Here is a 54949-nt window from a genome sequence, read left to right as displayed (position 1 = left end):
TATTAATCTTAATCAAAGCGTTAATAAAGAAACAACTGAATTGGCTCCACCAGCAACAACAGTAAATAAAGAAAGAATTATTTTAATTAGTTTATTAGTGGTGAGTTTAGTAAGTATTGGGGGATTGCTGGCAAAAATCGCTAAAAGTAAAAGCAAAAATACTTAAAAAGACTAATTTAACCTCTCAATAACCTTAATTCTTTCCTCAACATCTTTCAGCAAATAATAGAGGTCAATTTTAGCTAAATCAACATAAATATTCTTTAAATGATTAAGAGCAGAATTACGGTCCAGAACTACTTGATTTTTAGCAAAATTGCTGACTAAAAACCTTAAATGTGGTTTCTCTGAACATTCTAAATAAACAGACAAAGGCTGGGAGTCAATACGAAAGGTTCAATTCTTTCCAGTCTCTTTTGCAAGCAAGCTAGTAAGTATTTGCACTTTTTCCGTAAGTTCTTTTTTTAACTTTTCCTGATTTTGGATAGTTTCTTTTTTGTTTGCTTTGCCAGCAGTTTCTACTCACGAGGTAACTTCTTCATTGTTATCTAAAAATTCTATGGCTTGGCAAGAGAATCCAAAACTAGTTTTTTTACATTTTAAAAAGCAGACTTTCTTTTCTGAGGAATAATCTTGCAAATATTTTTCCCCAAAAGAGCAGACAAACCTACCTTCTTTATTCTCTAAAGTGGCTTTGTAGAATTTCATGAATTGAACTTCGTGGTAAATTGGTTTGCTGATAAAGCGAGCTATTGTTTTTCACATGGTTTATTTAAGTTTTTGTTATAGTTGATTTTATCCATTAAATTGGCTTAAACTTTAATAAATTCTCTAAATTGCTCCCTTTCACGTACAAAGCGGTAGTTCTCACATTAGCATGTCCTAAAACTTTTTGGAGTACTGGCAAAGGCATGCCACCAATGGCATTATAAGTAGCAAAACACCTCCTTAAAGTATGGGGGGCAAACTCTACATTTTTCGGAATATTTAAACTCTCTTTTGCTTCCCTTAAAAACTCAAAAAAATTAAATCTATTAGTCTGATTTGGTTTTCAATTATGACTCTTCAAAACCTTAATAATCTCTGGAGCCACGTAAACGTATCTTTCTTTACTTCCCTTGCCTCTCAATAAATATAAACCCTTATATTCCAGGGCAGGATGTTCTAAATTGTAGTCAAAACTCAAAGCTTCACTGACTCTTAATCCTGCCTTTCAGCATAAAAGAAACAAGCAATAATGGATTCATTTTTTGCTTTCATGTCTTTTGTTTTTGCGATTAACTAAATAATCATGAACCTGGTTAAGTAATTGTTGACTAGGAAGTTGTTTTAGTGGCTTTTTAGTTTTCATTATTTTCCTCTAATTCACAAATAAGATGAAGCAATTGGCTTACTTCACTCATTATCTCAAGCGAAACTTCTCCTAATTTACCTCACTCTCATTTTATCCTTTTCTTACTAACTGAACGAATTTGTTCGGGTAGAATAGTTGATTTCTTGCCAGCAAAGTTTATTTCTAAGTGAAAAGGAACAAAAGGAACTGGTTTAGAAGTCATGGGAATAATGACTATTCTACTGTGAAAAGTATTTAGCCAATTGTTAGTAATTACAATGCAAGGTCTAATCTTTCTGATTTCAGTGCCAACTGTTTTTCCTAAATCTATTCAATAAACTTCTCGCCTTTTAACTGTTTTCTTACTCATCACCAATGCTATCTCACAACTCTACTTCTGCTTGATAGTTTTTATCTTTTTCGAGTGTCTGGCAAGCCTTCTTTCAATCTTCTTTGGTTAGTTTGCTCAAATCAACTTTTTTATATTCGGTAATTAACTCAGGTTTTTTGGGATTTTCCAACGTGATAAGTATTTCCTTTTCACTGAGTTTTTTTTCTTTCACTCGGTGCCTTAATTCTTGTAATAATTTTTCATTGTTTATTTTCTTTAACTCAGTCATATAAGTATATTTTACCTTTTAACTGATATAGCCAACATAATTGAACGATAATTATAAGCAAATGAGCAACTAATCTCTTTATAGTTAACAAAAGAGACCAAAATGTTTAAATTATCCAAAGTAATCTTATTCTGAAAAACTCCCAACCATTTCAATCTTTCAGGATTAGGCAGACTAGTTAAAAAGTTTAAACTGGTTAATTGATTATTATAAGCCTCAATTTTAGTAATGTTTTTGTTATTCTCTGAAAAAATTAGATTACTTATTTGATTAATCTCAATAACTAATTCTTCTAATTGAAGATATTCTCTTAAATCTAATGAGCCTGTTAAATTCCTTTTAGAAACATTGATTGCTTTGCTGTCTTTAGGGAAATTATTATTAATATATTCTTGAGCATTTACCATAATATTTTAATACTTCTTTGGAGCAGGAACTTCAATTCTTGCTTCATATTTTTCTTCATAGATATTCAAATCCACTAATTGTTTTTCTAACTGTCAAATTTCTTGATGTTTGTTAAGAAGAGCACACAATTCCTCCTTAGTTAGTTTTTTGTTTAAAATATTTTGAGCATTTTCGGACTGTTCTTTGGCAAAAGAATTGTCACTATTTCTACTGATTTCTTTTTGGGCCTTAAAAAAAGAATCTAGTCAGTCTTGGCTTTCTCCTAATTTATTTTTGGCTTGCTGAATTGATTCTTCTAAATCTGTCCTTTTGTTTCTTAAATAATTATCTACGAATTGCTGATAAGAAGAAAGAGTGTTTTGACATTGCTTTAATTCTTTTTGGTTATTTTCTAATTCGTTTTTTTTATTCTCTAATTGTTGTTGCAAATTGGTGCTTGTTCCTTTTTCTGCCTTTAAATTATTCTCTTCTTGGGTTAATTTCTGTTGAAGAGGTTTAACCTCTTTTTCTCTTATTTCCTGATAAAGTTTATAATATCTTTGTTGTCCTCTTCAAGCCGTAAGTGGGTCATTTTGCCCCTTAAAAGGATTTAACTGCTCTTCAATTTTAGGACAACCACTATAATCAAAACGTTCTAGTTTTAAACTCTGGGGTAAATATTCCAAGTCGCCAGTAATGTTGCTATTTCTTATGGAAAATCTTTTTAAGTTAGTTAATTCTCTTATGTTTATGAGAGAGCCACTGAACCTATCTATCATCAACACCTCTAATTTATTGAATTTAGAAAAACTAGATAAGGGAAATTGATATCCGTGTGATCCATAACTATAATTATTATTTTGCTTGGAAACATCATTTCTGAAATCCAAGTGAATTAACTTCCCGGGATTAAAAGAAGATAAAAAATTAATGTCCTGTAAACAATTAGCATTAGCAATAAGTTTTTCCAGATTATCGGCTTTTCCAGTTAGTTTTATTTGCTTAATTTTATTATAAGAACAATCCAAGCGTTCTAGTTTAGCCAAACTAATTTTATCAATTATTAACTCTTCAAGTTCGTTGTGGGAACAAATAAAAACTTGCAAGTTTTCAAATTCTTGTAGATTTAAAGTTTTGCTTTGTTTTTGGTAATCCATTGAATTTGAATTTCCTAAATCTTGATTACTAATATCTAGAACCGTGATTTCTTTTTTTTCTTCTTTAGTGATTAAACTAGGATTTTTTGTGCTGAACATAATACTTATTTTTCTATATTTATTATTTTAATATTTTTATATTATTTTTCATACGCCTTTGAATTTCTTTTAATAAGTCTTTCATATCTAGGCTTTACTTGGTTATCTTTATAACGACCACAATCGGCACAGATTAAGTGAAATTCAGGCATATTTTTTAGATATCAATACTTAATCTTTTTAATCGCGCATTCCTCGCAGAAACTCCCTTGAATGTTGGCTAATCAGCCGCTACCTTGGAGTTTTAGCACGGCCTCGTTTTTATGGCATTCTTGGCAAGAATAATCGTATTCAGCATTGGTTTTTTGGTAGGATTTAATTATTTTTTTCATACACTTCTACTAAAAATAAAACTTTATTTTGTGACACGCAGTGGTTCTCTTTAAATGAGAACAAAAATGTAATTAACCTGGCAAAAAACGCTGAATACGAGGAAAATTATTGCCGATGAAAGACAGTAAAAATGGTTATATGAACCAAACCGCTGCACCAGAATCAACTCCCGAAATTCAAGTTTGATTAGACAGAGTAAGAAGATACATTGATTTTCGCTATGCTAAATATTTGGATAAAGACCCAAAAACTAACGATTATCCAATGTGCCCTGATTATCATGCTTATGTAGCAGATAAAGAAAAAATTCTCAGTAAATTAGAAATAAAATTAAGAGGTGCATATTATCACTTCAAACAATCTAATAACAAAGAGGCTTCTTTTTTAAAAACTGCTATTGTGGAAAATTCTAACTCTAACAATTGAAGAGACTACAAAAATAAACAAAGAGAAAAAAACAAAACTATTACTAGCGATGTAGTGCTAGATGTCCGAGTATTAGAGTTTTTAGAAAAAACCGTAGACGACTTTATAAGTGTTTATGATGATATTGAAAAAGTTTTAGATAAGCATTTTTATTCTTTACCAGAGCCCTTGAATTGAGAAAGTTTGGAAGATTAAAACAATTATTAGTAAAGTTATCTATCATTAAAACTATAACTATATAACATGTCTCGTCTCGTCATGCCCCTAACTAAAATAGTAATCACCGGTAATAAAGGTGGCACAGGTAAAACTACCATTGCCGCTTTACTAGCCGAGTATTTAAATCACCAAAACAAAAAAGTCCAATTAATTGATACTGACCCTAACCAAGCCCTCCAAGCCTGGGTTAATAACTGCTTACAAGAAAAACGTCCCGTCTCGTCTCCCCCGCCAGTAGATTATCAAATCACCGATACGGCAGGAGTAAGCGGTGGCTATTTAACTCATATCAAGCAAGCCAACATAATATTAGTTCCATTTGTTCCTCATTATGTTGATTTACAAGTAATTATTCCGTGATTTCAATCTTTACCAAAAGAGCAACAGAATAAAGTTTACTTTCTCCCTAATCGCTACCAAAAAACCAAAGAACAAAGAGAAGGCTTAAATCAATTAAACGAGACGAGACGAGACATGAAAGCAGGAACAGTATTGTCTCCTCTATCCCAGCGCCCTGCTTTGTATGGCTCCCTTTTAAATGGCAGTCCAGCAAACTTTTTTAGCCAAAAAGAAAGCCCACAAGCCCAAGAAGTTTTTCAGCAATTATTTAAACACTATGAGAAAAATCACTAAACGAATCAACGCTGAGGAAGTAAAACAACTTAACCGTAGCATGCGGATTACTTTTGCTTTGAACGCTCATTTGTGTCAGCAAGCGGAAAATATGCTTAAATCGCAATTAAGCCAGCAAAATTACACTTATCGCTCTCTATCAGAACTAATTCGGCAAAGTTTACAGGCTTATCAGCAAGGAGAAATAGACCTTAACCTTACTGAAAGAGATAAATCTGCCCCTAAAAGAGAAATCACTGTGCGGTTTTCTTTAAATCCTAGCTTACTGAACTTTTATTATTCTTTACCGGAAGGCCAAAGAACCGCCATTATTGAGGAGAGTTTGCGGGTTTATTTGGAAAGGTTGGGAAACATTTAAAAATTAATCTCTGTAAAAATCTTCATATGGTAAACAAAAATAAATCTATCAAGCAAAGTCAATATTCCGACCCCGAATTCAAAGAATATTTAAACCAACTTGCTAGTCCTAACTACCAAGGAGGTTCTTGGGTTTTACCTGATAATCCTACTCCTCTTGAAAAAAGCAAACACGAAATTTGCCGGGAAATCTTAATTTATCAGCGTAAACATAAACTAACTGACAAGGAAACAGCCGAACAAATGGAATTAACTTTACCCGAAACCGAGGACATTTTACATTATCGTTTTAATTGCTTCACTCTGGACCGCTTAATAACCTACGCTAATAAATTATTTAAAACTGAACCCTTGAAAATAGGAATAACCAAAGCATAAATGGCAAAAGCAAAGTGATTTAAACTAATTGATAAAGAATACAGCCAAATTGACCAAGAATGACAATGAACTTACTCACTTTTAATTCCCATTATTTTCAATGAACAAATAATTCACAAAATCACTATTACTGACCACTGAAAACAGGAGCATAGTGATGTTATGTCTAACAAAAAGATACTAGAAATAACGCACAAACTAAACGGAGAGATAATGAAACCTGAACCCAAGAAAAAACCAACTTGACCGGATGTTTTTGTTCCCAAGGGCATTGAATACCAAGACAAGAAGCACCTCCTCGTTTTCTGATTTGAAAGAAACAGTTCTGACTGACTTTGGATTAGAGATTGTTATCCTGATTAGAGCATCCAAATTCAGTGCTTTTTTCCCCCTTCTCACTCACCCTTTTTGATTATACACCAATCCTCTAACTCTCTCACTTTCCCAACTCTAACCATGGTGTATAATCATTTTCAGTAAGAAGTATTTGGCGACTTAAAACAACAAATCCATGATATCTACTCTTAAAAATATATATAAGATAGCGATATCTTGGAAGTTTCCATGCCTGACTTTTAGGTATTGTCAGGAACCCCTAGGGCTTTTTTTCATTAGCCCCAGCAAAGGCTTTGTCTCCTTTGCTGCTCTCCTGAGTTGGATTTCTCCAAACAGGCTTCCAATTTGTCGCTTTCTTTAACAGTTTGGACGGGATAGTTAGTAAAATAACTTCCCCAAAGTAAATAATTACAAAAAAAGCGTTCTGCTCCTAGTAATTAGTTATTTTGGAAAGGTTATTTAATTCCCTAATTGGTGGTTCCCGGGAGGGAATAAAAGCAGTTTCTTTAAATAATGGCTGATAATCAAGCATTTTTTCAATGATTTTTGCGTGAGAAAAATGTTCGCTCATGGTTTTTACTTCAATCTGTCAATCACGCTTCAATAATTCAATAACTTCTTGCGGTGATTTGAAAATATGATTATTCTTTAAAAAGAAAGAACCTGCTCCTTTTACTCGGTAAGGTTTGCCGTTGGGGTGAAAACTACCGATACCCATGATGCCGCCTGAAATTTTAAAATCTAAAATAGGTTGACCTTGAAAATAACCTTTACCAGTTTTTAAGTCACAATTATCTTCATAAAGAAAAAGCAGTTTAATTTTGCCATTGTCCGCACTAATATAACAGCATCAATATTTAGTGGGAATTTTAGTTCAGCCTTTTTCGTCTATGTCAATACAACCAATACGGACACCTTTATAACTACCATCTTTGTTTAAGAGAGTGAAATAATTATGTCCTTGGGCTAATAGTTGGGGAATTTTAGCTTTTCATCACCAATTAGGTTTATTTCAGCCTTGGATAATGGGATGCTTGATTTTTAAACGAGGCACGGGAACTACTAGGTGATGCTTATCTAAACAATTAATAAATTTTTGTTCTCTTTGAATTAGGAAAAAAGAGCGTTGTTTAGGAGACTTTTGAGCTTTTAATTTAGTTCGGTATTTTTGATTAGCTAAAAGATATTTTTGTTTATTTTTTTTATAATAATTTGGTTTATGTTTGCCGTGTTTTGATTTTTTGTTATTTTGATAGTTAGTATTCATGGAATTTCGCTCAATAGTTATCTACTTAGCAACCCAGCCCAGACAGTTGAGGAAATTCCAAATCCGACTAGACTGGGACTAGGTTGCTAAATAAACAACTATATTTATATTTTAAAAGTTCTCACCAATTTTTTAGCAAAAATCTCTCCATTTTTAAAACCAAAATCACACAAAATTCACCTTAAATTTTCCTCTCTTTCGCGCGCGCATATTCATTATTTAAAAAAAAACTAAAAAAGAAAAATTTATAAATTTGGTTCACCAAATTATTATAAAAATTTTTTTTTACTATAAAAATATATATGTTATGAAAAACACATTACAAAATTGATATAATAATGGAAATATTAATTATTATGAAAAACAAAGACTAAATACCATGGGAGTAAATGATTATGATTATCATAACCTCCAAGATTTAAAAAAAATGTTAGAATGCGAGGAAGTAGCCAAAAGGCGATTATATATCCCAGGTAAAGTTCGCCAAATTAACTTTTTCTCCACTTGGTTTAATAATAATTGTGCCATAGTTATTAGTGGGGAATATAATAACTATGATTTAAGATTAATTATTCATGAACCTAGGCAAGGAGCAATGCCGGAAGTTTTAGAAGACAGATTAATTATTACTTCACCAAGTTATGGTGAAATGCAAACGAGAGATAGCAGTTTAGAACGTGGGTTAAGGTATGGCGAAAACCCTATTTTAGAAGTACATGATGGAATTATTGATGCTTTTGAACATGCTTATAGATGTGTTTCTCTAGATGAATTGCCTCTGATAAAAGTAACAAACCTAACAACTGCTTCAAATCCTGATACTCAATTAAAACCTTTTGATATTGTGAAGAGACCGCTTCAATTTGGTGTTGGACATCATTCAGCTATCTATTTAGGTAATGAGAAAGTGGCTCATGTTTATGCACCAGTTGCTTCTGGCGGTGTTGCTTTGGCTTTCTCAATAGGTAGCAGTTCAGGTGGTTCATCTTCAGGCAGTTATTCAGCTTCTCGTTATGCATTTGATGCTCAAGGAGTTCATATTGGTAGTTGAACAGATTTTTTGGCGAACACTGGAGGAACAGTGGAACGCTATCATCCAATAATACCTTATAAAAAAGAAGATACAATAATTGAACATATTGCCCGTGGAGTTTCTAGTAAAGAATATAAGGAAGGACAATATAGTTTAACTGGAATATTTCAAGGATTTAAGCCCAACGAAGGCAACTGTCAACACTTTTCTAATCGTTGTGTGCTTGGTTTAAACTTTTCTGAGCAAGCGACAAAGTTCAAGAAAAAAATTCCTTTGAGAGAAGAAATTAGAGATGTTAATGAAAATTTCAGCAATTTAACTATTAGAAGTTATGGTGAACTGGGTAGCAATAGGCAGCAAGTAAATAATGCAGTTCAATCATGAAGGAATAATTATCAAGGACAACAATTTGAGGCTAAAATTGAAGTAAAACCTAATCCTCCTTGTAAGATACAATAATTTAGATTTTGTTTTGAATAAATTTTTTAGTTTTTAATTGTGTTCTTACTTTCCCATTTCTCCTAGTTTTAGCAATTAAGTTTTTCTTCCCGCTTAATAAGTTAAGAGTGAAATTAGCTTCCAATAAATTGACTAAGCAAGCAAAGTTAGTTTTTTTTATTTGTCCTTTATTTACGACTCTGCTGGTTTTTTTTATATTTTTGCCCGCAACAAAGTTTAATTACTCTTGAGCAACAGGATTATTACTTATTGCTTTGTGAGTTATCTTTTTGGTTCTGATTATCGTTTTTGCTAAGTATTTTTTTAGAAACTTAAATAGATTATTTTTTTCTGGCGAAGAGGTTAAACAGGTTTTTCAAGACAAAAGTTACTTTTTTCAGAAACACAGATTTAATTTACTTGGAATTAAAAGACAACATATAAAACAAATAAACGGATTTTGAGAAATAAAGGGTTGCTTGAAATTGATTGACGAAAAAAAAGTGCTAGTAGTGAATTTTACTAGTAAAGTTTCTTCTTCTCAAGTTATTTATTTACAAAATAGGTCTTTTAGTTTACCTAGTCTTAATTTGTGAGATTATTTTTTAGCAATTGCTTTTGCTTGGGCAATAATGATTGTTTTTTTTTTTATTTATTTTTGGTTAGGATTATCGTTAATGTTTTGTTAATAAGTTTTTACAAAAGATCAAAAACAATCTCCTGCTCTAAAAATCGTTATTTTTTATAAATGTTTTCTGCCGATAGCAAAAATTAACATTTTTTAGTTAAAAATAAAACCTTCCTTCCTCTTAAAAAAAGAAAAAATGCTTTGTTTTTAAAAAGTATAGGGGAAGGAAAAGAATGCTTATAAAATGCTTTACTTTTTATTGTATAAAGATTGCTTAAATGCTTTTATTTACTTTTCCTTGTTTGGTATCACTTGTTTTCTGCTTGTTTTTCGGCTTCACTATGAGGAAATTGCCATCAAGCACAGCCACAGCAAAAAAAAGTGGGCTGTGACTGATAAGCGATTAAATAAAATGGGTTGTTTTCTACCCCGCAAAAAGCACATTTTCCTTTGCTAACCGAGAGCAGGTTTTTTAAGTTTTGGCAATAAAAGCAGGTTAAGGTTTTTTTCATGGCGGTGGGTGGATTATTTTGGCTTGGAATTGATTTTGTTGCTCTAATTGTTGATAATAATTGAGTTTCTGCCAGTGCTGGAATTGTTTGGCGGCTTTTTTGATTTCAGTTAATAAGTGAGTTAGTTGTTTTTGGGTGGTTTCTCTGTCTTTTAGGGCTTGTTGATAGGAATTTTGGAGCTTGGCGATAGTTTGTTCGTTGATCTGATTTTTTTGCGTTAGATTAGCATTGATTTCTTGGAGAGATTGATTGTTTGCTTTTTCAGTTTGGAGTTGTTGGCGGAGATTACTATTGATTTGTCTTTCTTGGCTTAAATGGGCTTCGGCTGTGTTTCTTTTTTCTCTTTCATTGGTTAAATCTTGGGTTAGTTGGCTAATGGTTTGTTGGGCTTGGGCTTTTTCTTGGACTAAAATAGTGTTTTGGTGGGCTAGTTCTGATAAATCATGCTGTAAATCGTTGTTTTCAGTTTTTAAGTCATTATTCTCACTTTGGATTTGGTTTAATTGGTTTTCTAGTTGGTGAATTTTGGTTAAAGGCTCTGTTTGGGTTGGGCTGAATGGTGGTAAATTTGGCATAAATGGTGCGGGTAATTCCTCTAAATTTACTTTAATAGGTTCCTCTGGCTCAGGTTGGGAATTTTTGGGTTTCTCTAATCAATGCCTACTTGCTAGAATGCTGTCGGTGTCGTCGTTTCCGTCGTCTTCGGCATAAATATTCATCCAATATAAAGCGGTAGTTCTAATGCTTTGGTGACCTAAAAGTTTTTGGAGTAATGGTAAAGGTAATCCTGCTTCGGCATGGTGGGTGGCAAAACTTCTCCTTAAAGTATGGGGAGTTAGTTCAGTATTAGCAGGCAAGTTTGCTTTCCTTTTGATTTTCTTTAAAAAATGATAAAAATTAAAGCGATTAGTGGAATTTGGCTTTCAGTTACTTTTTTTTAACTCATTTATAACTTTTTTGGGAACATAAACACAACGATTTTTCTTGCCTTTGGTTTTGATTCTATATAAGCCTTTTTGCGTTTTATTTGATAAGTCAAAATTCACTGCTTCACTAACTCTTAAACCTGCTTTTTGGCACAAAAGATAGCAACAATAATGTTCTTTACGTTTAAATTCTCCGTGTTGATTTGGGATAGTTTGGATTTTACTACCAACTTTTTCTAAAACTTGTAAATTAGGAAGCATATATTTAAAAATAAAAATATAGCCTCCTAGGCGATAATTATTTAATCATTTTTTTTCAGTTAGCAAACGCTTTTACAAACTCTCACTAACTCTTGTTAAACCCTTGACCCGTAGAGATGGGCGTAGCCCTTACAGAATGGTTTTTTGGTTAAAAGATTATAAATAATATTTTACTCCGTCATGGAATTTGCGGCGACTTTTTTTCTTTTCCCTAGTCAGTAACCAATTCCTAAAATTGCCAGACCGAAAAGAATTAAGCCGCCAACTAGCAAGTAAATGCTATTATTCGGACTTTTGCTGTTATTTTGGCTATTATTTGGTGCTGATTTTCTGATTTCTGCTTTTTGCGGCTGACTAACTATTTCTTGCAAGTAAGACATATGAGCTTGGGTTTGTTGATTAGTATTGCCTCTGCCAACTAATTCTTTGGCATGAACCAATAAATCCATTAGCACAGTTCCTTTTCAGCAGTTAAGTTGGATTTGTTTGGTTTTAATGCTTTCAATGATTTTGCTAAACTGTTCGCTAGTTAGATTATTCAGGTTTTTCGCACTAGCCGGATTTTTGCTGATATTAATACGTTTTAGGTTGGGAAAATCAGTAAATAACTTGGCAAAATCTATTTCTTGGATTTGGTTGCCAAAAAGATTAAGGCTTTGTAGTTTTTCCTTATTCGGTAAACTATTTAAGAAATCCAGGTTCTCAAACTGATTATTGGCAGCATTAAAGTGTTGGAGGGTGGTGAATTCACTTAAATCTGCGTTTCCTGCTAGGTCTCTATTGCTGATATCTAGGTAATAAATGCGTCCTTTGCGGGTGATTTGGTTTATATGTTGTTGAGCGTCATTATTCATATAGGAATTTTAACTAAATTTAAAATCACCCCTGGCTAAATAAGACCTAAAATTGACGGCTTTGTTGATGGTAATAAGTATCCATTATTCAAATAAATAGGATGGTATTTCAAAATTATGACCTACACCACGAGAGGTATATTCATTTCAACAATACCTTACTATATCCTTTTCATCAGGACTTAACATAAGAGAACCATCACTTTCACAACCATTTTGATTTATTGAATTCAATGTCCCGCTGTTAAATCTTAATGATGGTTCTCTATTTGGCATTCAAGCAAAACCACCAGCACAAAGTTTATATCTATCATCTTGATTTCCCATATTAAATCCTAATGCTTTATGGATAAGATAACCATGAACACCACCAGGATGATTAAAAGCTTCAGGCGGTCAAATATTAGTATTCTTTATAATTACATAGAAACTCCTGCCACGACGACCAGCAGTATCACCGCCTGAATTCATTCAAACAAATTCTCCATCAACAGCATAAATAATCGCCCCAGCATAGTTATTACCAGGAGCATATATGTCGCTATCATGGGAAATTCTACCAGTAACGGCATTCACTCCTAATCCATCTTTAATTCTTCTACAAAAATCTCTAAAATTTCTTTTTCCTGGTCCGTAAATTGCTGGTTCGCTGATGTCAGTCATCATTCTTGGGCTTACATAATTACTGCCACTATAATTGATTATTTTTTTTCTAGCGGCTACTGATAAGTTTGATTGCTTAACTGGTTGCCGCCAATTATTTAGCATAATTCGTGTTTCTGTTTTGGGAATAGTTGGCTGAACTTTAAATTGGTTTTCTTTTATCATAATAGTTGTTTTTAGTATAAAAAAATAAAAAGCGTGTACAAGATATTTACACGCATATGAGAAGACTTGAATTTAACCATGGTTTTTTTACCTATAAGTATATTTTATGGTATACCAAAAAAATCTATATATAGACTTAAAAAATAAGTATTATGGTAAATGCTCAAAAATGATTAGATGAAGAATATCCAATCCAAAGAAGAAGTGAAATAACTGAACTAGATATCAGTAAAGGAAAAGTTAAAAGATGACCTAATCACGAAAGAACTCTCAAAGGAGATTTAAAATTAGAGGGGTTTACTAATTTGCAGAATTTAAATTGTTCTGGACACGAATTAACTAGCCTAGATTTAGGTGAATGTCGATTTCTTACAGAACTAGATTGCCAGAACAACAAACTCAACATTTTGAATATTAACGGATGCCATTATCTTGACAGAGTTGATTGTTCAAGCAATAATTTAAGAGATTTGGATCCCAGTAACTGTACTAAACTCAAAGAAATTAATTGTGGTTCCAATAATTATTTAGAAGAAGTAAATATAAGCAGTTGTTCAGAACTTACTAAAATAGGTTTTGGATTTACCTATAATAATGAAAAAAATAAATTAGTGCAAGTTTCACAAGTAATTCTTGCACAAGACGATGACATTAGAAATATATTAATAGTTGGAATGACTGGCAATGGTAAGTCAACATTAGCCAATGTTTTGACCGATACTAATCAATTCAGAGCAGAAGGCTTTAGCACTAGTATAACCGAAATCTTTAAAAAGAGCGAAATTTTTGAGTGACAAGGTAAAAAATATTGCGTAATTGATAATATTGGGTTTGGTGACACTAGTGATTTGTCTAAGGAAGATTTATTATATAGAATAGGTCAAGGCATCTATTCAGCAAGACAAGGTATAAATCAAATTCTTTTTGTTTTCAAAGGAAGATTTTCTGACAAGCAAATAATAGCCTTTAATCTGTTTAAAGACTTTGTCTCGGAAAGTGGTATTACTAAATTTACTACTATTATTCGAACAAAGTTTGAAAATTTTAAAGAGCCGCAAGAATGTATAAGAGACTGACAAAATATGCTCACTCAAAATAGAGAACTCAATGAGATAATTAACTCATGTAAGAGTATCATACATGTGAATAATCCACCTATTCCTATAATAGAAGAAGATGACGATGAGGAAATGAAAGAAGAACTTGAGCAAGAAATAATTGCAAATGAAGTTGACAGAAAAGATTCGAGAAAAATAGTGTTAGATTACCTAGCAGGAAATTGCCAAGAAATTTACAAATTGAAGAACTGAGATTGTGTTTATAAAAGAGTTAGCAGTTATATGGAGCAGATAGGCGAAGAAGAGAAAAAGTTGTTGGAATCTAATGATGATGAAGAAAAGAATAGATTAAAAAGCCAAATAGAAGATAAAAAAGAAAAAATTGCTAAAGAGGTAAATGCCGAACTAACTGCAGAGATTTCTTTTCTTCCTAAGTTAATTGCAAGAGTAGAAGTTAAAGATATTAACATGCCATGAAAGAAAGGCAATAAATAATCATGACTAAAACAATAATACTGATTGGAAAAACTGGTAGTGGCAAATCTACCTTAGCCAATGTAATCAGTGGAACCAATAAATTTAAAGAAAGCGGATCAAGCATTAGTGCAACAAAGGAAATCCAAAGTGAAGAATTTACAGAGGGAAATGTAAATCATGCAATAATTGATACGGTTGGGATTGGAGACACAAAATTGACTAGGAATGAAGTATTGGACAAAATCGCTGAAGCAGTTTATTTAGCCAGAGATGGCGTGAGCCAAGTTCTCTTTGTTATTGATGGCAGATTTGATCAAAATGAAATGTCTATTTATAATTTGCTGAAAACAATCATTTTTGATAAAAATATTACTGACTATACCACAATAACTCGTACTAATTTTGACAATTTCAGAAGAAGTAAAATGTGTAAAAATGACGTTAGCTTGATGGTTGAAAAAGGTAGTGAACTAGCAAAAATAATTGAATCCTGTCAGAGAAGGGTTATTCATATAGATAATCCCTCATTAGAAGTTAAGGACGCTGGCAAGTTGGACAGAAACAAAAACAAAAGAAGCAAATCTAGAGAAATATTATTTGAACATTTGAATAAAGTTTGTCAAGAAGTTCCTTATAAACCTCCAAAATTGCAGTCTCTAAGTGAAGCAATTGTCACTTATATGGAAGAAAAAATTAGGAAGAGAAAAAAACTGGAAGAAAAAGAGAAAAATTTAGGATTGGAAGAAATTTATGAAGAAAAAAAAGTAATTAGCAATCCAGATATTACAACAGTTGCAAGTAGCAAAAATGATAATTTCAGAAAAGAAAATAATAAAAATGAGATGATTGTTGAAAAATTAAAAAAGCAAACAGATAGCAGACGAGGGTCTGAAAATAATGATGAAAAGGAGATTATAGAACAAAAGATCACGAAGTTAGAAGAAGAAATAAAGGAGTTGAAGGATGTAAAAAAATTAAAAGAAGAAATTCAAAAGATAGAAGAGTCTGTTCGGAAGATAGTATGTGAACATATACTCAATAATTATGATAATATTAGTAATATACCAGAAGGAGAGACTCTTATTAATATTATTGCCGGAAATAATGTCAGCTCTTCTCTTCCTAAGCAAGACTTTAGCAAACTACTTGAAGAATGTGCAGAATTAAAAAAAGAATGTCAAAAACGAGGGGGCGATGACCATTCGCTGGATCAAATCGAAAGCAAAATAAAACAAAAAGAACAAGAATTACTTGAATTAAAAAGGCAACTGTTAAATTATTATGATCTGAGTGGTCTTAATCATCCATTAGGCTCATATCTCACTCTTTCTTTAACTATCCAAAAAGTAGAATGAGAAGACAGAGATTGAGGAAAAGTTCTCAAAATAACTTTTGCTGAGAATATTAAATTTAGTAATAGTGTTTTAAATAATTTACATTTTTCTCGTTTTGCGGAGAACGCTGAAAATCAATATCTTCCTGAAGCAGAAGCTTTTTTTTATTTTATCAGTAAATTAGGTCAAAGAGTGCAAATTCCTCTTCAGCGTACTCATTTAGATGAACAAGGCTTTATTTACTGAGTGTTGAGTGATGAAGTTATGGAGGAAATCAAAAGTGAAAAAGAAAAATGATATGGTTCGGGCTACAGTGATGTTACTGACTATTCTCAAGAAAATAAATTATTAGTTGAAAAATGAAGGGATAAAAGTTTTACCCTTGAACAAGCCCAGAAATGAATAAATGCTGGTGCTAAAATAGATGACGCTAAATTTGTCAACTGACTAAAAAATACCAAAAACTATGAACCAGAATGAATTACCAATTACAAAGAAGACTATCAAATACTAAATGAAAGATTCAAAAAATATGGCTTATGTTCAGAATGCAATCAAATTAATGCTGGGAAAGATTGATGCAAAGCTTGCAACTCTACTGGTAATCAAGATATTGACCAATTTATTGAAAGATATCAATTAAATGCCAAGAATTTAAAAGAAACAGTAGACTGAGTTCCCTACGAGAATTTCACTAATATTGAATTCTTAGCCCAAGGAGGCTTTGCCAAAGTTTATAAAGCCAAATGAGACAATAAATGAATTGTTTTGAAGCACCTTAACGAATCTAAAGATATCAAAAAAGATTTCTTGCAAGAAATTGCTAACCACAAAAAATTTCCTAATTCTAATCGAATTGTTCGTTGTCATGGTATCTCCCAAGACCCTAAAACCAAAGATTACTTAATGGTCATGGACTATATAAAAGATGGTGATTTAAGAAAGTTTTTAAAGAATAATCAGTTAAGTTTTCCAGAAAGATTAGACCAGTTACGAAGAATAGCTGATGGATTAAAAGATATTCACAAAGAAGGATTACTCCATCGAGATTTTCATACTGGCAATATACTTAATAGAAATGATAGTATTAAAAGCAGAAATGTTAATGATGTTAAATGTTATATCACCGATTTAGGCTTATGTCGACCAGCAAGTGAAGCAGATCAACAAAAAACCTATGGAGTGCTACCTTATATGGCTCCTGAGTATCTTCGTAATAAACAATATACTCAAGCAGCAGATATTTACTCTTTTGGAATTATGGCTTATGAAGTATTAACCGGATTGCCTCCTTATCCTAATGTAGCTCATGATGTCCACCTTTCTTTTAAAATATGTGATGGTTTGCGACCAAAGTTTAATGTTAGGATACCTCAACTTTTATATGAATTGATTAGTAGTTGTTGAGATGCTAATCCTGAAAAGAGACCTAAAATTGGTGAAGTATACAAAAAACTACAAGCATGAAAAAATGAAATCAAAAACAAAGAAAATACTGAGTTCTATCGCCAATATAAAGAAAAAGAACAATTTCTTAATAATCAAACAACTTTAGATTATCAAATTCATCCTAGTGCAGTTTATACTAGTCGCTTATTAGACTTTAAGAATTTACCTGAACCACGAAATAGCAAGGAGATTAATGATTTGTATTATAGTTCTAGTTTAGGTTCTGTGGCTACTTTTGTAACTACCAATGAGTTTTCGAATAATTTAGATAGTTTTGATATTAATCAGTCAAGAACTTCAGAAATTTATTTTACTGCATCTTCTAAAAATTCAGAATTTGATGTTATGCAAGAAGACCAAATCTTAGCCAATCAAGCTAAAAGACAACTTTCTCTTGATACTCAAATTAAAGTTAATCAAGGAGAAAGTAAATTTCCAAGAATTGTTGAAGGACAACCTTATCAAACAGAACCAATGGATATTAGTCAGACAACAACAAGCCAAAATTGACAAAACATTCATCCTTTTTTCGTTTCCAACTTAATCCAAGCTTGGCAAAACCATAATTTTACTTACGAACAAACTAGAGATTGAATCAATATCCATACTCCTAATGACCAAGTCCAAGCTATCCAAGAACCTGAGTTTTATGCTTATTTAAGAGATGAATTACAGTTAGTTCCCGAACAAGTTTTAAATGATAATAGTATTAGATTAGAAGACTTAAGGAAACAGTTTAGGGAATATCAACAAAGTCAATTACATGCTCAAATTATTCAAACTAATCCTCATCCATTTTCCAATCAAGGAGGAAATAACTAATGCTCTCTCTCTCTCTCTCTCTCTCTCTCTGTAAAGGAGGTTTAACATGGTAGATAAAGAAAAACAGCAAGAGGAATTAAGGGCTTTTGAAGTCTATTTTCCTGCCAATGATAGAACTGATAGGGCAATAAAAGAAATCAAAAAAGATTTAACGGAACTAAACAAAATAATTGATACTGAAAAACAATACCAAGAAATTGAACTCATTTTAAAAAAGCACACTTACAATCGAGATATGGCTTATTCTCACTTCAATAATGGCAAACTATATGAATTAGGAATTAGCACTCTTGATACTTTGGATAAATATGATACACTAATTAAAGAAATAAAAGAAAAGCTTGAACAAAATAAACAATCACCAAAGACCAAATGTTCCCAATGTCAAAAAGAAATCACCAACACTCCAATCAATGAAAACTTTTGTAGCAAAACCTGTTCTCTATATTCCGAGATAAGCCAATTACTAGCCGAAACTTATGCTTCAGTAGATGCCGATAAACTTCACCAATTAGCCCATAAACTATTAGAACTTGCCCAAGAATACTTTCCTTCTTTACCTGCTTGCTTAAAACCTTACTGTGATTATTTAATTGAGAATTTACAGAAGCTAAACGACACCGCTTACGAAACTTGAAATGATGTTGACAAACTTCAAGTAATCTTAGGTTATTGTCAAGCCAAAGAAGAAGTGGTTGGTTCAAATAATTTAAGTTTATTAAGAGTAGCAACCACATATATTCATTCTTCTAGTTATTTGTTCTGAAATGGCTATGAATGAAGTAAAAAGACTATCAAACAACGAATAGAAGCATTAAAATCTCAGCAGAACTCTCAAAGAAAGGATAATAAAGACAACAGAAACAAAGATAATTTACCAAGAGGTAACTCTTCTTCCGCAGAAATTAATAGTTATTGTGATGAATGTTCAAAAGAAATTAAATCGGAAAGAACTTACTGATACCGAGAAGGATATAAGGAAAAATTTTGTTCTAAACTATGCTATAATAACTATTATACTCCTGTATGCGACAATTGCCAGCAAAAGTGTCTAGGTAATAGTTATTATAATGACATAGACAATAAAACTGGAACAATTTGCTTTAATTGTAACGAAAAAAGAAAAAGAGACTTTCAGGCTGTTGAAGAAGCAATTAAATCTTTACGGAGAGAATTGGAGAAGCATCCACAAGTTTCTTGGGATGAAGTATCTTTGTCAATAGAAAATCTTATTGAAGAATTAGAAGAAAAGCAACAAAAAGGAAGGTTAAGTTCTTATATTATGACCAAAATAAATGAAATTAGACAAGTTAGGCAACATAAGCAGAGAGAGAGAGAGAGAGAGAGAGAGAGCAATTTGCCTTACAAACAAAACAAGAATAATTTTTCAGACAATAGTTCTACAATAAACCAAGATAATTTACCTAACACTGGTAATTCTGAACTAGACCAACACTTCCAAAGAGTTTATCAGCAAAACAAAAAAGTCTTTGGAGAATTTTCAGTAGAATACCAAGCAGCGTTAGAACAGCAAAAAGAAATTATTTCTTTACTATCCAATGCTTCTTCTAAAAAACAGCAAAAGTTCCTTGATTTAGCTAGAGAATTAAGTCCATTACAAAACAAATTAACCTTTAATCCTGAGACTAAAACTTTTGATTCCTCACAATTGAGTGTCACAGAGCAACTCAGATATAATCGAACAGTTCAAGAAATCAGTGAATTATTGGCTAAATTAAAGCAAAAACAAACCAAACAAGAACAAAAGGCTAAACAAACTAAACTGTTAATTGGTATCAGCTGTGGATTAGTAGCAATAGGACTAATTGGTTTAATTGTTTGGCTAATAATTAAAAAGCAAGAAAACAGGAATAAAAAAGTCTAAATAACTACTTCTTCACCACTAAAAAGTAAATCAGTAAAATAACTGCTCCTGCAATTATTAGTTTAGTGGTAAAAGAAGGCTTAAAACTATTAGCCATATTACCTAAATTAGCACTACTTATCGAACCACCAGCAACATTTGCTCCGGTTGTGGCGGCATTAGTTTGAGCTTGTTCTAATTTTGTAAGTCTGGTAGTTATGCTGTCTCCTCGACGGTTTAAATTGCTTAATTCATTTACAAGCAGCATTTCTTGGCGTTTCAAACTTTCTTCTGTTTCGTGAGATTGACGCAATTCAGGATTATTTATTTTGGCTCTGACACTTTCTAGTTGTTCTTGTGTCTCTTTGGCTTTTTTGACGTTTTCTTCTTGCTCTTTTCTTAAGTCTTCACGAAGTTTATTTAATTCTTCAATAGACTTACCTAATAAGTTATAGGCTTCTGGTGAGGCTTGTTGACCGTTGCTGTTTTCAATAGCTCTATCAAGCACTGAACCAGCTACAAATCCTGCTCCTGCACAAGCACAGGTAAGACCTAAACTGGCTCCAGCGGTAAATGGAGCTAAGCAAACCCCGCAAAGGGCTCCTAATATTCCTAAGCTCATTCCCATATTATTTATTTCCTCCTTGTTGATTGTTAATTGTATCGTTATTATCTTTTATAGTTAGTTTTTTTTTAATGCTTTCTAATAGGTTAGTGACTTCTTTAAGTGCTTTATGATATCTGCCAATATGATTGGCTTGTTCTTTTAGGGTAGCTTTAATATTTTGGGCTTGGGTTTCGATTTGGATTATTTTTTGGATTAATTCTTGTTGTTTATTCATATTTTTTATCTAATTTTATTTTGTAGGTCGGCTACTTGTCTTTGTAAGTCTTGGATTTCCAGTTGGATAGTAGAGCTGGTGGCTGATTGGAGACCGCTACCCATTTCATTGATAGCAGTTCCGATTTTCTGTAAGAGTTCATTAGTTTCATCTATTCGCATATCGATAGTGTCTCGAACTACGCTTATTATGTCCTCAATCTTATCAGTACGAGGACTTTCTCATTTGCCATTAAAATGGTGTAGTTGTCCACTCTCTTTTAAGTTTCAAAAGAACTCAAAGAATTCTCCTAACTGGATTCCAGGCTGGGCAGGCTGTTGTTCATTGGAATTTTCGGGTTTAATTTCGGGCAGGTCTTTTTGGGTTTCAGGATGGGCAATAAATTTTTTTCAAAAGGGCAGGAATAACTCATTAAAGGATTTGATGGAAAACTTGTTGACAAACTCATTATCTTCTTTTTTTAAAACAGCAGTTTCAGTTCAGTGGCGAGGAAATTGCCCGTAAATTCCTTTTCTTCTAGCGTGTTCATAGAAGTCTCCTAAGGTTCAACTGAAATCAAGAGGATTAGAAAGACGACCAGGACGATAAACCGCTTTGTCAATTTCTTCTAAATAATTAGTGGCAAAAATTCACAAGTTTTTACTTTGTTTTTCTTTATTTACTCCCTCCATACACTCTTTTAAGAACTGTAAACGACTAGGGTCATGAGTAAAAGCATTATTGCTAACTTGATTTGCTTCATCCACGAAAAGAATATAGCGAGCTTCTCCACCTTCTTCTCTTTCAAAACCAAAATTATCTACTAAATTTCAAGTTATATCGCTAACTGTATAGACAAATTTTTGTAAAGGTTTAAGTCCAGCTACATTATCGGCAAAAGTAGGAGTAAATGAAGAACCCTTAACTTCAACCATCGGAAAACGGTTAGTTCTTAAACATAATCTTTTAGTTATCGAAGTTTTACCGGTTCCAGGGGCACCATAGAACAAAGCGTTGTTATCTTTTCCACTAGTTGAATCGAGTTCTCCTCTAGTGGGATTGATTAGAACTTTTTGCTCTCATTCAAGAATCTTTTTATTGGTAAAAATAAGTTCTTCATTGCTATCAAGTAAAGTAATACCTGGTTTTATATTCTCTTTGCTAGGAATTCCGTTGACATATTTTTGCTCATTAGTTAGTTTTTCCCAGCAAGCAGGTGGGAAGTGAATAGTATATTGTGCTCCATAAATACAAGTTTCGGGTTCTTGACCACCAAAAACTTTGTCTACTAATTCTTTTCATCCACCTTCTAGAGCAGTTTTAATAACTCCGTGCATTAATTCATCTGCTCAGTTGTAAGCTTTTCTTTTTCAGTGAAGTTTCTTTTCTCTATTTTTCTTTTCTTCTCTAACTGCTGCTTCTTCAGCATCTTTTTTAGTTTTTTCAGTTAATTCTTGGGCATATCGTAATTTCTCTAGTTTTAACCATTCAATTCCCTGATTCAGGATTTCTTTTTTATCATTCAAAACCATTTGTTCTCACTCAGTGCCATTAGCTAATAATAAATATCCTTGTAAAGTAGTCAATAAAGCACTATAATCTTTAGGTTCTACTGCCTGTAATCTATCAACATCAGCTTGAATTCTAGTGGCTAATTCTTTCTTTTGCTTTTCTTGGGGTAAGTAAACTAAAAAGAGATAAGCAACTCCTGCAGTTAAGAGCAAAAGAATTAGGGTGAGTTTCTTCTGCTGCTGTTTTTTGATTTGGAGTTTGGATAACTCTTTTTCTTCTTGGTCGTATTCGTCAAACATATTAGTTATTCTCTTAATCTTTTCAATAATTCCATTTTCTTAATAATCTTATCTTCCATGGCAATTTCTGCTTGAGCTTTTCTTTTAGCTCGTTTGTCTTCACTTTCATGAAAGAGATAATAAATGGCAAAGGCTAATAGGGCAAGGATGGCAATTAAAACTAATCCTCTTTGTCAAGGTTCTAGATTAGTATAGTGAGGACTGAAATCTTCTCATAATTCTCCTACTTTATTTTCTAATTTTTCGGTTTGTTCACCAAGATTTTGTTTGATTTTATCAGGATTAGTCATAATTTTTAGTAATAATCATCATAGTGGCTAGGTCTGGAAGGGCTGTCTTTTTGGTTCATGAGAAGGAAAATAATTGCTAATGCTACAACAGCGAAAATAATCATGGTTTGTTGGTCTAGTTGAGATTGGTTTTGGGAAGGTTGATTAGGTTGGAAAGGGTTGTTTTTTCCTCCGGGATAATTTGGCGGAAAATTAGAACTTCTTCCTGGACCAGTAGGAGTTTGGTTAGGAACATTGGGATTAGGCGTCTTGTTGGGAGGAGGCGAAGAATTAGGGTTAGCTTTACCCTCTAACATGGCTATAAGTTGGTTAATACTATTGCTATAATCGTAATTATTGGCTTTATTTCAAGGATTAGCAGTGATTTTTTGTCCCACTTCATCAAACTCTTTCTTAAGGTTCATCATGTGCTGATACAATTCAGCTTTTTTATTTGGGTCAGTTTCTGCTTCGTGTTTACGATAAGTTTCTTCTATTTCATTCTTGATCTGTTGCTGTTCTAATTGTAATTTCTCTAATTCTACTAAAGCTTCATAATTAAGCCCATTTATTTCACCTATTTGGCTATTTAAGTCATTAGTAAAAGAAGTGATATAAGGAGTTAAGAAACTAGAAGTATAGTCTTCTCAAATAATGCAAAGTCCACCAGAATATCCCACATTAGATTCAATGGCTCCGATATTCATTTCTGTTAGTGCTTGATTAGCTTTGGCTAGTAAAGAATTTTTATGAGTAAGAAACTGCTCAGAGCTACTACATTCCTTTAAACTGGCAATAGCATTACTCATATCAGCTACTTTATTGAAAACGCCGACTAATTTCTGAACATCTTCATCAAAGTTGTGTCCTGCTCCTCATCCGCAACGACCACCAGAAAAATAACCTGTATCGCGTGAATCATTTTGAGCTCGGCGGGATTTAGTTTTTATCAAGAAAGAGTTTTTAATAGCACTAGAATCATAGCTTATTGCTCCGACTCGACTGCCACCACCTGAACCAAGGTTTCTTCCTCCTCGAGATTGGGGATAGTTTACCATTTATTTATTCTTCCTTTCAATATTTACTCCTAAACCCATAATAATTCCAATCATCATCCAACCACTCATTATCCATGTCTCCTTTCAATCATTCTTGCTCATTCCCCTAACTTCCCTTTCACTGAAATAACTTTTTGATTTAACCCTTGACAATTATTCTGTAAATCTTTAAATTCTGGTAAGGTATTAATTTCAGCAGTTATTCCCGCCTCTAAAACCTTAATTAATTTAGTTAAATCAATTTGATTGTTAGCATTAATGGTTCATTTTCAAGATAAACCACTCCGAGAACCACCTCATTCACTATTGTCTTTCATGGCTGTTGATACTGAAAATTGGTCAGCAGCATCACTGGAAAAGACTATTTTGCTTTTACAGAGAGACGAATTATTTTCATAAACAAGCAAATAACAACTAAGCAAACTTACTTCAAATTTGACTGTTGTTGAAGAAATTCCTCGGTTAGTTATTAAACTTGCTTGTTTTTCTTCATCCCAGGTTAGTGAGGCTAATAATATTGTAATATCTCCTGAATCACGAAAAGATTTCAGTTTCCTAACTAACTCCCTGAGAGAGAATGGTTTTTCTATGGTCATAGTTTTTATAAACTCCTCCCTAATTCTTGGAATTCTTTAATAAGTTTCTCTAATATCTTCTCATTTTCGGAGTTTTCTTTCATTTGGAGTTCTAATTTACGATTGCTTTCAGCTAACTTTTGGTTAGTTTCAGTGATAGTTTGGGTATTGGTGGCTAGTTTGGTTTTAATTTTGGTTTGGAGTGTGCTTCATTCAGTGGCTAATTGTTGTAATTTATCTTTTAAGTTCATATTATTTGATTTCTTGGTTTAGTTTTTGCATGGAGGCTATTAGGTTATTAAGCGTTGTTTCTAGGGCTGATTGGTCTTGGTTAGAGGGCAGGTTATCAGTTTGTGTTTCTTTATCATTAGTAGGCTTTTGGGTAGGCTTTAACTGGCTTTCTAGCTTGTTTTTAAGCATAGTTAAGTTTCAAGACTTATTAGTATCTATTCCTTGCTCTTGGGCTCAGAGGGCAACTTGGTTTCATTGGTTGGTTAAGAGGGAAATTTGTTTATCACTTAAATTAGTTTGAGTTTGAGTAGATTTAAGGGCAGGTTGAAGGCTTTTAGGAATAGTTTTTGGGTGTTCTTGTTTTTGACTGAAATAATAGACTATTAGGATTAAAAGAATAGCAATTATTAAGATTTTATTCATAGATTAGTTGGTTTAGAGGAAGATTAAAGGGTAAAAGGGCAAAAGGGAAAATATAGTAATATTTTTAGTGAATGGTTAATTACAAAGTAAATAAAAGGGCAGGTAAATTATTTAAAAAAGCAATTAAGAAATATCCTATCAACAGACCATTTAGAAAGAAAATGGTTAACACAATTCTGCTAACTCTTTTTCCAAAGATTTAGCTTGGGAAATTAGTTTTTGGTTGCGACCTGATTGGGCTCAACTAACTCCTTTTTTGCTTTTTCTTTTCATAGATTTGCTGAGAATGCGTGACATATAATAACTAGTTTATTTTAATCTTTGGTCTATATTTACCTTTCCCATACTTATCAAAGCCATGAGAACGAGGCTTTTTATTACCATAAGCATATTGAGAATAAGAAGAATTAATTAGTTTCTTAAAAAGTTGGCAATATTCTTGATATCAAGGACTGTAATCATGTCCTTCTCAGGCTAAATACTTTTTAATTAACCGTTGATTTTTTTGGTAATAGTCTCATCTTTCCCGATTAAATTCCAGATAACGGGAAAAATCTTTATTAAGCAAAGCCTGACTTTCTCTTTCTCGCAAACGAGTAAATTTTTTCAGAATGCTCCTTTGACCTAAAGTAAACTTCTTCTGGTGAGCTTTGATATGAGCCGCTTCATGGGCAATGGTGTCAAAGAATTCGGCTTTATTTCGCAAAGTATACCAGGGAATATAGACTATTTTCTGAATCTCATCCGTTCAACCTCAGCCATTGCTCAGTAAAGTTTTAGCGGATAAGTTTGCCGGACATTCGTAACTTACTTTTTGCTTCGGAAGGCAGTAAATTAGCATCTTTGCTACTAACTTTTGGTGCTTAACTTCTAACTTTTTAGCAGGGCAAGAAACAGGGCAAGCCGCACCTTTATTAGGAGTAAATTTGGCTTTACAGTCAGGGCAATTGCTTGCTAAGTTATTTTTTTTATCTAAAAACATTTTAGTGTTTAATTCTTGCTTTGTCAAAAGCTTGGGTTATTTTGTCAAACTCTTTGATTCTTTTTTGCTCTGATTTAGGTAATTTGGCAAATTCTTGGTTTCAAGTTGTCTGTCGATTGGTTTTTTTGTTTGTTTTTGGTTCTTGGGGAATGAGAATTCGACCACAAGTGCGACATTTGTTAGTTTGTTTGAGAGAGTTTGTTTTCTTTTCTCCCAAAAGTGAAATTACTTCTTTTTCGCTAATTTCTTGATTTCTAATTTTGGTTCTTAGTTGCTGCAAGAATTCTTGGTTAGTTCTAATCATGCTTAATCTGTTCATATATAGATTTTAATAAATAAGCCTAGTTTAGAGGCAGTTTTAATCCCATTTACATCATTTTTCACCCCCGATTTTTTGTTTTCATTCTCAGCGAAAGTTTTGGCAATCATTAGTTTTGTATTTTCTCTTTAATTCTAGTTTGCCAGTTTCAAGCAATTCTTGGATATAGAAAACTAAATAAACCCCACAGTTATAGCCGTCTTGCTGTTTATCTCCTTGGAGAATTTGGATATTATTTTCTAGTTCAGTAATTTGGCTAATGAAAGGCTTAATTTGTTCTACTTCACTTTCTACTCCTCACCCAGAAGAAGTATATCACACTAAATAATTAGCACAGTCTTCTTCAAAAGTTAAGTTTTGTAAAATAAATAATCCTCAGTGATTACCACTTACTCGTAAAGGAAACAAGGTGTATTCAGCTTTATTTCACTCTAATTCTTGGAGGAATTCAGGTAAATCTCATTCTTGGTTATCTTTGGCTCTTTGGAAAGCGTTATAGATATTAGCGATATCAGTTCTTAAAAGAAACTTGCGGAGAAATTTCGGATGATAAAAAAGAAAAAATAATAATTGCTGAATTAGAAGAGATAAAGTCATCAGTAATAAATAATAAAGAAGCATTAATAGGAGAAAAAATCGAAGCGAGAGAACTTTTACGGGTGGTAGTTGAAGATATTTCTTTAAGAGAAAGGGCTGACGAAGTAGCAAAGGAAGCTCAGGAAATTTTAGGCAACTCGCAATCCTCCAAAGAGGAGTTTGCGGTCGTTACTCAAAAATTGATTGACTGTTTGGATAAATTTAAAAATAATAAACCACAACGGTCAAGAATTTTTCAACAACAACAACAACAACAACAAATCAAGCAACTTATTAATCAACTTGATCAGCATCAGCGAATTCAAACAAAGGATACAAATCTCTCTCTAAAAGAAAATGAACCAAAGTCAAATAATACTTTCGGAATAACAATAGGAATTACTTCTGGAGTGGTTTTAATAGGTGCTTTGGCTTATTGAATTCTTAAAGGAAAAATGAAAAGGGGGGAAAATAAATAATGGTGTATACAATAATTAAAAACAGAGTAAGCAGAGACATAATTAAATATCGGTTTGCGAAGTCAGACAATAACAAGTTAACTTATGCAGAATTTATTCAATTGTTAAGCAATAAAGATAAAGAATTTATAAAAGAATTTGATAGCCAATTAAGACAAGTGCCGACAGAACTTTCATCACGGTCAACTGCTTATTTTTGAGAATGTGTTCCGGTTTCAGAGGACACTACCAACAGAGAGTTTGAGTTTGTGGTAGTGAAGGCAGAGGTATTAGATAATATTACTTGTGATTATTCTAGTTTTGTCGAGCATTTTAATCGAAGTCAAGACAATCATGTGGTTAGTTTTCCTAGTTTAAGTGGCGATACATTAATAGTTCCAATACCAATAAATGATTATAAAAATTTAAAAGAGTTTAACAATAATGCTTCTCTTGAACAGAAAGAGCATTTTTGGCAAAAAGTCGGAGAGAAAATGAAAGAAAGTTTGCTTAATGCGAATGGGGCTCCTCGTTGGTTATCAACAAGTGGATTAGGAGTTTCTTATCTCCATGTTCGTATTGATAGCAGACCGAAATATTATTCTTTTGATGAGTATCGACAATTTTGAAATCAATCTCAACAAGCAAATACTCAGCGGCAGCAATTTTGGCAGCTTCCATGATGACAAAAAAAGGACTAAATTATGACACAAGCCCAAAAATGATTAGGGGATAATTATCCTTTACTAAATAGAGAATATATTACTAAACTGGATATTAGTAAGAAAAAGTTAGAAAATCACTTACAACTAAAAGGATTTACTAATCTAAAAGAGTTAGAATTATCTGATAACGAAATTACTAGTTTAGAGATTGTTAATTGTCCGCATTTAGGGGAAATTAATGGCGTGAGAAATAAACTTATCAAAATAGATATTAAAGGTTGCCCGCAATTGAAAAATCTTTGAGTTTACAGTAATTTATTAACTAATTTAGATTTAAGTCAGAATAGTAAATTAGAAGAATTAAATATTGATAACAATAATTTCTCTGAACAAGACTTATCTTTTTTAAGTCATTTAAAGAATTTAAAAAAGTTATGAGTAGGAAATAATATTGAATGGAGAATTAAGCAGGGAATTTATAATCATTTTGCTGGTTCTTTGGAATTCTTAAAGGATATGGAGCAATTGGAATGATGCGACATTTCTAATACGGATGTTGATAGAGGATTAGAATATTTACCTAAAAGGGTAGAAAATTTTCGTTGTTTAAATAATTATCGCCCAAATGCCAAAGTTCAAGTGTTAAACAAACTTTTAGAAAAGGAAAAAAGTGATAGATTTTCCCAAGAACTTGAAATTTATAAGCAGAAGATTCAAATTAAAGCTCAGGTTCAGCAGGCAAATTTGATGAATTTTAGCAAGGAGGTTTAAGAAAGTGTGTTCCTGCTAGTTCTCGTGTTGTTTACTTAATAAACCCTCTTTTTTACGAAAGAAAAACTTCTTTATTAACTTAAAAAAACCTGTTATATTTCCCTAAAATTCACTCTAAATTTATCTCTCTTTACGCTCACGCATTTCATCAATGATAGAATAAAAAAAAATTATAATTATGGTTGATAAATCAATTCCAAAATTATAAAAAAAACTTTTTTGGTGTAAAATATATAATATTATGACAGTTAAAAATATATTATTAGTAGGAAAGACAGGTAATGGTAAATCTACTTTAGGTAATGTTTTGGTGAATAAAAATGACAATTTTGAAGAGGTTTTTAAAGGAAGTGATGGTAGTCGTAGCAAAACAATTGATATCCAAAGTGAACAATTTACAGTAAAATTAGGAGAGTTATGAGAAATTGACTATCAAATAATTGATACGCCAGGCATGGGTGATAATCGATTTGATGAGAAAGTAATATTAAATAAATTGGCTGAATTAAGTAAGTTTGCTGACACTGGTTTTTATCAAGTTTTTTTTGTCGTAAAAGGAAGACTTAATAACGAAGATGTAGAGATATATAATTCACTTAAGGATATTTTTGGTGAAGGTATTAGTAAGTATACAACCATTGTGTGAACAGATTTCAAGGGTTTTCGGGATAAGAAAAAGTGCGAGACTGATAGAAAAGAATTGGTTGAAAATAATGAAAAAATAAAAAAAATGGTTGAGTTGTGTAATGGAATTGTTTATGTTAATAATCCATCCTTAGATGATGATGACGATGAAATTAATAAAAAAATGCGGGAAACTTGTCGAGAATCTAGAAAAAAGTTACTTAGTCATTTGTTACAAGTTGATGCAGGTTATAGACCAGAAAGTTTAGCCAAGTTGAATGAAAAAGTCAATGCTTATCTTGAAGAAAGGGAGCTTTTACAAAAGGAATTAGAAGAGTTACGGAAGGTCGCAAAAGAAAATAGGATTAAGGAGAAAGAATTAAAAGTTAAACAGGAACAAATAGCCGAACTTGAAGCCAAGGTTCAAGAAGAAGTTAAAAATTCGTCTTATTGAAAAAATAGATGAGAAGGTTTGGGTATTGGAAGTCGCTTGTTTCGTCTTTTCGGAGGTAGTTAATAAGTTTATGCTAAATTACTTTTAATTAGTTTAAATTTAGGTAAAAATGGCATTTTCGGTGTAAAAAAATATTAAATGCCCTTACCGCCTTTAATTACTACTACACCCGAAGGTCGGCGAATTTACCCCCTTGAAATAACTATTAACAGCAAAAAGTTATCACGCTTAATCATCGACCCGCATTTTGAGAAAAAACATGGTAATTATGTTAATGATAAATTGATTTGGGAATCAGTTCAGCAATTAAATAATGGTTTTTTCTTGCCTGACCCACCAAAAACACTGAGTACTTGACAATATTTCACGATTGAGAATATGCTCCATAAAGGCAAATATTATTGTCTAGTTTGGTGCTGAAAGAAAGAAAACCCAAATTATATTGGAATAGTCAATTGTTATTAAGGTAAAAATTAAATAACTATGAAAAATCAAGAAAATTATGCTTTTCCTACCGAAGCAGAATTAAAAGCAATTAGGGAAAAAACCAGTAATCCCAATTATCGTTACAAAAATCAGGCTTTATCGTCTCATGCTTCGGTAGAGGAGAAGTTTAAATATAAAATTTGTCAAGCGATTTTAGTTTACCAGCAAGAGAATAATTTGCCCGTGGAAAATTTGGCTAAAATGTTAAATGCTCCTTTGACTAAAACTTATGATATTTTGTTAGGAAAAATTGCCATTTTTAGTTTGAATGATTTAGTGAATTACTTGGGGAAATTACCAGTTTCTTTGGAAGTAAAAATTACTAGTCTTAACCAGCCCCAAATTAATCATATTTAGAAAATGTGTTGACCGACTTTCACCGCTGGCCGCAAGATTGACCCTGAATTTTAATAATCCCTATTTATTTATTCGCTTTTTGGTTTATTTGTGGGGTCTGTGGCTTTTATTTATTGATTAAAAAAAGATAACCAAAAAGCGAAAAAGTGATTTCTTTATTCTCTGCTCGCCATAGCAATAGCTTTATTTGCTTATTGAATTTGGCACGGAGTAAAAACTGGTAAATGGTTTAAGATTTAGGAAAAAAGGGAGCCAAAACTTCCTAAATTCTTAACTAATAATTGAGTTTCTTTGCTGAATTATTAGCCAAAATCAAGTTAAAATTTACTTATACATTTTGACCAAAAACATTAATCAAACTAGCCAATTATTCAGAGCAAAAATGTTTCAACATCCCGAAAATCATTCACCAACTAAAAACCATTCTCGGCGGTGAAAATACACTCAACCCGACCTAACTGTTTTTTGTTTTCTCTGTGCGGAACAATTTGCCATTAAATATATTCTGCCTAAAAAACAATATTCTTTAAAAAATAATTGGGGTTATTGAACCAGTAAAGAAACTTTTAAGAACCAATATATTTGCGATAATTGCTTAATCAAAATCCATCACGGTGGAATTATTAATTGGGTCAGTGAAAAAGAAAAAGCCGATATCTTTTATACTTATTTATCAAGAAAGACTTTACATTGTTAATCTAAACATATAATTATTGAACCTATAATATTCACGAGTGTGAAACAAGAAAATTAACCTAAAAAATTAAAAAAGTGTAAAAAGAAACTATTATGATAAAAATAGTAATAAATAAGAAATCAAACCTTAAAATAAAAAAAGCGGAGGACTAAACATAAATGGTAAATGTAAATGCTCAGGAATGATTGGATAAAAAGTATCTAATGAATGGAAATTGTAAAAGAGGTAATGACTCTGAGAATAAAGGCAAAAGAAGGGCAGAAATCACTGAATTGGATATCAGAAAAGGAAAAGTCGGATGATATTTAAATGAAAAAAACCTAGTCGGTTCTTTAAAATTAGAGGGATTCACTAATTTGCGGACTTTAATAATTTCCTCTCATCAATTAATTGAATTAGATTTAAGTGAATGTAAAAGTCTTGCAGAATTAGATTGTCGCAGTAATGAACTCACTAGTTTGAATGTCAACGGCTGTTCTAATCTCAAAAACATTGATTGCTCTAACAATAATATTAGAAAATTAGATTTAAGTACTTGTCCTAAATTAGAAGTAGTTAATGTAAATAATTGTCTAGAACTTACGTCAGAGAAAATAAAATCTAATCTTTATTACAATGAAGAAAAAGGTAAATTAGTGAAAGATGATTCAAAAGTAAAAAGTGGTCCTCAAATAACTAAAGCCAAAGATGGTGATACCCGAAATATCTTAATAATTGGCATAACTGGCAATGGTAAATCGGCTTTGGCTAATACTTTGTCTGACACATCTGTCGCTAACCATTTCAAAGAGGGAAGTTCTAGCACTAGTGTAACTAAAAACTTTCAGAAAAGTGATATTTTTGAATGACAAGGTAAAAGATACCGAATAATTGATAATATTGGTTTTGGTGATACTAACAATATTTCTGATAAAGATGTTTTATTTGAAATAGGAAAAGGAATTCACTCTTCTAAAGAAGGAATAAATCAAATCTTGTTTGTTTTCAAAGGTCGATTCTCTCCTGAACACAGAGCAGCTTTTAATTTATTTAAGAATTTAATTGCAGAAACTAAAATTATTGGATTTACTACTTTAGTACGGACTCATTTTGAGAATTTTAGAACCCAGCAAGAATGTCAAAAAGATAAAGATGCTTTGCTTACTCAAGGAAGAGAGGTTACTGAGATAGTTAATTCTTGTAAAGATATAATTTATGTGGACAATCCGTCGACACAAACAAGTGGAGATGAGAAAAAGAGAGCAAAGTCAAAAGAAAGAGTGCTTAATCATCTAGCCGAGAACTGTCAAGAAATTTATAAATTAAAAGAATGAGACAGTATTCATGACCAGGTTGCTAAGTGCATGAATCAAATAGAAAAAAAAGAGCAAGAGTTAGTGCAAACTGATAATTCTTCAGAAAAAACCAAATTACAAGGTGAAATAAAAGAAAACAAAAATAAAATTGCTGAGGAAGTAAATGTTGGGTTAGAAGCAAGTTTTGGACCTTTATCGGCATGAATAGAAGTGAAAAACCCCAACATTTGACCTTTCAATAAAAAGTAAAAAACATGGCAGACTCTAAAACAATACTTCTTATTGGAAGATCAGGAAGGGGAAAATCAACCCTAGCTAATGTGATTACTAATACTAATAAATTTAAGGAAAGTTCGGGTAGTATAAGTGAAACTAAAAAAGTTCAATTCGAACAATTTGAAGATAAAGATAATGGAATTAACTATTCAATAATAGATACTCCGGGTATTGGAGATACTAAAATGTCGGACAATGAAGTATTAGACATTATTGCTGAAGCAGTTTATTTGGCGAGGAATGGAATAGGTCAAGTTTTTTTTGTCTTCGATGGTCGATTTGACCAATACGAAATGGCTACTTATGATTTATTAAGAACTATTATTTTTGATCAAGACATCACCAACCATACTACTATAGTTCGTACTCGTTTCCCTGAATTCAGGGATGAAAAAGAAAATCAAAAAGATATTGATTCAATGATAAAAGAAGCTAAAGATAAAGAAGACGAATTAAGAAAAAACATTGCTGCTAAGGAAAAAGAAATGGAAAGTCTATCTTCAGATAGCGAGCAGTATCAAAGGTTACTTAAAGAGATTGAGCAATCAAAAAAAAAACTTGCAGCTACTAATTTGACCAAGATAGTTGAATCTTGCCAAGAAAGAATTATTTACGTGGATAATCCATCTACCAATATTACTTCTCCTGATGATGAAGATAAAGAAGAAAGAATAGAAAGAGAAGAGTTAATAAGTGAAAGCAAAAGCAGAAGGAACAAGTCTAGAGAAATTCTCTTAGAACACCTAAACAAAAATTGCCAAAAAACTCTTTATAAGCCAGGAAAACTAATTCAATTGAGTAATGACATTGCTGATGATTACTTTCAATATCTCAAAAAAAAAGAAGAATTGCAAAAAGAATTAGACAAATTAAAATCTGAAGAAGACAATCCAATTAGTGTTCAAGTTTTGGAAGATCAAGTTAGCAAAAAAAATTCTTCAAAATCAAGCCAATTTTTAAAGTCAATTATCGAAGTAACTAACTGTTGTAAAAGAAGCAGAAAAGAAGAAAAAGATGATGTAAGCGAGGAAGATAATGTCGGCACTGGAATTATTGGAATCAATGAAATAATTGCTCAGCTCCAAGATAGAAAAGCTAAACTCCGAAAAGAAATTGAGGAAAAGGAAAAAACCATTCGTCAAAAAGTATTGAAACATATTTTTAATAACTATCAAGCAATAAGTAAAGAACTAGGAGGAGATATTTTCCTCAATAGTGTGGCTGGTGACAATAATTGAACAGAGATTAATAAAGAATTCAATAACAAAGAATTAATAGTAAAATGACTGAGTCAGGGATTTGATTACCAACAAACTCAAAAATGATCTATTGCTTTGGGAGATGATTTTAGTCCCCAAATTGATGCTGGTTTTTGTGCTTGATTAAGAGATGTTAAACAATTAATGGTAGACAAAGTAAAGAGGCGCAGTTATCCTTGTAATAATGTTGGGCAATTAAGAAAAGAATATCTTCAACAATTAGAAAAAGAAACTGAAATACTTGATCGATATAATAGTAATTCTCAACATTTTTCTAAAAAAAGCATTGTTCAATTTCAAGAGGATTCAGGCTTAGTTTTTCACAGAGGTCTTGCATTAGCAGTGGCGGCAGAGAGCGGGAATATATCAATTAAAGAATTACAAAATCAGGGTTCATTGATGAATCAGGGTTCACGTAAGGAAATTGGTGCAACTGGTGCATACTATGCAAAGTATTCTTTTTCTGCAAAAGAAGAAACTGAATTAGATTTTAAAGCTGGCGATATAATTTTTGTTATCGATGACAGTGATGATGTTTGATGGTTGGGACGAAAATTTGGTAGCAACGGTTCTATTGAAGAAGGAGTTTTTCCAAGGAATTATGTAGAAAGGGAAAAAGTGGATGAACAGTACCAGTCCCAAATCCTCCAGCCTACCAATCCACCCTTCAACCTCAACAATTAACCCCAAAAAAAAAAGTAGAGTTTCCCCACATTTCCCCCCTTTTCTAACCAAAATCCTCCCTTTTTTCCTTTCTTCCCCAAAATATTGAAATCTAGCCCGTTTCAGCTCCTTTCCACCCGTTTCTCCCCAACTTTCGCCGGTCAATTAATTAAATAAGTAATTAAATTTTATTATTTTTAATCTATCCCAACCCTTTTACCAATTCTTTTCAGTTCTGTAATCTTTCCAGCTCTTTTACTTCATAGAGGGTTCACAGAAAAGCCTCAATATCTTGGGTTAATTCTTGGTGTTCGGTGCCATGTTCTTGACCGAAATTTAGTTTATAATTAGCCATAAGACAGTGAGCTAATTCATGGGCGATAGTGTTGATTAGTTTGCGAAAGCCAAAATGGTCGGTAAAGTTAGGAATATCACTTTTTAATCCGGCTAAACAGTAAGCAAATAGAATGTTTAAATGGATTTCTTTGGTGTAAATGGTTAAGTTTCCTATCTCTTCTTTTCCTAGTCTAGTTCTGCCGTGTCAGTTGTAACTTAGTTGAAATCCACCAAACTTGACTACTGCGGAGCGTAGAGGATAAATGTTGCCGTGTTTTTTAATTAAAATGTCCTGGTAAGCTTGATAAGTGGCATTAATTAGATGTTCAAAATAAGTCTCCATTTTATTTTTTTGGTTTGAATGTTGTGCTACTTTTAGCGATATCTTTGCCGCTACAAATTACTTCAATGCTAAAACTGCCTTTTTCTTCGGGTTCTTTATCAGCTCTTTCTTTTAAGCTCAACAATAATTCTCGCATTCGTTTATCACTTATTCTCTTTGGTTTAGGAGTTTCTTTTTGGTTTAGTTTCATATAAGAGTTTTTGTTAATTTAAAAAAAAGAACCAAAAAAAAATAATCCAGTCACCTCGCTCTGCTCTTTAATAATGCAAAACCTCCTCTTTTCACCATTTTTAAGTGAATTTCGCCAAAAATACTTAAAATCTACCTATGAACTCCCCAAACCAATTGTCTCTCTTTGACCTTATCCAAGATTGTTATCAAATTGGTTGTCATTATCTCAACATTATTCCTTATAAGCAAGTAGTTTTCAAGGGATTTTACAGCGAAAAATTGTTCACTGAAATCTCTAATAATAAGCAAATTGCTCAGTCTCTTCGTTTAAACCTTAATGACCTGCATCAAAAACAAGAATTTGCGGAGTTACTTCAACGAGTGCCAAAAGAATTTGCTGGTATAACTTGAGCCTTAACTAATGAAAGCTGAATTACTCTTAATCCTACCTATTGTCAACCACTTCTCCAAGGAGATTTAAGTTATTTGCTTTGTCATGAAATTACTCATGCTGTCTTACATAATTTAGACATTTATTGAGGCCATTCTTCTCCTCATAGTGAATTAACGGCTTATCTATGACAATATTGCCAAAAGAAATATAGTCACCAACAATTAGTAAAACTACNTTGACCGAAATTTAGTTTATAATTAGCCATAAGACAGTGAGCTAATTCATGGGCGATAGTGTTGATTAGTTTGCGAAAGCCAAAATGGTCGGTAAAGTTAGGAATATCACTTTTTAATCCGGCTAAACAGTAAGCAAATAGAATGTTTAAATGGATTTCTTTGGTGTAAATGGTTAAGTTTCCTATCTCTTCTTTTCCTAGTCTAGTTCTGCCGTGTCAGTTGTAACTTAGTTGAAATCCACCAAACTTGACTACTGCGGAGCGTAGAGGATAAATGTTGCCGTGTTTTTTAATTAAAATGTCCTGGTAAGCTTGATAAGTGGCATTAATTAGATGTTCAAAATAAGTCTCCATTTTATTTTTTTGGTTTGAATGTTGTGCTACTTTTAGCGATATCTTTGCCGCTACAAATTACTTCAACACTAAAACTTCCTTCTTCGTCAGGAGTGTTTTCTGCTTCTTTTTTTAAACTTAACAACAATNGTTTACGAATAACTGAAGCAGTGAGATTTGATTTAAATATGGAACACCAGAATCCTGAATATAGAGGGTTGTATTTATTGCGGGGCAAAAGAAGCAAAGAAAGATGGATTTATATTTCACCAGAAATTATTAAGGAATTAAGAAAGAGAAATTGAAAACCCAACACAGCTACTCGGTTTGGTTTTTTTAAATTTTTGAGAAAGGTTAGAAAAGAATTAAATATTGCTGAGAATATTGAATCTGAACCCCATACTTTAAGAAGATGTTTTGCTACTTATAATGCTTTAAATGGTATGCCTTTACCGGTATTGCAGAAGGTTTTGGGACATACTAGAATTAGTACTACTGCTTTATATATTAAAGATAGCGATTTAAGTAATTTGGTTAAGTTTAAGCCGATGAGGTAAGAAGTTTAGAAGAATTAATTGAAGGTAATTTGAATTTTTTGAAAGGGATTCAGAAAAAAAAGATTTTTAATAACCAAATCAACAAAATAGGAACAAAAAGGGAAAATAAACTCCAAAATCTTCTTTTGGTTTGATAACTTCACTTATTTCAATCCCTGTAATCTTTCTAACTCTTTTACTTCATAGAGAGTTCACAGAAAAGCTTCAATATCTTGGGTTAGCTCTTGGTGTCTTTCGTCGTGTTTTTGACCGAAATTTAGTTTATAATTAGCCATAAGACAGTGAGCTAATTCATGGGCGATAGTGTTGATTAGTTTGCGAAAGCCAAAATGGTCGGTAAAGTTAGGAATATCACTTTTTAATCCGGCTAAACAGTAAGCAAATAGAATGTTTAAATGGATTTCTTTGGTGTAAATGGTTAAGTTTCCTATCTCTTCTTTTCCTAGTCTAGTTCTGCCGTGTCAGTTGTAACTTAGTTGAAATCCACCAAACTTGACTACTGCGGAGCGTAGAGGATAAATGTTGCCGTGTTTTTTAATTAAAATGTCCTGGTAAGCTTGATAAGTGGCATTAATTAGATGTTCAAAATAAGTCTCCATTTTATTTTTTTGGTTTGAATGTTGTGCTACTTTTAGCGATATCTTTGCCGCTACAAATTACTTCAACACTAAAACTTCCTTCTTCGTCAGGAGTGTTTTCTGCTTCTTTTTTTAAACTTAACAACAATTCTCTCATTTGTTTATCACTTATTCTTTTTGGTTTAGTTGTTTCTCTTTGGTTTAGTTTCATATAAAAGTTTTTGTTAGTCTAAAAGAAAGAACCAAAGAAAATTTTGCCCGCAAGTCCCATTTCCTCTCAATTTCAGTGAAAAATATTACAAAAAATCCTTGTTTCTTCCCATTTTTGAGTGAAAATAATGAAATTTAGCCCTTTTCCTGCTCTTTTTCCCTAAATATTTAAAAAATGAGTAATTTTTAAGGCTTTTAAAAGTGAAAATACTGCTAAATTTCCTTGTAAATCTGCTATTTTTTCAATATTAATGAGGCAAACCCTTAATTTTTTGTAATTATCATTCCTCACTATCAAAAGCAACTTTCCAAGCCACTTTTACCTTTTCCATTGTTTCTCTGCTGGCTACTCCTAAATACTTTTCTAACCTTAATTCTCGAAAAACAGTAAAAGGGTGATTAAGAACTATTTTACTAGGTTCGTCTAAACCAGTTTCCGGAGTATTTTTGATAAAGACTTCGAACAAACGAACATTTTCTAAATCATCCGTAGTCATCATAGCAACAACTACAAAATTGTCATACTCATTTTGAATATCACTACTGATTACTAAACCAGGACGGTAATCTTTGGAGAACTCCTTAATTTTATCACACTTTATTAATCAGATTTCCCCTCGGCGGGGAATACTTGGTATTTCGCCTCTTTTTGGAGTTTTGTTTTTAACTTCTCTTTTTAACTGCTTATTTGTCATTTGAATCCTCAAATTGGGTTCTTTCCATAGCCTTTAATTCTCTTTGAAGCCTTTTGTTTTTAGCTTGGGCTTGGTAGTCTTTAATTAGTTGTTTTCGCAAATTTTCCTTTTGGTTTTGCTCCTCTGTTATTAGTTTTTCCTCCAATACTTGTTTAATAAAGGTGCTGATTTTGCCTTTCCCTGCCTTATTTATTAACTTCTGGTATAAGGAAGTTGGTAAGTAAATGCTAAATGTATGTCTTGGTTCTATTCTTGCTATTCTCATATATTAATTTTATGTTTAACGCTAGGAATTTTAAATCTTATTTATAGCTTTCAGAACAATTTTATAGGCTCTATTCTTGTTTAATTCTCTAATCTTACCATACATAAAACACTTCCCCCCCTTCCCCCTCCTCAAACCCGCCGTTGTCGCCCCTCGGGTTGACTCCCTTCGGTCGTCAATTCCCTTCGGGGCTTCCAATTCGGCGTAAATATTACAAAAAAGTTGCGTTTTTCACTCTTTTTCTCCTATTTTCGCCGCACATTCAGCCTTAATTTTTATATAACTTGGACTGTTTCACAGTCCAAAAAGCCCTCCGGGCTTAATAAAAAAAAAATAATAATGATTGAGGCTTAAAATTTTTAATAAGTGATGCTGTTTTTTCCTTTTTTTGCCTGTGCTTTTTTGTATCCAAAGCACAGGTTTTAAGTATTAAATAGGGAAAATCCTTTAATTTTCCTTATTAAATGGGGCAAAATAGGGTTTTTGAAGGAAAATTTTTTTTGCTACTTTTTTTTAAATGAGACAATAGACGGACAGATATTAAAAATATCTCTATGAAAAGCAAAGGTGATAATTTGTTAGAGAGGAGTATTTTTAATTCAAAAGAGATAAATAAATCTCCTTTAAAAAGAGTAGGAAAGAAACATTTCAAAACTCCTACTTGTCAGTGATGCAGTTCACCAGAAATTAGATTGGTGCCAGTGAGTTCACTTTGGAACCTAAAACCCCCAGAAACCCCTCGTTATCAAAAACTTTGGCAAGAACGCGGCTGACCAACGAAACTGAACTTATGCTATTATTGTAAACAGAACTGTGAGTTAGCACATAGAGAAGTTAACTTGTGGCTGTGTCCCCGGTGTCATAAGTGTTTGATTTATCGTTTAGAGAATAAGCCGGGAAAGGCGGCTTATGAGCAATTGCCGGTGAATTGCTTGTGGTGCGGTTGGAAAAAGAAGCGTTTGACTAAAAAACAGCAAAAGAAAATCACCGACCAAGTAATTAAGAGTGGGCTGAGTTATCAGAGAAGTAAGAAAACCGCGAGCAAGAATTATTTTGCTTGGTGTAGTTTTTGTGAAGGAGTGATAGTTGGTAAGCAAAAAGATAAAGGAGTTAAAAACCGCAACCAAATACGCTTTTGAACTGATAAAGTTGGTGAGGAAAAGTTGATTTGTAATAAATGCTTGCGGGAAAATGGGGAATTTCAGCAGTTATTGTTAGGTAAATATAAGGGGAGGTGAAGAAAGTATAAGAGTAGGGGGTTGATTTAAAGCAGAAAGGCTTTGTTGCTTTAAAAAACATTATATTCCATGACGAGCAAAGAAACATCGCCCCAAAAAAGCCAAAAAAGAAGTAATTACCTATTTTCTTTATCCGCTAGAAGACCAAAAAATTATGGTCAATGACCACTTAATTAAATATTTCTGCATTAGTTCTCACTGTGATAAACATTTAGAACATGGCATCACTCATGAATTAATTATGAAACTAGTTCAATTATTAAACAGCCGCTATTTTCCTTTTAGTGGCAAACAACCCAAGAAAAAGAATTATTTTAAAGAATACTCACCAAATCACTGCGTTAGCAATTCACTTTTAATTGGAAGGGCGTTAACCTTTTTAGCGTTTTTACATAATGGTTTTTTGGTTAAAAATAAAGGCTATTTATTGGAAACCTTAATTATTTTATGATTAGTGAGTTTTTTGCTCTTGCTGCTGATTGTTTATTCCCTCTGCTGTATAAAAGCCATTTGCTGCGAACCAGTACTTATTTCTGCCATTAGGGCTTGGACTTGGTTTTGTAATTCTTGGTGCTCCTGTTTTAAGTCTACTAGTTCTTTCTCTACTTTCTCTTTATCTTTTTTAGTTTGCTCTAATTGAGTTTGGAGAGATTGATTCTCTGTTTGCAATTGACCGTTAGTATTATTAGCAATAGTTAGGGAACTATTAAGATTAGTAATAGTCTGCTGATTTTGTTGATAAATATTCTGTTGATTTAATTGGTTGATTTGACTTTGCAATTCCTGTTTTTGTCTATCTATTTTTTCTTGAAATTCTTGCCTGGCAGTGTCTAGTTGATTTGTTAAATCTTCAATATTATTTCTAAAAACTTCTTCGCTTTGTTGTTGTTGGTTAAGTTTTTGTTGTAATTCTTGGATTTGAGTAGTTAAATTATCAACATTTTCTCCTTGGGCTTGGATTTCTCCTAATTTCTCTGCTAATAAATTAATAGTCTTCCGGTCTTGTTCTTTTATTCATTCAAAAATAAATTTCTCTATTCCGGAACCAATTAAAGGTTTTTGTGGATTTTCTCTTGCTTTTCCTAAACAAGCTTTTTTTCAGTTATCTTCGTTCTCTAAAACTTGTAATCATTCTTCGTATCTTCCTGCTTGGTTTTTATTTTCTTCACTTTCTGCTATTTTAGCCAAAAGTCAATTTCTAAATTCTTCAAAATTATGTGTCATAATAGTTATTTTTATAGACAATAAAACAATATTTTCCTTTTTTGGTTCTTGCTTTTTTTTCCTTGTTCCAATTCCCTAATTTGTTTTTCTATCTCAACTATTTTTTTAATTGGCGGTTGCCTCTTCTTAATTCAGGAAGAGCATTGTTTAATCTTTTTCAAAATATTTGTTTTTCCTTTTACCTAATCAGTAACCAATTGCTAAGACTGCTAAACAAAACAATACCAAACCGCCAATTAGTAAATAAGTGCTGCTATTAAGAAATTTGTCGTTGCTTTGGCTATTATTTGCCGCCACTTCTCTAACTTCTGCTCTCTATGGTCTTTCTTGGTTCACTATCTCTTGTAATTGTGCCAAGTGAGCGTTATGGCTAGTGTGTCCGCGATTAACTAAATTCTTGGCATATTCCAGTAAATCCATTAAAACTGTGCCTTGCCAAGAAACTACACGGAACTTTTTGTCTTTAATTCCTTGGACTAGTTTAGCAAACTGTTCGCTAGTGAGATTATTTAGATTCTTGGTTTTTACTGGGTTATTTTCAACATTTATGGCTTCTAAATTAGGAAAAGTAGACAGTAATCAAGCAAAATCTATTTCTTTAATTTGGTTGCCAAAAATTAAGTTTTTTTAACTGGGATTTGTTGGCGAGAGAGTTTAAAAAGTCCAAGTTTTCAAACTTATTATTATAAGAATTTAAACTTTGGAGGGTGGTAAATTCACTTAAATCAGCATTACCGGAAAGGTCTCTATTGCTAATGTCTAAATATCTAATTTTGGCTTTTTTGGTGATTTGGTTTATATGTTGTTGGGCGTCATTATTCATATGGATAATTTTATAAATATAATTTACCTATTTTCTATCTTTGCCTTTCTCTTATTTCATTCTGCCAAAAATAAATCTTTGTGCTTGATAACTAATTTTTTTATTTCATTTATTTCCTCGGGTGAAACTCGACCTTGCATTTTTTTGATGGTGATTTCTTGCTGGGACTTTTTATCAGGTTTTTCTAACCAAAACTGAATTTTGCCGTGTGGTGTGCCACGAATATGAATGTGAGCCGGTTCGTGTTTCTTTAAAGGTTCTCCTGCTTTAAAGTAAAAGCGATATTCACCGATTTTTCAGGTTGGCATAGTTTATTCGCAAGGAGCATCAAAGCCGTCCGTAAATTTCTCAATGCCTAATACTTCGTCAAGGTCAGGAAAATAAATCTCTTCTCCTTCTCAAATTTCGTATTTTTTTAATTTATCAGTCGTGGCGTTTTCTATTCCTCATTTAGCAAATCAATCAATGGGAATACTTAATTCTCTACCATCGTTTAATTGAGCGGTTATTTTCTCTTCACCAACAACAAGATTAACAATTGATATTTTTCCTGCCCCACTCGTTATTTCTTCTATTTTTTTTAGTACATCAATTCTTTCGTTTTGTCTAAAACTTTGTAATACTTCTTGTAATCGTGTCATAAACTTCTATTTTTTTTTCAATTTCTCCAAACTTCGCAATTTTTCTTCGGTTATTTCTTCACCAAGAACTTTCCTTAATTCCTCTAAATCCGAGCGTTCATGACCAAATTGCATTATTAACTTTTCTTGTTCCATTCTTTTGAGTTCTTTTTTTACATAATCATTAATTTGTTTCAGTTCAGTTTTCAGTGCTTCATTTTCCTTTCTTAAAATCTGATTCTCTTCTTCTAGTTTTCTTTCTCTATCTGTTTTATCCATAGTGTTATTAATATATTTTTGCTTGTTTTTAGTATATTTGATGGGTTTTTTACCCTTTTTTCACTTGCTTCAAGGATTTTTATAACATCTTGACAGGTAGATTTTATTTTTGGCATAGCGGGGAATGATTTTGACGGGATGTTGGGGTTTAGGTTTCTTGACTGGGATTTTTCCCCAAAAAGTTCAATAAATAAATCAGCCTATAAAAAAGACTATCATCACCAACAAACACCAGAAAATTCAGAGAAATCTAATTGACGTCATAATTAACTTTTGCTTCTTGGCACGGCTTCTCTGGCTTCTTTCAGTGTTAGAACCAGCTCGGGGAATAATAGTTTTGGTTGTTTGGACTTTTATCTCGCCAGTTTGGAAAGAAAGGGAGATAGTTGCTTTAGTTATTATCTTACTTCAAGAACTATAGGCTCTTTTTGGATAATTTTTGCCTCCTGGATAAGAGTCTCTTTTTGTTCTTGCTGAACCTCTTTAAAAACTTCTTGATTCTCTTCAACAATGTCTAGTTCAATCTCATCAAGTTTTTCTTTTTTCTCTTTATTCCTTTTTCCTGGGCAACATATTAATTCACTTAATCTGATACTTGGTTCTAACTTAAAACAGAAAAAAGACAAGACATTACCACAAGTAAATTCAAGTGTTCCTAGTGTGCAGCAATAATTGCCATCGATGATTGTTGCTTCTGATTCCTTGGTTTCTTTACTTAACTCAGGAGAAAGATTAGCATTATTTACAGTGTTAATTGGCATAGATTGGTTATCTATACTTTGCGAATAATTGGTATAACTTAAATTAGCATTATCACCAAAGACACCAACGTTTACTAAATGACCTCCCACGCTTAGTGAGCCAGTAAAATTAAAAGAACCAGTAGTAGACCTAACTGGACTTCTAGTTAAATTATTTTGGTTGGTTGAGTTGATTGAGTTTTCCATGATATTTATTTTTAAGGTTTATCTCTCCAGGATAATCATTTATTAGGTTTTTGTTCAATTTGGGCTTTTTGAGAGCTACTGCCTGCAATTGCCTGGTTTGAAGAGCTGACAGCTGATTGATAAGTGATTGTTTTAAAATCAGCATGGTCACCAACTGTACTGTTGATAATTGCATTACCGGCAATGTTGTAGTTATTTACTACTTGACTTATTTGTTCTTCTCGCTGGTTAAAGTTTGTTTGTAATTTGACAATTTGTGATTGTATATAGAGAAGGTCGTTAATCTCTGCTTCGCTAACTATTTTTGTTTTCAACATCCTTTTTTTAGCAAATTCTAGTTTTTTAGCAGATTCTTCGTTGTCATTTTTAGTTGCTATTTTTTGCTTCTCTAAAAGCTCACTTAATTCATCTAAATCTTCTTCATCTTTTAAGTGGTTTTTGGCGATAATCTCATTCTTTAACTCTTTTAAATCTTTCTCTTTCTTTTCAATTTTTCAGTAAACTTGTTCAAAAGGAGTGAATTTTTCTTTTAAATCTTGGTTAGTCTTTTCGAGATAAGACAAATTTTCTTTTTGTTCTTTTAGTTTTTCTATTAACTCATCAGTAACAATTTCAGTAGAGACAGTTTTTTCTAAAGGTTTTATTTCGTCAGATTTTTCTTTTTCTTCTTTTAGGAGAGAGTTTATAGTTTCTTTTAGTTTTTGGTATTTTTGCTTGAAATCGACAGAATCATCTATAATCATTGGTTGAGGAGAATTATTGTATTCTTCAACCTCTTTTTTTAACCTTTTATTTTGTTCTCGCAAATCAGAAATTGTTTCTAATAGTTCACGAGGTCTTTTTCTGGCTAATTCAACTATTCGATAAGCTTTTTTTCAATCACCCTGATAAGGTTTTAAAAGTTCAACCAATTGAGTTCCCTCATAAGAAAATATTTCTAAACTTTTAGGTAAATATTCCAAATCACTACTGATTTCCTTATTGTAATCTATTTCCAATTTTTCCAATTTTTTTAGATTTGCCAAGAATTCTAAATTGGTTAAAAGATTTTTGCGAACATTTAATTTCTTGATTTGAGAACAGTTTTCAATCAATAAATCTTGCACACCACAATCTCAAATGGTACATTCTTGTAATTGAGGTAAGTTTTTGAGAATTACCCTGTCGATATTTTTAACATTTTGCAAGTATAACTTTTCCAAACTTGGATAGTTTTCAACTATTAGCAATCCTTTGAATACTTCATCTTCAAATTTTATCTTCTTTATTTCTTTAGGATATTCTTTGTTGAATCATTCTTGATTTTTAGTCATGATATTTATTTTTAATTATTAGTTCAAGGTTGATGAATGATTTGAGTTTGTTGTTGACCTTGTTGATACTGATGAAAGCATCCTCTTAATTCATTCAGATCAATAGTATTATCATTTAAAATTTGCTCTGGAGTTAGTTTTACTTCATCTCTTAAATAAGCATAAAAAGCCGGTTCTTGGATGGCTTGAATTTGGTTAGCAGGAGCATGGATATTAATTCAATCTCTAGTTTGTTCATAAGTGAAATTGTGGTTTTGTCAGGCTTGGATTAGTTGAGGAACAAAATTAGAATGAATATTAGCTCAATCTAAAAAATTAAGTTGACTAAGTTCCTCAGTGATTCCAGTAGAAGTAATTTGCTCAGTATCTATTTTCATTGGTTCGGTTTGATATTCTGGTGCTTCGATTAACTTAGATGACTTAAAATTTCCTTGAGCAGTTTTTACTTGTGAATCGTGGGACAATTGTCTTTTTTTTTGTTCTTTTTCGCCTTGATGTTCTAAATCAACTAATTTTTCACAGTAGCGAATAATTTCACCTAAATTTTCTGTGGAAAAGCCTTTTTTTTCTAGTTCTTTTTTTGATGCTTTGATCTCATTTCTTGCTTTCTCATCTTTTTCGTCTTTTATTGATTTTTTTTTATTTTGAATGAAATTTTCTATTAATTCAGCTGATTCACTATGAGATTTTTTAAGAAGATTTATTTCTTCTTCAACTGCTTTTATTTGTAATTCTAATAGAGTAGAAGTTTGCCATTCTTGGGAAAGGTTGTTTTGTGGCGTAGGAAGATTTTTAAAGTCCAATAAACGACTAGTGTAAATAGCTTGGGAGTGAGTTTTAGTCGGAACCAATGAAACCAATGTTTTATTAAGTTCTTTTGTTTTTTTCAGTTGCTTAGAAAAACCTTCCGTGTCTGTTTTATCTCCAATTTTTCTCCACCAATCTCATAAAGTCTTGTCTAGTTCGTTTGCGGTTGGTCTTTGTAGTGGATCAGCATCTCAGCACCTACTAATTAAATCTTTGAGTAATTGAGGTGCTTGTACGTTACCTAAGTTTGGTCGTATCCCTCGACATATTATTTCAGCTAAGTCTTTATTATGAGCTATATCACAATAAGGAGGTAAACCAGAAAATAGTTCATAAGCCACTATTCCCCAAGAATAAATATCTGCTGCCTGGGTATAGGGATTACCACACAAAACCTCGGGGGCTATATAGGATAACACGCCAAAAACTTTAGTTTTATCATTCGCTTCATTGGCAGGTCGACATAATCCTAAGTCGGTAATATAACATGCATTTATACTATTTAATATATTACCTGCATGCAAATCCTTATGGATTAATCCTCGTTCATGAATTGAATTTAACCCTTTTGTAATATAATGCAACTGAAGAAATTTATCCTCAAAATTTAATTTGCCATAATTTTTATTTAGATATTGTCGAAGATCGCCATCATGGACATATTGCATTACCATGGCATAATCCTTGGTTACTGGATCTTGAGAAATTCCATAACATTTGACAATTCCACCAAGATTGTCAAATAATTTATGATGAGTAATTTCTCGTAGAAAATCATTGGTCATGTTTTGAGAATTATTTAAACTTTTTAAAACAACAATTTGAGCACCTTTTCTCTGCCATTTCTTTCGCCATTCGTCCCAAGTATTCTTTCAGCCATAAATATATCCATCATCCCACTTGGCTTTGTATACTCTACCAAAACCTCCTTCAGCTAGATATTCAATATTAGTAAGTTTACAATAAGGTATTCATTCCAATACTTTTTCTGGATCAGTTGCATTTAACTGATATTTTTGGATAAATTGATCAATGTCTTGATTACCGCTGGTTCAATTTTTAAAGTTATTTTGAAAATGTTGGGCATTACAAAATTGACATAAACTGCCCCAACCGTCTCCAGTGTTAGGCTGTTTGCAGTCTCGACACATTCCAAATTTCTGATATCGCACCTTTAATTCTCTTATATTTGGGGTAGTAGGCTGATAGCCTTTTTGTTTCAGATATAACACAGTTTTTAATTCACCTGTGCTTAAGCCAATATCTATTCATTCTTGAGTTTGGGAAAGAGTGAAGAGATTTTTTTTTCATTTCTCGGCCTTTTCATACTCCTTTGGTCGAAAACCAACTTTAATCCATTGTTTTGCTTTTTCATAGGAAAAGCCTGCTCCTTCTCAACCTTTTCTATCTAAATAACCAAATTCTGGATGGATATCCTTTCAAGATTCTTTCTTAATTACTTCTTCTATATTAAGATCTATCGGCTGGTGACCTTTTTGCTTTAAATAAATAGCAAGTTTATAATCATCATAATAGTTTAAGCCAGCTTCTATTCATTGCTTAGCTTCAGTGTAAGTAAGACCAGCTTTTTTTCATTTTTTTTGGTGATATTTAAATCATTCATAAATATTCTCTCAATTCAAATTACTCTTATATTCCTTTCTCAACTCAGTTAAATTTAATCTTTGTTTAGGATTATATCCTTTTTTTTTCTTTAAATACCTAACTAAATCATAATCCATGGGAGTAAAACCTTTGCTTATTCATTTTTGGGTTTGTTCAACAGTGAATCTAAGTTCCTTCCGTGTATAACTTTGACCTTCTCACAATTCTTGTAAACGTGGGGTGAGTTTTGAATGAACGTTTTTTTGATCCTGAGTATCAGATTTGGTAAGTAATTTAAACTTCTCTTCTCTGCATACCTTTTCTTTATCTATTTCATTTTTTTCTCTGTTTTTATATAAATTTTCTTGAATTAAATCTTCTTTTTTTGTATGATCAGAAACATCCTGTTTGTTAATACTTTTCTCAACGCTCAAATTTGGCGTATTATCGTTTTTTTTTACTTTTTCTTCAATTCTGGAAGACAGTCAAAAAAAAAACTCATGGTTTTGAGGATTAAATTTTCCCCCCCAAGCACTAGCTCAATCCTTTACTTGCTCGTAGTTAAATCCTTTATTTTCTCATTCTTGTTGTAACTCAGGAGTGAAATCTTCATGTATATCTTTCCAATCATTAGTCATAATACCTTTTTTTACCCAGCATTCTAAAAAATAACCAAAATATAAAATAAATGTCTGCTAAATTACCAAGTTTTGTGCGAGTAGTTATCCAAAATGAAAAAAGGGAATTACTGGTAATCTTTGAAAAAAAATGAAATTGCTGAGTTTTCCCGGGCGGTAAAATAGAACCGAACGAAACGCCCTTAGAAGCCGCCAAAAGGGAAGTTTTTGAAGAAACTAATTTAATAATTGAAGATTCAGAAATAGTTGCCGAACAGGCTTTTGACACAAAAAATCAGGGTCGCATGGGTTATTTAGTCAAGGCTAATAAATACTCAGGGGAGATAAAAATCAAAGAATTGGATAAGATTACCGATATTAAATTTAAGCAGATAGATTATGATTTTGCTGTCAACAGGCTTTTTTATCCTATCATCTTTGAAGCTGATTAGCAAGAGAAAATGAGAGAAAAAACTCAAAAATTTTTGCTCGTAAAGAAGCAATAAACATAATAGGTTTTGAAATGTTAATAGTCGAGGTTTGCCGAAAAGAAAGCCTGAAATGCCCCAAAGAAAGCACTATTTATGAGAGGATTATTTACATTACAAAAAGTACATTTATCTATTTTTTGTAGTTCTTTACTAAACTTTGGCAGTAAAAGCAATTGTTTAAGTTTTTCATTTCTTTTGCTCCGTAACTCATTTATCTCAACAAGTTAGGCAAGAATTCATGGAGACTTTATTTTTATGTTTATCTTTGAGTTCTCAATATTCTTGTCCTTTGGTAAATGATTTTTTACATTCACAACATTTATTTAAGTCTACGGGAGGCATTTCATTCATAATGAATAATTTTACAAATTAAGTACTATTTTCAGTGCTTTTTTTACTTTTGCCATTATTTTAGGATTGACTACTCCCATTGGCTTCTTATCTATTAAACGCAATTTCTTATTAACTGTATGGAGATAATTACAGCAAATTTTACTGGGTTCAGTTAAGCCTGTTTCCGGAGTGTTCTCAATAAAAACTTCAAAGGTTCGAATTCTTTCTATTTCCTCAGTAGTTAATCCCACTACCACTATATTTTTATCAAACTGGTTCTGAGTGTTGTTGCTAACTATTAAACAAGGACGGTAAGGTTTGGAGAATTCTTTTAGTTTCTCAAACTTGACTAGTCAAATTTCTCCTTCTTGGGGAAAATCTAGGCTACTCATCTTTTTTTCAAGCATCGTTAAGAGTTTCGTCTCAAATGGTGGCTTCTTGTTGTAATTTCTTGTTTTTAGCAATAGATTTATAATCAGCAATTAATTTTTGGTGAAACTCTTCGTTTTTTTGCTGTTCTACTTGTTTAATTTTTTCTTCTACTGCTTCACTTACAAAACGACTAATTTTTATTCCAGCTACTTGGCGGAGTTTTTGATAAGTTTTTTCGGAAAAATAGATATTAGCATTGCGACCAGTCATAATATATATTTTTAATGCTTGCTTAATTAGGCAATGGATATTTATTTTTTGCTTGGTCCAGGGATGACAAAAGGTTGGGGTTGGAGAATTTGGGCTTGCATATCAATCTTAACTTCTTGGCTTTCTTGCTGGTAAACTTTTCTCAATTGATTTAAATCAGCATTAGTTTTTACTCATTGTGGATCATCATAATCAGCAATCTCTTTACTTTTTATATCTCGCAATCAAGCAGCAAAGTTGGCTTCGGAGATAGTTAGACCAGTCTCAATTCACTGTTTAGTTTGCTCTTTAGTGAAATTTTGGTTTTGTCATTCCTTTTGCTCAGAAATTATTACTTCGCTAGAACTTTGCTCAGAGTATTTGCTTATATCGTCTTTAATATCCTCTAATTTTTCCATAGCAATTTTCCTATTTGAATTTAATCGCTTTTTAAGTGAAGACTTTTTTTTGGCTCCGCAAAAAAGTATTCTTTTGCCTTTTTCTAGTCAACTTTCTGCAGAAGATTCCGTTTCTAGTTTTTCAATGATCTCTTTTAGCTGGTTTATTTCCTCTAATAATTCTTTCTTTTCACTAGTTGGCAACTTTTCTTCTTGAGAATCTTTATTTTTGTTTTCTAAGTTAGTTTTTCGTTCTTCCAACTCTTTTTTCTTTTTTCTTAATCTCTCCATGTTTATATTTTCTTCAGTCTTGGATAAATCTTCTTTCAGCTTTCCCAATAATTTTGATTTTTCTTCATTATTAATTAGTTTTTTTCTCTCTTCAAGAAAAAGCAAATTATCTAATTGGTCTTGGATTTGTTGATATTTGTTTGACTGAATTTCTAACTCAGTTTTAGGTCTTGATAATTCTTTATCTAGTTCTTTTTTCTTTATCTTTTCTACTTCTTTTTCTATTTCTTGATATAATTTTATTTCTTTCTGGTCTTTTGATTCTGTTTGAGTTTCTTCTTTTTTATCTTCAATCAAAGAACCATCTTTTTGGTATTTAACTACTATGTCTTCTAAATCTCTTATAGCTTCCACTATTGCTCAGGCTCTGCTTTCTTCTTCACCTTTGACCAAGTCTTGAGCAAGTTTTTCTCGCTTTTCTTTTTTTTTGATTTCATTAACATCTACTTCTCCATTACCATCAGTATCATAATCATTTAAGAATTCTTTAGTTTTTTTATCTAAATTTCTTAGAGACTTATTTACCTTTCCTAGTTTAGAATCATCACTACCAACTTTTTTAATTAAGCCTAGCAATTCATTATAGTTATCTAAAAATGAATCAACTTCTTCTAAAAATCGGTCTCATTTATTTTGCTTGGCTTGATAAAGTTTTTCTTTCATTTGAGTAGCAAATACCTCTACCACGGGAGAAGAAGCGGCTAAAATACCTCCTGCTAACGGATCAGTAGTAGCAGCCAAAATACCGCCAGTAAGTGCAGCTCCCCGAGCAATTCATTGACCACTCTCTCCTACATATCAATAAGTGTTAATTTCATCAGGGTTTCTTAGTTTACTTAATTCTGTGGATTTTTCTCCTTTTTTACTAAAAGGTTTTTCATATCATGATTCTTCATATTCTTTACCTCATTTTCTAAGGAATTGCTTAAGATTGCTGCGAATTACGAACAATCTTTCTAAGGGAATAGCAAAAACAGTTTTATTATTAGCTTTATCTATTCTTCACTTGTCAAGATTACATTTTCCTTCTTTGGAAAACTTGCTTAACTGCTTAGCAATTTTTACTGAACTATAATCATAATCAAGCTCACAATTCAATTCCTTGCAACTTTTAGGCAAACTTTCTAATCCTTCGCTAATATTAGTGCGACTAATGGAAACTTTTTCTAATTTGCTATTTTCTAAGGATTTTAAACTCCCTTTTAATTCTTTGGAAGAGCAACCACTAAGATCTAACTCTTTTAAATTAGTAAGATAAGACAAAGACTCCAAGTTTTTAGCAACTAAATTAGGATTATTTTGCATCCAAAGTTTTTCTAGACTAGGAAAAGCTTTGAGAAAGTTTAAATCAGTGAGTTTATTATTATCACATTTAAGTTCAATTAGATTTGGACAGCCATTCAAATCTAAATCAGTTAATTGATTATTTGAGCAGTTTAGTCTTTTTAGTTTGATAAATCCTTTTAATCTTAATTCTCCTTCTAAATTTTCATTGCTGATATCTAAACTAACGATTTTTGACCTTTTTTTATCTGAATTAATTCATCATCCAGAAGTTCTATCTCAACCTATATCCTTTTTTTCATTAGAATTTAAACCTTCTTTTCGTCGTTTGCATAAATCATTTTCAGGATAATTTTCATCCAATCATTTTTGAGCCGAGCTATTGATAAACTCTCTATATTTTTTTAGATCTTTATTGAAGTATTCATACTCTTCTTCAACAACTTTCACCTTAGCATCTTTTCTTTGGTCTACTGAACAATTAAATCTTTTAACACTCTCTGGCAAACATTCTAAGCCGCTATCGAGGTCAGTATTAGAAATATCAAGTCTTTCCAATTCACTCATCTTTTGCAAAAGTTTTAAACTTCCCCTAAACCTATTATAAATTCCTTGATCAAATTTTGCGAACTGGTCATTTCCTAACCCCAAACTCTTTAAATTAACCAAATGACTTAAAAAAGATAAGTCTTGCTCCGAGAAATTATTATCACTAATCCTTAAATCTTCTAACTTTAAATTATTACTTAGATTTAATTTAGTTAGTTGATTACTTCAGCAATCAAGTTTCTTTAAATTAACACAACTCTCAATGCTTAAGTTAGTGAGATTATTGTCATTAATATTTAATGCTTCTAAATCTTTTAAGTGATTAAAATTTAAGTTAGTCAATTGATTACCAGAAATATTTAACTCCTTTAGTTTTTTGTTATTAGTTAAATCTAAATTAGTCAGAGAATTATCACAAAGATAAAGTTTTTCTAAGTTAGTTAATTCAGTTAAATCCGGATTAGTTAGCTTATGAGAACAAGAAACAGTTAATTCTTTTAGATTAGGACAATTATTTATTTGGAGTTGGATAAGTTTTTGTTGATTGCTAATCTCTATTTTTTCTAACTGAGGATAATCCGAGATAACTAAAGAACCGTAGAGTTTTTCTGAATTATCTGTCTTAATTTCTTTTTCTTGTTTGTCAGGATATTTATTATTTAGCCAGTTTTGATTATATTCTTTTCTTAATTCCTCGATAGTTTTAGGTAAATTGTCTGGTTGATAATTTTCTCGTCTTAAATAAGAAGCAATTTTAGCTTCTTCAAGCTCTAGTCCTGCTTCTATTCAGGATTTAGCTTGTTGGGGAGTAAATTCTTCTTTTTTTCACGGACTAACCTTATCTGAAAATGAAGAAAAAACATCATTAGGTTTAAATCCATTCTCTATTCATTGCTTAGCTTCTGGGTAGGTAAAACCTTTTTCTTCTCATGCTTGTTGGCAGGTTGTTTTATTACTACCTCAATCATTATTGTAAGAAGTATAAGCTAATTTAGCAAAATCTTCATGAATATCTGTTCAAAGTTTGTTGTACTCTTTTTTTAATTCTTCCAAATTACTTTGCTGTTGAACTTCTCGAGCAGTTAAGTGTTTTTCATCTCTTAGTCAAACACAAAAAGCAAAATCTTTAATCGTAAAGCTTTCCCCTAAGGTTTCTTTTCATTTTTTAGTAGTTTGGTAGTCAAAACCATGTTTTTTTCAACGTTTAGCTACTTTATAATCACCAGGAGTAAAACCAACTTCTATTCAGGATTTAGTTTGTTGGTAAGTGAAATTTTGTTTTTCTCATTTTTTTTGTTCACCAAATACCCCACCAAAATTTTTATGAATATCTGTTCAATCTAAATTATTCTGATGTTCTTTTCTTAACCCAGTTAAATTTAGTTCTTGTTCAGAATTATAGTTATTTCTTTTTAAATAGTTAGCAAAATCATAATCATTAAGAGTTAAACTTTTATTTATTCATTTTTTGACTTCTTCAGCAGTAAAACCATGATGCTTTCACAACTTTTGTAAATGAGGAGTAAAGTTAGGATGAATATCTTCTCAATCTCAACTCTTTCATTCCAATTGACAATTTTCTGAACAAAAGTCTAAGTCTTTCTCTTCATCACTAAAATATGCTAGACTTCTTTCTCCTATTTGCTTTTCACATTGATCACAATATACTTTCATATTTTTATTTAATAAATAATATTTTAACAAAATTCAATAATTTTTGTTTTAATTCCTAATTATTATTTCTAGAATTTATCCTGAATTTGCTGATTCAGGTCTTCTGCTTTTTGTTTAAGTTCTTGGTTTTTTTGGATTTTAGGTGATTTATTTCTGTTTTAAGATTATTTACTACTAATTTTATTAATTAAAGAAGAATTTACTAAAAAATATGAAAAATATGGGTCAATAGATTCTTGGATTATCGATGAACTAAGACTGAATAAAGCATTTGCTCATGCCTTTGAACTCAGTTATAAAGGAAAAATAGCTATACCAAAGCAGCCAACCACTTAAATAAAAATGCCGGCGACGCGGGGAACCGAAATAAGCGATTTTCCAAGCTAAGCAATTAGCAAACGAGCAAGAAAGGAAAAATTTAAAACTTACTCCTCCATTTGCCACTTATGGGGTCTTTTATTCATTCATCTTTTTCAGTGAAAGAAAAAGTTAAAAGAGAATTTAAACTATCTACTCGCAATAAACGGCGATAGAAAGTTATTTGTCCGTCTCTAACGCATTTATAAAAGGCTTCTCAGGTGTTTAGACGATATCTGTCTTTTCTAAAAGAAACTCAATG

General features: G+C 31.9%; 67 protein-coding genes (1 of these 67 running past the window's edge). 21 read left to right on the top strand and 46 right to left on the bottom strand.

The window, feature by feature from the left end; all coding sequences use genetic code 4:
• Nucleotides 1-171 precede the first annotated feature (171 nt).
• The 7 genes from GvMRE_RS10050 to GvMRE_RS10020 are packed head-to-tail and all read right to left on the bottom strand — an operon-like array spanning nt 172 to nt 3928.
• Entirely contained in the window at nt 172-765 is a 594-nt protein-coding gene (locus tag GvMRE_RS10050; protein WP_147410114.1) for a hypothetical protein, read from the bottom strand.
• A gap of 37 nt (nt 766-802) precedes the next feature.
• Complete coding sequence (locus tag GvMRE_RS10045; RefSeq protein ID WP_147410762.1) at nt 803-1351, bottom strand: tyrosine-type recombinase/integrase; 549 nt, start codon at nt 1349-1351, stop codon at nt 803-805.
• Nucleotides 1341-1703 (bottom strand): type II toxin-antitoxin system PemK/MazF family toxin, encoded by a 363-nt coding sequence (locus tag GvMRE_RS10040; RefSeq protein ID WP_147411054.1) that lies wholly within the window; start codon nt 1701-1703, stop codon nt 1341-1343. Before GvMRE_RS10040 ends, GvMRE_RS10045 begins: the two co-directional genes overlap by 11 nt.
• Nucleotides 1696-1953, bottom strand: coding sequence for a hypothetical protein (locus GvMRE_RS10035; protein ID WP_147411053.1), 258 nt, complete (start codon nt 1951-1953; stop codon nt 1696-1698). Before GvMRE_RS10035 ends, GvMRE_RS10040 begins: the two co-directional genes overlap by 8 nt.
• 11 nt (nt 1954-1964) lie before the next feature.
• Nucleotides 1965-2360, bottom strand: a complete 396-nt coding sequence (locus GvMRE_RS10030) for a hypothetical protein (protein ID WP_147411052.1) — start codon at nt 2358-2360, stop codon at nt 1965-1967.
• Between the two features lie 6 nt (nt 2361-2366).
• The gene (locus tag GvMRE_RS10025) at nt 2367-3596 is read right to left on the bottom strand and encodes a leucine-rich repeat domain-containing protein (protein WP_147411051.1); all 1230 of its coding nucleotides are present in this window, start codon (nt 3594-3596) and stop codon (nt 2367-2369) included.
• 41 nt (nt 3597-3637) lie between these two features.
• The gene (locus GvMRE_RS10020) at nt 3638-3928 is read right to left on the bottom strand and encodes a hypothetical protein (RefSeq protein WP_147411050.1); all 291 of its coding nucleotides are present in this window, start codon (nt 3926-3928) and stop codon (nt 3638-3640) included.
• Nucleotides 3929-4067: 139 nt separating this feature from the next.
• Here GvMRE_RS10020 and GvMRE_RS10015 point away from each other — a divergent pair, with 139 nt between their 5' ends.
• The 5 genes from GvMRE_RS10015 to GvMRE_RS09995 are packed head-to-tail and all read left to right on the top strand — an operon-like array spanning nt 4068 to nt 6305.
• The gene (locus tag GvMRE_RS10015; RefSeq protein WP_147411049.1) at nt 4068-4550 is read left to right on the top strand and encodes a hypothetical protein; all 483 of its coding nucleotides are present in this window, start codon (nt 4068-4070) and stop codon (nt 4548-4550) included.
• Between the two features lie 48 nt (nt 4551-4598).
• Nucleotides 4599-5207, top strand: a complete 609-nt coding sequence (locus tag GvMRE_RS10010; RefSeq protein WP_147411048.1) for a ParA family protein — start codon at nt 4599-4601, stop codon at nt 5205-5207.
• The gene (locus GvMRE_RS10005; RefSeq protein ID WP_147411047.1) at nt 5191-5565 is read left to right on the top strand and encodes a hypothetical protein; all 375 of its coding nucleotides are present in this window, start codon (nt 5191-5193) and stop codon (nt 5563-5565) included. The genes GvMRE_RS10010 and GvMRE_RS10005 overlap by 17 nt, the downstream gene beginning before the upstream one ends.
• Nucleotides 5566-5591: 26 nt before the next feature.
• Entirely contained in the window at nt 5592-5942 is a 351-nt protein-coding gene (locus GvMRE_RS10000; RefSeq protein WP_147411046.1) for a helix-turn-helix domain-containing protein, read from the top strand.
• A complete protein-coding gene (locus tag GvMRE_RS09995; RefSeq protein WP_147411045.1) occupies nt 5943-6305 on the top strand; it encodes a hypothetical protein in 363 nt (120 codons plus the stop codon).
• Between the two features lie 403 nt (nt 6306-6708).
• On the opposite strand, the gene GvMRE_RS09990 is transcribed toward GvMRE_RS09995, so the two are convergent.
• Nucleotides 6709-7545 carry a bifunctional DNA primase/polymerase gene (locus GvMRE_RS09990; RefSeq protein ID WP_147411044.1) on the bottom strand — a complete coding sequence of 279 codons (837 nt, stop codon included), beginning with the start codon at nt 7543-7545 and terminating at the stop codon, nt 6709-6711.
• 307 nt (nt 7546-7852) lie between these two features.
• On the opposite strand from GvMRE_RS09990, the gene GvMRE_RS09985 reads away from it, so the two are divergent.
• Entirely contained in the window at nt 7853-9037 is a 1185-nt protein-coding gene (locus tag GvMRE_RS09985; RefSeq protein ID WP_147411043.1) for a hypothetical protein, read from the top strand.
• An 891-nt stretch (nt 9038-9928) separates the two neighbouring features.
• Here GvMRE_RS09985 and GvMRE_RS09980 read toward each other — a convergent pair.
• The 4 genes from GvMRE_RS09980 to GvMRE_RS09965 all read right to left on the bottom strand — a co-directional run bounded on the left by GvMRE_RS09980 (nt 9929) and on the right by GvMRE_RS09965 (nt 13025).
• Nucleotides 9929-10156, bottom strand: coding sequence for a hypothetical protein (locus GvMRE_RS09980; protein ID WP_147411042.1), 228 nt, complete (start codon nt 10154-10156; stop codon nt 9929-9931).
• Nucleotides 10141-11343, bottom strand: coding sequence for a tyrosine-type recombinase/integrase (locus GvMRE_RS09975; protein WP_147411041.1), 1203 nt, complete (start codon nt 11341-11343; stop codon nt 10141-10143). The genes GvMRE_RS09980 and GvMRE_RS09975 overlap by 16 nt, the downstream gene beginning before the upstream one ends.
• A 170-nt stretch (nt 11344-11513) precedes the next feature.
• On the bottom strand, nt 11514-12197 hold the full coding sequence (locus GvMRE_RS09970; protein ID WP_147411040.1) for a leucine-rich repeat domain-containing protein: 684 nt from the start codon (nt 12195-12197) through the stop codon (nt 11514-11516).
• 84 nt (nt 12198-12281) lie between these two features.
• Nucleotides 12282-13025, bottom strand: a complete 744-nt coding sequence (locus GvMRE_RS09965; protein WP_147411039.1) for a hypothetical protein — start codon at nt 13023-13025, stop codon at nt 12282-12284.
• A 152-nt stretch (nt 13026-13177) separates the two neighbouring features.
• On the opposite strand from GvMRE_RS09965, the gene GvMRE_RS09960 reads away from it, so the two are divergent.
• From GvMRE_RS09960 to GvMRE_RS09950, 3 genes are read left to right on the top strand one after another with little or no spacing between them, the layout of a single operon-like run.
• Nucleotides 13178-14578: a GTPase gene (locus GvMRE_RS09960; protein WP_147411038.1), complete on the top strand. Its 1401-nt coding sequence runs from the start codon at nt 13178-13180 to the stop codon at nt 14576-14578.
• Between the two features lie 2 nt (nt 14579-14580).
• The gene (locus GvMRE_RS09955) at nt 14581-18165 is read left to right on the top strand and encodes a protein kinase (RefSeq protein ID WP_147411037.1); all 3585 of its coding nucleotides are present in this window, start codon (nt 14581-14583) and stop codon (nt 18163-18165) included.
• Between the two features lie 46 nt (nt 18166-18211).
• On the top strand, nt 18212-20050 hold the full coding sequence (locus GvMRE_RS09950) for a hypothetical protein (protein ID WP_147411036.1): 1839 nt from the start codon (nt 18212-18214) through the stop codon (nt 20048-20050).
• A gap of 4 nt (nt 20051-20054) precedes the next feature.
• On the opposite strand, the gene GvMRE_RS09945 is transcribed toward GvMRE_RS09950, so the two are convergent.
• The 12 genes from GvMRE_RS09945 to GvMRE_RS09895 form a co-directional block, all read right to left on the bottom strand.
• On the bottom strand, nt 20055-20657 hold the full coding sequence (locus GvMRE_RS09945; RefSeq protein ID WP_147411035.1) for a hypothetical protein: 603 nt from the start codon (nt 20655-20657) through the stop codon (nt 20055-20057).
• A gap of 1 nt (nt 20658) precedes the next feature.
• Nucleotides 20659-20871 carry a hypothetical protein gene (locus GvMRE_RS09940; protein WP_147411034.1) on the bottom strand — a complete coding sequence of 71 codons (213 nt, stop codon included), beginning with the start codon at nt 20869-20871 and terminating at the stop codon, nt 20659-20661.
• Between the two features lie 5 nt (nt 20872-20876).
• The gene (locus GvMRE_RS09935; RefSeq protein ID WP_147411033.1) at nt 20877-22661 is read right to left on the bottom strand and encodes an AAA family ATPase; all 1785 of its coding nucleotides are present in this window, start codon (nt 22659-22661) and stop codon (nt 20877-20879) included.
• Between the two features lie 5 nt (nt 22662-22666).
• Nucleotides 22667-22951 (bottom strand): hypothetical protein, encoded by a 285-nt coding sequence (locus GvMRE_RS09930; RefSeq protein WP_147411032.1) that lies wholly within the window; start codon nt 22949-22951, stop codon nt 22667-22669.
• Between the two features lie 5 nt (nt 22952-22956).
• Nucleotides 22957-23988 (bottom strand): THO complex subunit 7 family protein, encoded by a 1032-nt coding sequence (locus tag GvMRE_RS09925; RefSeq protein ID WP_147411031.1) that lies wholly within the window; start codon nt 23986-23988, stop codon nt 22957-22959.
• 68 nt (nt 23989-24056) lie between these two features.
• On the bottom strand, nt 24057-24584 hold the full coding sequence (locus tag GvMRE_RS09920; RefSeq protein ID WP_147409918.1) for a hypothetical protein: 528 nt from the start codon (nt 24582-24584) through the stop codon (nt 24057-24059).
• A gap of 5 nt (nt 24585-24589) precedes the next feature.
• Entirely contained in the window at nt 24590-24814 is a 225-nt protein-coding gene (locus tag GvMRE_RS09915) for a hypothetical protein (protein WP_147409917.1), read from the bottom strand.
• 1 nt (nt 24815) lies between these two features.
• Complete coding sequence (locus tag GvMRE_RS09910; RefSeq protein ID WP_147409916.1) at nt 24816-25217, bottom strand: hypothetical protein; 402 nt, start codon at nt 25215-25217, stop codon at nt 24816-24818.
• A 165-nt stretch (nt 25218-25382) separates the two neighbouring features.
• Nucleotides 25383-25514, bottom strand: coding sequence for a hypothetical protein (locus GvMRE_RS14420; protein ID WP_281267973.1), 132 nt, complete (start codon nt 25512-25514; stop codon nt 25383-25385).
• A 7-nt stretch (nt 25515-25521) separates the two neighbouring features.
• The gene (locus tag GvMRE_RS09905) at nt 25522-26226 is read right to left on the bottom strand and encodes a hypothetical protein (protein WP_147411030.1); all 705 of its coding nucleotides are present in this window, start codon (nt 26224-26226) and stop codon (nt 25522-25524) included.
• Nucleotides 26201-26518 (bottom strand): hypothetical protein, encoded by a 318-nt coding sequence (locus GvMRE_RS09900; RefSeq protein ID WP_147411029.1) that lies wholly within the window; start codon nt 26516-26518, stop codon nt 26201-26203. The genes GvMRE_RS09905 and GvMRE_RS09900 overlap by 26 nt, the downstream gene beginning before the upstream one ends.
• A gap of 39 nt (nt 26519-26557) precedes the next feature.
• Nucleotides 26558-27115 carry a hypothetical protein gene (locus GvMRE_RS09895; RefSeq protein ID WP_147411028.1) on the bottom strand — a complete coding sequence of 186 codons (558 nt, stop codon included), beginning with the start codon at nt 27113-27115 and terminating at the stop codon, nt 26558-26560.
• Between the two features lie 62 nt (nt 27116-27177).
• Between GvMRE_RS09895 and GvMRE_RS09890 the strand changes: the two genes are divergently transcribed.
• The 9 genes from GvMRE_RS09890 to GvMRE_RS09850 all read left to right on the top strand — a co-directional run bounded on the left by GvMRE_RS09890 (nt 27178) and on the right by GvMRE_RS09850 (nt 35120).
• Complete coding sequence (locus GvMRE_RS09890; protein ID WP_147411027.1) at nt 27178-27573, top strand: hypothetical protein; 396 nt, start codon at nt 27178-27180, stop codon at nt 27571-27573.
• On the top strand, nt 27573-28253 hold the full coding sequence (locus GvMRE_RS09885; protein WP_147411026.1) for a DUF6940 family protein: 681 nt from the start codon (nt 27573-27575) through the stop codon (nt 28251-28253). The genes GvMRE_RS09890 and GvMRE_RS09885 overlap by 1 nt, the downstream gene beginning before the upstream one ends.
• 3 nt (nt 28254-28256) lie before the next feature.
• Nucleotides 28257-28988 (top strand): leucine-rich repeat domain-containing protein, encoded by a 732-nt coding sequence (locus tag GvMRE_RS09880; RefSeq protein ID WP_147411025.1) that lies wholly within the window; start codon nt 28257-28259, stop codon nt 28986-28988.
• 241 nt (nt 28989-29229) lie between these two features.
• Nucleotides 29230-30129, top strand: a complete 900-nt coding sequence (locus GvMRE_RS09875; RefSeq protein WP_147411024.1) for a GTPase — start codon at nt 29230-29232, stop codon at nt 30127-30129.
• Between the two features lie 75 nt (nt 30130-30204).
• Nucleotides 30205-30531 carry a hypothetical protein gene (locus GvMRE_RS09870; RefSeq protein WP_147411023.1) on the top strand — a complete coding sequence of 109 codons (327 nt, stop codon included), beginning with the start codon at nt 30205-30207 and terminating at the stop codon, nt 30529-30531.
• An 18-nt stretch (nt 30532-30549) separates the two neighbouring features.
• Complete coding sequence (locus GvMRE_RS09865; protein WP_147411022.1) at nt 30550-30909, top strand: helix-turn-helix domain-containing protein; 360 nt, start codon at nt 30550-30552, stop codon at nt 30907-30909.
• A gap of 337 nt (nt 30910-31246) precedes the next feature.
• Nucleotides 31247-31606: a hypothetical protein gene (locus GvMRE_RS09860; protein ID WP_147411021.1), complete on the top strand. Its 360-nt coding sequence runs from the start codon at nt 31247-31249 to the stop codon at nt 31604-31606.
• Nucleotides 31607-31809: 203 nt separating this feature from the next.
• Complete coding sequence (locus tag GvMRE_RS09855; RefSeq protein WP_147411020.1) at nt 31810-33150, top strand: GTPase; 1341 nt, start codon at nt 31810-31812, stop codon at nt 33148-33150.
• Nucleotides 33151-33155: 5 nt separating this feature from the next.
• The gene (locus GvMRE_RS09850; RefSeq protein ID WP_147411019.1) at nt 33156-35120 is read left to right on the top strand and encodes an SH3 domain-containing protein; all 1965 of its coding nucleotides are present in this window, start codon (nt 33156-33158) and stop codon (nt 35118-35120) included.
• A 181-nt stretch (nt 35121-35301) separates the two neighbouring features.
• Here the strand turns inward: GvMRE_RS09850 and GvMRE_RS09845 are convergent, their stop codons facing one another.
• The 3 genes from GvMRE_RS09845 to GvMRE_RS14415 all read right to left on the bottom strand — a co-directional run bounded on the left by GvMRE_RS09845 (nt 35302) and on the right by GvMRE_RS14415 (nt 37056).
• The gene (locus GvMRE_RS09845; RefSeq protein ID WP_147411018.1) at nt 35302-35778 is read right to left on the bottom strand and encodes a hypothetical protein; all 477 of its coding nucleotides are present in this window, start codon (nt 35776-35778) and stop codon (nt 35302-35304) included.
• A 1-nt stretch (nt 35779) separates the two neighbouring features.
• Nucleotides 35780-35968, bottom strand: coding sequence for a hypothetical protein (locus GvMRE_RS09840; RefSeq protein ID WP_147411017.1), 189 nt, complete (start codon nt 35966-35968; stop codon nt 35780-35782).
• A 965-nt stretch (nt 35969-36933) separates the two neighbouring features.
• Complete coding sequence (locus GvMRE_RS14415) at nt 36934-37056, bottom strand: hypothetical protein (RefSeq protein ID WP_281267972.1); 123 nt, start codon at nt 37054-37056, stop codon at nt 36934-36936.
• A gap of 43 nt (nt 37057-37099) precedes the next feature.
• Between GvMRE_RS14415 and GvMRE_RS09825 the strand changes: the two genes are divergently transcribed.
• Entirely contained in the window at nt 37100-37468 is a 369-nt protein-coding gene (locus GvMRE_RS09825; protein ID WP_147411014.1) for a tyrosine-type recombinase/integrase, read from the top strand.
• A gap of 143 nt (nt 37469-37611) precedes the next feature.
• On the opposite strand, the gene GvMRE_RS09820 is transcribed toward GvMRE_RS09825, so the two are convergent.
• The 5 genes from GvMRE_RS09820 to GvMRE_RS09800 form a co-directional block, all read right to left on the bottom strand.
• Nucleotides 37612-38067 (bottom strand): hypothetical protein, encoded by a 456-nt coding sequence (locus GvMRE_RS09820; RefSeq protein WP_147410984.1) that lies wholly within the window; start codon nt 38065-38067, stop codon nt 37612-37614.
• Nucleotide 38068: 1 nt separating this feature from the next.
• Nucleotides 38069-38257, bottom strand: coding sequence for a hypothetical protein (locus GvMRE_RS09815; protein ID WP_147410983.1), 189 nt, complete (start codon nt 38255-38257; stop codon nt 38069-38071).
• A gap of 277 nt (nt 38258-38534) precedes the next feature.
• Complete coding sequence (locus tag GvMRE_RS09810; RefSeq protein WP_147411013.1) at nt 38535-38951, bottom strand: type II toxin-antitoxin system PemK/MazF family toxin; 417 nt, start codon at nt 38949-38951, stop codon at nt 38535-38537.
• Nucleotides 38941-39216, bottom strand: a complete 276-nt coding sequence (locus GvMRE_RS09805; RefSeq protein WP_147411012.1) for a hypothetical protein — start codon at nt 39214-39216, stop codon at nt 38941-38943. The genes GvMRE_RS09810 and GvMRE_RS09805 overlap by 11 nt, the downstream gene beginning before the upstream one ends.
• Before the next feature lie 30 nt (nt 39217-39246).
• Nucleotides 39247-39633 (bottom strand): hypothetical protein, encoded by a 387-nt coding sequence (locus GvMRE_RS09800; protein WP_147411011.1) that lies wholly within the window; start codon nt 39631-39633, stop codon nt 39247-39249.
• 137 nt (nt 39634-39770) lie between these two features.
• Here GvMRE_RS09800 and GvMRE_RS09795 point away from each other — a divergent pair, with 137 nt between their 5' ends.
• Nucleotides 39771-40484, top strand: a complete 714-nt coding sequence (locus GvMRE_RS09795; protein WP_147410787.1) for a hypothetical protein — start codon at nt 39771-39773, stop codon at nt 40482-40484.
• 453 nt (nt 40485-40937) lie between these two features.
• Here the strand turns inward: GvMRE_RS09795 and GvMRE_RS09790 are convergent, their stop codons facing one another.
• The 9 genes from GvMRE_RS09790 to GvMRE_RS09755 all read right to left on the bottom strand — a co-directional run bounded on the left by GvMRE_RS09790 (nt 40938) and on the right by GvMRE_RS09755 (nt 48710).
• Nucleotides 40938-41678 carry a hypothetical protein gene (locus GvMRE_RS09790; protein WP_147410979.1) on the bottom strand — a complete coding sequence of 247 codons (741 nt, stop codon included), beginning with the start codon at nt 41676-41678 and terminating at the stop codon, nt 40938-40940.
• A gap of 147 nt (nt 41679-41825) precedes the next feature.
• Nucleotides 41826-41975 (bottom strand): EGFR-like transmembrane domain-containing protein, encoded by a 150-nt coding sequence (locus GvMRE_RS13860; RefSeq protein ID WP_172575356.1) that lies wholly within the window; start codon nt 41973-41975, stop codon nt 41826-41828.
• Nucleotides 41976-42276: 301 nt separating this feature from the next.
• Nucleotides 42277-42501, bottom strand: coding sequence for a hypothetical protein (locus tag GvMRE_RS09785; protein ID WP_147410978.1), 225 nt, complete (start codon nt 42499-42501; stop codon nt 42277-42279).
• Between the two features lie 23 nt (nt 42502-42524).
• The gene (locus tag GvMRE_RS09780; RefSeq protein WP_147411010.1) at nt 42525-42809 is read right to left on the bottom strand and encodes a DUF4160 domain-containing protein; all 285 of its coding nucleotides are present in this window, start codon (nt 42807-42809) and stop codon (nt 42525-42527) included.
• A 3-nt stretch (nt 42810-42812) separates the two neighbouring features.
• The gene (locus GvMRE_RS09775) at nt 42813-43142 is read right to left on the bottom strand and encodes a DUF2442 domain-containing protein (protein ID WP_147411009.1); all 330 of its coding nucleotides are present in this window, start codon (nt 43140-43142) and stop codon (nt 42813-42815) included.
• A 6-nt stretch (nt 43143-43148) separates the two neighbouring features.
• Nucleotides 43149-43664 carry a hypothetical protein gene (locus tag GvMRE_RS09770; protein ID WP_147411008.1) on the bottom strand — a complete coding sequence of 172 codons (516 nt, stop codon included), beginning with the start codon at nt 43662-43664 and terminating at the stop codon, nt 43149-43151.
• Between the two features lie 134 nt (nt 43665-43798).
• Nucleotides 43799-44347, bottom strand: a complete 549-nt coding sequence (locus GvMRE_RS09765) for a hypothetical protein (protein WP_147411007.1) — start codon at nt 44345-44347, stop codon at nt 43799-43801.
• An 11-nt stretch (nt 44348-44358) separates the two neighbouring features.
• On the bottom strand, nt 44359-45660 hold the full coding sequence (locus tag GvMRE_RS09760; RefSeq protein ID WP_147411006.1) for a leucine-rich repeat domain-containing protein: 1302 nt from the start codon (nt 45658-45660) through the stop codon (nt 44359-44361).
• Nucleotides 45661-45671: 11 nt separating this feature from the next.
• A complete protein-coding gene (locus tag GvMRE_RS09755) occupies nt 45672-48710 on the bottom strand; it encodes a protein kinase (protein ID WP_147411005.1) in 3039 nt (1012 codons plus the stop codon).
• A gap of 50 nt (nt 48711-48760) precedes the next feature.
• On the opposite strand from GvMRE_RS09755, the gene GvMRE_RS09750 reads away from it, so the two are divergent.
• The gene (locus GvMRE_RS09750) at nt 48761-49141 is read left to right on the top strand and encodes an NUDIX domain-containing protein (protein ID WP_147411004.1); all 381 of its coding nucleotides are present in this window, start codon (nt 48761-48763) and stop codon (nt 49139-49141) included.
• Nucleotides 49142-49357: 216 nt separating this feature from the next.
• Here GvMRE_RS09750 and GvMRE_RS13855 read toward each other — a convergent pair whose 3' ends face one another.
• The 5 genes from GvMRE_RS13855 to GvMRE_RS09730 all read right to left on the bottom strand — a co-directional run.
• Nucleotides 49358-49531 carry a hypothetical protein gene (locus tag GvMRE_RS13855; RefSeq protein WP_172575360.1) on the bottom strand — a complete coding sequence of 58 codons (174 nt, stop codon included), beginning with the start codon at nt 49529-49531 and terminating at the stop codon, nt 49358-49360.
• 11 nt (nt 49532-49542) lie between these two features.
• Entirely contained in the window at nt 49543-49905 is a 363-nt protein-coding gene (locus tag GvMRE_RS09745) for a type II toxin-antitoxin system PemK/MazF family toxin (protein WP_172575359.1), read from the bottom strand.
• Nucleotides 49898-50155, bottom strand: a complete 258-nt coding sequence (locus GvMRE_RS09740; protein ID WP_147411002.1) for a type II toxin-antitoxin system CcdA family antitoxin — start codon at nt 50153-50155, stop codon at nt 49898-49900. The genes GvMRE_RS09745 and GvMRE_RS09740 overlap by 8 nt, the downstream gene beginning before the upstream one ends.
• Before the next feature lie 41 nt (nt 50156-50196).
• Nucleotides 50197-54330 (bottom strand): leucine-rich repeat domain-containing protein, encoded by a 4134-nt coding sequence (locus GvMRE_RS09735; RefSeq protein WP_147411001.1) that lies wholly within the window; start codon nt 54328-54330, stop codon nt 50197-50199.
• Nucleotides 54331-54748: 418 nt separating this feature from the next.
• On the bottom strand, nt 54749-54949 hold the 3' portion of the coding sequence (locus GvMRE_RS09730) for a hypothetical protein (RefSeq protein WP_147411000.1). 159 nt of this gene lie beyond the right edge of the window; the window shows 201 of its 360 coding nt (coding positions 160-360); the start codon falls outside the window, past its right edge; it ends in the stop codon at nt 54749-54751.

This window comes from endosymbiont GvMRE of Glomus versiforme (genome assembly GCF_003546845.1).
This window is presented reverse-complemented; position numbering and strand designations above follow the sequence as displayed.